Origin of the sequence: Pantoea sp. CTOTU46764 (genome assembly GCF_031974595.1) — a bacterium.
Lineage (GTDB): Bacteria > Pseudomonadota > Gammaproteobacteria > Enterobacterales > Enterobacteriaceae > Pantoea > Pantoea trifolii.
The window spans coordinates 1-41,176 of record NZ_DALYOQ010000038.1; the positions used below are offsets into that span (position 1 = coordinate 1).

39 protein-coding genes and 1 pseudogene are annotated in these 41,176 nt (G+C 55.3%); 30 read left to right on the forward strand and 10 right to left on the reverse strand.

Features of this window, described 5'->3' with window-relative positions:
• Positions 1-726: beta-ketoacyl synthase N-terminal-like domain-containing protein (locus RTM06_RS13655; protein WP_312182817.1), on the forward strand; the 726-nt coding region annotated here is incomplete at its 5' end.
• Positions 727-943: 217 nt separating this feature from the next.
• The gene (locus RTM06_RS13660; protein WP_312182819.1) at positions 944-2,125 is read left to right on the forward strand and encodes an MFS transporter; all 1,182 of its coding nucleotides are present in this window, start codon (positions 944-946) and stop codon (positions 2,123-2,125) included.
• Here RTM06_RS13660 and RTM06_RS13665 read toward each other — a convergent pair.
• Positions 2,088-3,524: a PLP-dependent aminotransferase family protein gene (locus tag RTM06_RS13665; protein ID WP_312182821.1), complete on the reverse strand. Its 1,437-nt coding sequence runs from the start codon at positions 3,522-3,524 to the stop codon at positions 2,088-2,090. The two genes, RTM06_RS13660 and RTM06_RS13665, sit on opposite strands and share 38 nt — an antisense overlap.
• A gap of 86 nt (positions 3,525-3,610) precedes the next feature.
• On the opposite strand from RTM06_RS13665, the gene RTM06_RS13670 reads away from it, so the two are divergent.
• Positions 3,611-4,054 carry a rhodanese-like domain-containing protein gene (locus tag RTM06_RS13670; protein WP_312182823.1) on the forward strand — a complete coding sequence of 148 codons (444 nt, stop codon included), beginning with the start codon at positions 3,611-3,613 and terminating at the stop codon, positions 4,052-4,054.
• On the opposite strand, the gene flk is transcribed toward RTM06_RS13670, so the two are convergent.
• Entirely contained in the window at positions 4,051-5,082 is a 1,032-nt protein-coding gene (gene flk, locus RTM06_RS13675; RefSeq protein ID WP_265300432.1) for a flagella biosynthesis regulator Flk, read from the reverse strand. The genes RTM06_RS13670 and flk overlap by 4 nt on opposite strands.
• A 112-nt stretch (positions 5,083-5,194) precedes the next feature.
• Positions 5,195-6,100 carry a DMT family transporter gene (locus tag RTM06_RS13680; protein ID WP_256696987.1) on the reverse strand — a complete coding sequence of 302 codons (906 nt, stop codon included), beginning with the start codon at positions 6,098-6,100 and terminating at the stop codon, positions 5,195-5,197.
• Between the two features lie 94 nt (positions 6,101-6,194).
• Between RTM06_RS13680 and RTM06_RS13685 the strand changes: the two genes are divergently transcribed.
• The 15 genes from RTM06_RS13685 to hisP all read left to right on the forward strand — a co-directional run bounded on the left by RTM06_RS13685 (position 6,195) and on the right by hisP (position 20,270).
• Positions 6,195-6,974 (forward strand): helix-turn-helix transcriptional regulator, encoded by a 780-nt coding sequence (locus RTM06_RS13685; RefSeq protein WP_312182826.1) that lies wholly within the window; start codon positions 6,195-6,197, stop codon positions 6,972-6,974.
• A 56-nt stretch (positions 6,975-7,030) separates the two neighbouring features.
• Positions 7,031-8,155 (forward strand): 4-phosphoerythronate dehydrogenase PdxB, encoded by a 1,125-nt coding sequence (gene pdxB / locus RTM06_RS13690; RefSeq protein ID WP_312182828.1) that lies wholly within the window; start codon positions 7,031-7,033, stop codon positions 8,153-8,155.
• Between the two features lie 101 nt (positions 8,156-8,256).
• The gene (locus tag RTM06_RS13695; RefSeq protein WP_256696984.1) at positions 8,257-9,267 is read left to right on the forward strand and encodes an aspartate-semialdehyde dehydrogenase; all 1,011 of its coding nucleotides are present in this window, start codon (positions 8,257-8,259) and stop codon (positions 9,265-9,267) included.
• Positions 9,267-10,073: a tRNA pseudouridine(38-40) synthase TruA gene (gene truA / locus RTM06_RS13700; RefSeq protein WP_091003723.1), complete on the forward strand. Its 807-nt coding sequence runs from the start codon at positions 9,267-9,269 to the stop codon at positions 10,071-10,073. Before RTM06_RS13695 ends, truA begins: the two co-directional genes overlap by 1 nt.
• Before the next feature lie 36 nt (positions 10,074-10,109).
• Positions 10,110-10,763, forward strand: coding sequence for a DedA family protein (locus RTM06_RS13705; protein ID WP_061717855.1), 654 nt, complete (start codon positions 10,110-10,112; stop codon positions 10,761-10,763).
• A gap of 132 nt (positions 10,764-10,895) precedes the next feature.
• Complete coding sequence (gene accD, locus RTM06_RS13710; protein WP_008105205.1) at positions 10,896-11,804, forward strand: acetyl-CoA carboxylase, carboxyltransferase subunit beta; 909 nt, start codon at positions 10,896-10,898, stop codon at positions 11,802-11,804.
• A gap of 66 nt (positions 11,805-11,870) precedes the next feature.
• The gene (gene folC, locus RTM06_RS13715; RefSeq protein ID WP_312182833.1) at positions 11,871-13,136 is read left to right on the forward strand and encodes a bifunctional tetrahydrofolate synthase/dihydrofolate synthase; all 1,266 of its coding nucleotides are present in this window, start codon (positions 11,871-11,873) and stop codon (positions 13,134-13,136) included.
• Complete coding sequence (gene dedD / locus RTM06_RS13720) at positions 13,126-13,857, forward strand: cell division protein DedD (RefSeq protein WP_312182835.1); 732 nt, start codon at positions 13,126-13,128, stop codon at positions 13,855-13,857. The genes folC and dedD overlap by 11 nt, the downstream gene beginning before the upstream one ends.
• Positions 13,858-14,107: 250 nt before the next feature.
• A complete protein-coding gene (gene cvpA / locus RTM06_RS13725) occupies positions 14,108-14,593 on the forward strand; it encodes a colicin V production protein (protein ID WP_008105200.1) in 486 nt (161 codons plus the stop codon).
• Between the two features lie 36 nt (positions 14,594-14,629).
• The gene (gene purF / locus RTM06_RS13730) at positions 14,630-16,147 is read left to right on the forward strand and encodes an amidophosphoribosyltransferase (protein ID WP_101763639.1); all 1,518 of its coding nucleotides are present in this window, start codon (positions 14,630-14,632) and stop codon (positions 16,145-16,147) included.
• 116 nt (positions 16,148-16,263) lie between these two features.
• Complete coding sequence (locus RTM06_RS13735; RefSeq protein WP_061717852.1) at positions 16,264-16,833, forward strand: UbiX family flavin prenyltransferase; 570 nt, start codon at positions 16,264-16,266, stop codon at positions 16,831-16,833.
• A 278-nt stretch (positions 16,834-17,111) separates the two neighbouring features.
• A complete protein-coding gene (gene argT / locus RTM06_RS13740) occupies positions 17,112-17,894 on the forward strand; it encodes a lysine/arginine/ornithine ABC transporter substrate-binding protein ArgT (protein ID WP_101763640.1) in 783 nt (260 codons plus the stop codon).
• Between the two features lie 194 nt (positions 17,895-18,088).
• Positions 18,089-18,775, forward strand: a complete 687-nt coding sequence (locus tag RTM06_RS13745; RefSeq protein ID WP_312182839.1) for a histidine ABC transporter permease HisQ — start codon at positions 18,089-18,091, stop codon at positions 18,773-18,775.
• Positions 18,772-19,488, forward strand: coding sequence for an ABC transporter permease (locus RTM06_RS13750; protein ID WP_008105190.1), 717 nt, complete (start codon positions 18,772-18,774; stop codon positions 19,486-19,488). The genes RTM06_RS13745 and RTM06_RS13750 overlap by 4 nt, the downstream gene beginning before the upstream one ends.
• 8 nt (positions 19,489-19,496) lie before the next feature.
• Positions 19,497-20,270 (forward strand): histidine ABC transporter ATP-binding protein HisP, encoded by a 774-nt coding sequence (gene hisP / locus RTM06_RS13755; RefSeq protein WP_008105186.1) that lies wholly within the window; start codon positions 19,497-19,499, stop codon positions 20,268-20,270.
• 171 nt (positions 20,271-20,441) lie between these two features.
• On the opposite strand, the gene RTM06_RS13760 is transcribed toward hisP, so the two are convergent.
• Entirely contained in the window at positions 20,442-21,389 is a 948-nt protein-coding gene (locus tag RTM06_RS13760; RefSeq protein ID WP_256696982.1) for a sugar-binding transcriptional regulator, read from the reverse strand.
• A 195-nt stretch (positions 21,390-21,584) separates the two neighbouring features.
• Here RTM06_RS13760 and dalD point away from each other — a divergent pair, with 195 nt between their 5' ends.
• From dalD to RTM06_RS13775, 3 genes are read left to right on the forward strand one after another with little or no spacing between them, the layout of a single operon-like run.
• Entirely contained in the window at positions 21,585-22,979 is a 1,395-nt protein-coding gene (dalD, locus tag RTM06_RS13765) for a D-arabinitol 4-dehydrogenase (RefSeq protein WP_312182842.1), read from the forward strand.
• 10 nt (positions 22,980-22,989) lie between these two features.
• Positions 22,990-24,459, forward strand: coding sequence for a xylulokinase (gene xylB, locus RTM06_RS13770; protein WP_312182844.1), 1,470 nt, complete (start codon positions 22,990-22,992; stop codon positions 24,457-24,459).
• A gap of 22 nt (positions 24,460-24,481) precedes the next feature.
• The gene (locus RTM06_RS13775) at positions 24,482-25,762 is read left to right on the forward strand and encodes an MFS transporter (RefSeq protein ID WP_312182846.1); all 1,281 of its coding nucleotides are present in this window, start codon (positions 24,482-24,484) and stop codon (positions 25,760-25,762) included.
• A 28-nt stretch (positions 25,763-25,790) separates the two neighbouring features.
• Here the strand turns inward: RTM06_RS13775 and RTM06_RS13780 are convergent, their stop codons facing one another.
• A complete protein-coding gene (locus RTM06_RS13780; RefSeq protein WP_312182848.1) occupies positions 25,791-26,684 on the reverse strand; it encodes a TIGR01777 family oxidoreductase in 894 nt (297 codons plus the stop codon).
• Positions 26,685-26,888: 204 nt separating this feature from the next.
• On the opposite strand from RTM06_RS13780, the gene yfcF reads away from it, so the two are divergent.
• Together yfcF and yfcD are read left to right on the forward strand one after the other, a co-directional pair.
• Entirely contained in the window at positions 26,889-27,530 is a 642-nt protein-coding gene (yfcF, locus tag RTM06_RS13785) for a glutathione transferase (protein ID WP_008105173.1), read from the forward strand.
• Positions 27,531-27,641: 111 nt separating this feature from the next.
• The gene (gene yfcD / locus RTM06_RS13790) at positions 27,642-28,187 is read left to right on the forward strand and encodes an NUDIX hydrolase YfcD (RefSeq protein ID WP_007889295.1); all 546 of its coding nucleotides are present in this window, start codon (positions 27,642-27,644) and stop codon (positions 28,185-28,187) included.
• Positions 28,188-28,234: 47 nt separating this feature from the next.
• Here the strand turns inward: yfcD and RTM06_RS13795 are convergent, their stop codons facing one another.
• The 3 genes from RTM06_RS13795 to ackA all read right to left on the reverse strand — a co-directional run bounded on the left by RTM06_RS13795 (position 28,235) and on the right by ackA (position 33,042).
• Entirely contained in the window at positions 28,235-29,494 is a 1,260-nt protein-coding gene (locus RTM06_RS13795; protein WP_312182851.1) for a 4-aminobutyrate--2-oxoglutarate transaminase, read from the reverse strand.
• 127 nt (positions 29,495-29,621) lie between these two features.
• Positions 29,622-31,766, reverse strand: coding sequence for a phosphate acetyltransferase (gene pta / locus RTM06_RS13800; RefSeq protein WP_008105167.1), 2,145 nt, complete (start codon positions 31,764-31,766; stop codon positions 29,622-29,624).
• A 73-nt stretch (positions 31,767-31,839) separates the two neighbouring features.
• On the reverse strand, positions 31,840-33,042 hold the full coding sequence (ackA, locus tag RTM06_RS13805) for an acetate kinase (protein ID WP_256696973.1): 1,203 nt from the start codon (positions 33,040-33,042) through the stop codon (positions 31,840-31,842).
• A 338-nt stretch (positions 33,043-33,380) separates the two neighbouring features.
• Between ackA and yfbV the strand changes: the two genes are divergently transcribed.
• The 3 genes from yfbV (at position 33,381) to RTM06_RS13820 (ending at position 35,152) form a co-directional block, all read left to right on the forward strand.
• Positions 33,381-33,833, forward strand: coding sequence for a terminus macrodomain insulation protein YfbV (yfbV, locus tag RTM06_RS13810; protein WP_256696972.1), 453 nt, complete (start codon positions 33,381-33,383; stop codon positions 33,831-33,833).
• A 150-nt stretch (positions 33,834-33,983) separates the two neighbouring features.
• Complete coding sequence (locus RTM06_RS13815) at positions 33,984-34,478, forward strand: YfbU family protein (protein WP_008105160.1); 495 nt, start codon at positions 33,984-33,986, stop codon at positions 34,476-34,478.
• Between the two features lie 14 nt (positions 34,479-34,492).
• Positions 34,493-35,152: a sugar phosphatase gene (locus RTM06_RS13820; protein ID WP_256696971.1), complete on the forward strand. Its 660-nt coding sequence runs from the start codon at positions 34,493-34,495 to the stop codon at positions 35,150-35,152.
• Between the two features lie 27 nt (positions 35,153-35,179).
• Here the strand turns inward: RTM06_RS13820 and yfbR are convergent, their stop codons facing one another.
• Together yfbR and RTM06_RS13830 are read right to left on the reverse strand one after the other, a co-directional pair.
• The gene (gene yfbR / locus RTM06_RS13825; RefSeq protein WP_008105157.1) at positions 35,180-35,779 is read right to left on the reverse strand and encodes a 5'-deoxynucleotidase; all 600 of its coding nucleotides are present in this window, start codon (positions 35,777-35,779) and stop codon (positions 35,180-35,182) included.
• A gap of 70 nt (positions 35,780-35,849) precedes the next feature.
• Complete coding sequence (locus tag RTM06_RS13830; protein ID WP_256696970.1) at positions 35,850-37,067, reverse strand: pyridoxal phosphate-dependent aminotransferase; 1,218 nt, start codon at positions 37,065-37,067, stop codon at positions 35,850-35,852.
• 968 nt (positions 37,068-38,035) lie between these two features.
• On the opposite strand from RTM06_RS13830, the gene lrhA reads away from it, so the two are divergent.
• The 4 genes and pseudogenes from lrhA to RTM06_RS13850 form a co-directional block, all read left to right on the forward strand.
• Positions 38,036-38,959, forward strand: coding sequence for a transcriptional regulator LrhA (lrhA, locus tag RTM06_RS13835; RefSeq protein ID WP_007889314.1), 924 nt, complete (start codon positions 38,036-38,038; stop codon positions 38,957-38,959).
• Positions 38,960-39,620: 661 nt separating this feature from the next.
• Positions 39,621-40,064 (forward strand): NADH-quinone oxidoreductase subunit A, encoded by a 444-nt coding sequence (locus RTM06_RS13840; RefSeq protein WP_007889316.1) that lies wholly within the window; start codon positions 39,621-39,623, stop codon positions 40,062-40,064.
• Positions 40,065-40,079: 15 nt separating this feature from the next.
• Positions 40,080-40,760 carry an NADH-quinone oxidoreductase subunit B gene (locus RTM06_RS13845; RefSeq protein ID WP_312182856.1) on the forward strand — a complete coding sequence of 227 codons (681 nt, stop codon included), beginning with the start codon at positions 40,080-40,082 and terminating at the stop codon, positions 40,758-40,760.
• Between the two features lie 116 nt (positions 40,761-40,876).
• Positions 40,877-41,176, forward strand: a pseudogene (locus tag RTM06_RS13850) (NADH-quinone oxidoreductase subunit C/D); the annotation flags it as partial.

A 41,176-nucleotide genomic window follows, 5' to 3' on the forward strand; every position in this document is an offset into this window, starting at 1 on the left:
TCTGCACACTGCATCGATAACGCGGTTGAGCAGATTCAGCTGGGCAAACAGGACATCGTGTTTGCTGGCGGCGGCGAAGAGCTGAGCTGGGAAATGGCCTGTGAGTTCGATGCGATGGGCGCACTGTCGACCAAATACAACGAAACCCCAGAAAAAGCTTCACGTACTTACGATGCCAACCGTGACGGTTTCGTCATTGCTGGCGGCGGCGGTATGGTGGTGGTTGAAGAGCTGGAACACGCTCTGGCACGTGGTGCACACATCTACGCTGAGATCGTTGGCTACGGCGCAACCTCAGATGGCGCAGATATGGTGGCTCCTTCAGGCGAAGGCGCAGTGCGCTGCATGAAGATGGCGATGCAAGGTCTCGATACCCCAATCGATTACCTCAACACCCACGGCACTTCTACGCCGGTTGGTGATGTAAAAGAGCTGGGTGCGATTCGTGAAGTGTTCGGCGATAACTGCCCATCACTGTCTGCTACTAAAGCCATGACCGGTCACTCACTGGGTGCGGCGGGCGTGCAGGAAGCGATCTACACCTTGCTGATGCTGGAGCACGGTTTCATCGCGCCAAGCATCAACGTGGAAGAGCTGGATGAAGCGGGTAAAGGTCTGAACATCGTGACCAAGCCAACTGAAAAAGCGCTGACCACCGTGATGTCGAACAGCTTCGGTTTCGGCGGCACCAACGCCACCTTAACAATGCGTAAGTTGCCAGCATAATCCCGTAGGGTCGCCATTTATGGCGACCAAATTATGCAAGCACTATCACAAGGGCCGATTATCCGGCCTTTGTTGTTTTGACAATCCACCTTCTGCTTACCTACACTCTCACTCCATCCGAAACAAAATTATCACTTCACACTAACGTGAACCAAATATGCCGTTTCTGTTTTGGCAGCAAGCGCGTGTCTGGTTAGTACAAGGAGTTCGACCCTTCATGACCACGACTGCTGACGCGCAGACGCAATCCGTTATGCCGCTGGCCTGCACCTCATTTGCGGTGTTCCTCACTTATCTGACCGCTGGCCTCGCGCTGCCGGTGATCCCGCTGTATGTCCATCATGAACTTGGCATGAGTAACCTGATGGTTGGCGTGGCAGTGGGGATTCAGTTCTTTGCCACGCTGTTAACGCGCAGCTTTGCCGGACGTCGTGCCGATCAGCACGGTGCAAAACTCACCACCCAGCACGGCATGCTGGCCATCGCGCTGGTGGGCGTGGCGTATCTGGCGGCGGCGTTGTTACCGGTTTCTCCATGGACGAAGTTTGGTTTGCTGGCGGTGGGGCGCTTGCTGTTAGGATTCGGCGAAAGCCTGCTGCTGACCGGCAATCTGACCTGGGGCATGGGATTGGTGGGCAGCAAACGTTCCGGATTAGTAATGTCGTGGAACGGCATGGCGATTTACGGATCGCTGGCGGCTGGTGCACCGCTCGGCTTGCTGATCAATCAGCACGGCGGTTTTGCTGCGTTAGGCGCTGTCGCGCTGGTTCTGCCGTTGTTGGCGCTGGGGATCAACAGTTGGATTGGTAAAGTGCCGGTCGCCGGTGGCGATCGGCCATCGCTGTTCAGCGTAGTGAAAATTATCTTTCAGCCGGGATTGGCGCTGGCGCTGCAGGGCACCGGCTTTGCGGTAATCGGTACCTTTACGTCACTCTATTTTGCTGCGGAAAATTGGGGCAATGCCGGTTTCGCGCTGACCGCTTTTGGCTGTGCGTTTGTGCTGGTGCGCGTGTTCTTTGGCGGCTTGCCGGATCGTCACGGTGGCGTAAAAGTGGCGATGGTCTCTTTGCTGGTGGAAACTGCCGGCTTGCTGCTGCTGGCGTTCGCCAGTTCCGGCTGGATGGCGCTGATTGGCGCGGCTCTGACCGGCTGTGGCTGCTCGCTGATCTTCCCGGCGCTGGGCGTTGAAGTGATTAAGCGCGTATCGCCACAGATTCGCGGCACCGCGCTTGGCGGTTTCTCGGCATTTCAGGATATCGCCTACGGTGCCAGCGGCCCGTTGACCGGCTTGCTGGCGACGGCGCTGGGTTACGGATCGGTCTATGTCGCGGGTGCCTGCTGTGCGGCGCTGGGTATTCTGGTCACCTGGACGTTTGCACGGAGTGCGACAACAGCGTAACCAGCTTATCGCAGGCGCTGACAATCTCACCGGGCGTCAGCGCGGCAAAGCCCAGCAGCCAGCCCGCTTGCTGCACTTCACCGGCATAAAGCGGCGACAGGCGCGGCAGCAGCAATCCGACTTCGCTGGCTTGTTGCGTGAGTCGCGCTTCATCTCCTTGCAACAGCTGTACCGTCAACTGTAAGCCGCCCGCCGCTGGCAGCGGTTTGAGCCACAGTTGCAGGCGCGTTTCAATTTGCGCCAGCAAGCAGTCACGTCGGCTGCGATAAAGCTGGCGCATCAGGCGCAAATGGCTGGCGAAATGGCCTTGCTGCAGAAACTCCGCGCATATCGCCTGCGGCAGCAACGCGCTGTGACCATCCATCACGCTGCGCGCGCGGCCCAACGGCTCCACCAGTTGTGGCGGCACCACTATCCACGCCAGCCGCAACGACGGGAACAGCGTTTTGGAAAAGGTACCCAGGCAAATCACCCGGCCATCTGCGGTTAATCCTTGCAGCGCCGGAGCGGGGCGATCCTCGTAGTGAAATTCGCTGTCGTAATCGTCCTCGATCAGCCAGCTATCCTGCTGTTGCGCCCACGCCAGCCACTGCAAGCGCCGCGCCAGGCTCATGGCTGTGCCGGTGGGATAATGATGCGCCGGTGTCAGATAGACCAGTTTCGCGCTGCCGCTCAGCGGCACTGCACCTTCAGCATCCAGCGGCATGGCGCGACAGCGCGCCCCGGCGGCAAGAAACGCATTGCGCGCGCCGGGATAACCTGGCTCTTCCAGCCACACTTCGTCACCCGCATCGAGGAACATCAGCGCCAGCAACTGCAGCGCCTGCTGAGAGCTGGTGAGGATCACCACTTGCTCCGCCGTGCAGCGCACGCCACGGGACAGCGCCAGATAATCTGCCACCGCTTGCCGCAGCGACGGCAATCCAAGCGGATCGCCGTAACCCATCACTTTGCTGCCCAGCGAGCGCTGAACCTGATTGCTGATACGACGCCACTGCGCGTGCGGGAAAGCGCGTAACTCGGGCGAACCGGCGGCAAAGGCGTGAGGAAAGGGCGGATCCTGACAGCCGCCGGTTGCCAAAACCTGCTGGCCGCGCCGGGAAAAGTGTGGCGAGCGCTCGATACCGGTTTTCTGCGTGGGCGACGCCATGCGAATCGACACAAATGTCCCGCGCCCAGCGTGACGCTGCAGATAACCTTCGCTCTCTAACTGTGCGTAAGCCGCCTCCACCGTGACGCGCGACAGCGATAAATCGCTGGCTAACTGGCGGCTGGACGGCAACTTCTGCTCATGGCGCAGATGCCCGTTGGCGATGGCCTGACGCAAGGTATTGCACAGTCGCTCACGTAAACCGCCTTGGGTTTGATGGCTAAACAGCGCGAGAAATGAAGTGGTCACAATGGTCTTATCACTATGCTGAAAGTGGTATCAATATGCAGACCACTTTGCCGTAAACTGGCTGGAAATCACAGCAGGAGAATGCGATGTCAGCCGTTTTGAAATTTTCCCCAGCCAGCGCCAGTGAGAGCGTGACGTATCTGCAACATAAACTGGCGTACTACACCGATGCGTGGGATTTAGCGGAGGATCTGGCGCAGGGCATCACGGCAATTGTGGTGATTGATGCGCGTTCTGACGAGGCGTATCAGGCCGGCCATATTTGCGGAGCTCTCTCTTTTCCGCATCGCACCATGAATGCGGAATCCACTGCGCATCTCGATCGCCGCAAAGTTTACATCACCTATTGCGACGGCATCGGTTGTAACGGTTCAACCAAAGCTGCGCTCAAGCTGGCGTCGTTGGGTTTTCAGGTCAAGGAGTTGATTGGCGGGCTGGATTTCTGGAAGCGCGATGGCCATCCAATGGCGTGGGGCGCGGCAGCGGGTGAATGGCCGCACGCCACGTCCGCTGCCAACTGCGGCTGCTAGATAAACAGCCACAGCAGGAAGATAAACAGGAGGATACCGGCAATCAGCGTGAGTGCCGGACGCTGGGCCAGCGGCTGCGGCAGCATCTGAATAAACGGCGACCAGATTGGCTGCGGACGAATTTGGCTATCGGCCAGCGGCTGCTCATGCAGTTTCTCGGCGCGGCGGCTAAACAGCAGATTCAGCAGATCCTGCGTTTGCGCTGGCGTCAGCACGGTGGTCGGCAGCGCCTGGAAACGTTGCTGGCTGTAATCTTCCAGCAGTCGCTGCTCATCGTGGGTTAACGGCTGGCGCAGCGAGGTTTCCAGCATCTGCAAAGTCGGCGCACTGTGCTGAGCCAGCGTCTGACGCACCTGCAAATATTGCGTCAGCAGTGGGAAGTGGCGTGATGGAATCGGATCGCCACTTTTCAGCTGCACCAGTTTCAGCGTATCGGCCAGCAGTTTCACCGGCGATTCACCGGTTTTTGCCGCAAGACGCGTAACCTGCTGATTCAGCGATTGCTGCTCTGCTGGCAGCAAGCTGCGATCGGACACGCGCGTTTGCTGCGGCTGCGGGATCGCCATCTGGCCGTTTTGCAACATGGTCAGCACCTGACGCAGCTGATCCTGCGACAACGCGCTCAACACCGTTTGATTAAACTGCTGACGAATAAATTCGCTCACCGCCTGGCGATTATTGCCCTGCGGCAATTTCTCCAGCAGCTGTTGCAGCAGCTGGCGCGTAGCGAGGCTGTTTTGCACCTGGGTTAAGCGCCCATTGAGATGCTGTTCCGCCGCCGGGAAGTGGCGCGATTGCAGCTCCGCTTCACTCTTCACCCCTACTTCGTGCCGCACGCCAGCCCAGAGTTCCGGCGCTTTCAGCGTACTCAAAGACATGATGCGCACAATCAGACGTTCCAGCGTGGTGCGCTGGGCAGGAGAAAGCGGCTGCTCACCGGCTGGACCGCCAGGACGCGTCGGGCCAGTGGCCTGAGATAAAGGGGAACGATCGCCCGCGGGCACACCGGGACCGCTGAGAGGTTGCATGGCGGAATCCTTGAAAACGGGTCAGATCCGGGTGCGCCGGAAAAAAGAGGCCACATGATAGCAAAAGCCCCCAGGAAATCCACGGGGGCTGCGGCCTTTCCGGATAATAAAATCAGGCGGCGGGATCGGCAAGGGTCGCGCTACGTGGCTTACGCAGCGGGGTTTTCAGACGTTGTGCCAGAATAACGCCGACTAACGTCATGCCACCGCCAATCCAGTGATAGGCGTGCAGCTGCTCATGCAGGAACATCACGGCAATAATGGCCGTAAACGCCGGGACGAAATTCATAAAAATGCTGGTGGTGCTGGCACCCAGACGTTGCACGCCAAGGATCCACAGGAACGGTGCGATGATCGACGCAAACAGTCCGGCATACAGCACCAACGGCAGATTGTGCATGTTGAGCGTGACATCCGGCGCGCGCAGGAAGCCAGGCAGCAACAGCAGCACGCCAAAGAAAATCTGCACATACAGGCTTTGCCAGGTCGGCAGCGGAATCGCCCAGCGCTTGGTCAGCACGCCGTACAAGGCGTACGAGGTCGATGCTGCCAGCATCATCAATTCACCATTGCCGAGCCGTTGATTCAGCAACTGCGCCGGATTGCCTTCGCTCACCAGCCACACCAAACCGGCGAAAGACAGCAAGCCGCCAATCAAAATGCCGCGCGTCGGCGCAAGGCGCAGCACCACCAGGCTGAGCAAAATGGTCAATAGCGGAATGGTCGCGCCGAGAATCCCCATCATCACCGCAGAAACGCTATGCGCTGCGTAATAGGCGAGGCTTTGATACAGCACCATGCCGAGCAGGCCGAGGATCAGCAATCGCCAGCCGTTGGCTTTAATGGTATGACGATGGCGCCACACGCCCGGCAGGCAAAACGGTGCTAACACCACCAACGCCAGTAGCCAGCGATAGAAGGAGATCGCCGCAGGATCGATACTTCCCGCCGAGAGTTTGCTGACGATAGTGTTGATCGACCAAATCAGCACCGCGATCAGCGGAAACAGTAAATTCATGATACAGCTCCTCAGATAATCGCGAATAGTTTACGTTTGACCGGTTTAAAGTAGATAGTTAAAATCGGACAATATTCGTTAGTGACCGGACAGAATGAATCTACAAGTCGAATACCAGCCGCCGATTGATGCGCCCTTGCTGCGCTTCTTTATGCGTTACGACGAGGTCAACGCCAAAACCGAGTACCTCACGCATGCGCATGATTGGGGTCAGGTGATTTTTGTCACCAGCCACGTACTGGAGATGGAAGTCGAGGGCGAACGTCTGCTGACGCCCGCCGATATTCCGATCTGGATCCCGGCCCGCCATCGTCACAGCAGCTACAACCACAACGAGGCGCGTTTTCGCACTTTTAATCTCGCCGCCGATCTCTGCGCGGGCCTGCCGGATAAAGCCTGCTTATTGCATGTCGATGCCATTGGGCACGCCATCATGAATGATTTTGCCCGCCGTGAACTGGAGCAGCCGCAAACGCAAGCCGACTGGCGCATGTGTGAAGTGTTGATTGATCGCCTGCGTCTGGCGCCGATGCACAACAGCTATTTGCCGATGTCGGATGACAAATTCCTCGCGCCGATTCTGCGCGCGCTCGAAGCGCATCCCGGCGATAACACCACGCTGGCACAATGGGCGAAGCGCGTGTTCACCACCGAGCGTACGCTAGCGCGACGCTGTCAGCAGCAGTTGAATATGTCGTTCAGCGAGTGGCGACAACGTTTACGCTTTCTGCGTGCTATCGCGCTGCTGGAGCAGGGCTGCAGCGTGCAGGGCATCGCGCATGAGTTGGGTTACAGCTCGGCCTCGGCGCTGATTGTGATGTTCCAGCAGCAGGCCGGTACCACGCCGGACCGCTATCGCAGCCGGTTAGGTTAATCCCCGGCTTTATGGCAAAATACGCGCCTTAAATTTTTGCAGACAGGACCGCCGCAGTGAAAATTCTCGTCGATGAAAATATGCCTTATGCCCGTGAACTGTTCAGCCGCACTGGCGATGTTGTGGCGGTACCGGGACGTCCGTTGCCGGAAGCCGAGTTGCAAGATGCCGATGGCCTGATGGTGCGTTCCGTCACCAAAGTGAATGCGGCGCTGCTGGCCGGTACGCCGGTGAAGTTTGTCGGCACCGCGACGGCGGGCACCGATCATATTGATGATGAATCGCTGGCGGCGGCCGGCATCAGCTTCTCTGCGGCGCCTGGCTGTAACGCCATTGCGGTGGTGGAGTATGTGTTCTCGTCGCTGCTGCTGCTGGCGGAGCGCGATGGTTTTGAATTGCGCGATCGTACGGTAGGCATAGTTGGCGTGGGTAATGTCGGCGGCCGCCTGCAGAAGCGTCTGCAAGCCTGGGGCGTGAAAACGCTGCTGTGCGATCCGCCGCGCGCCGATCGTGGCGATCGGGAAACCTTCCATTCGCTGGAAGATCTGGTGGCGCAGGCCGACATCCTAACCTTCCACACGCCGCTGTTTAAAGATGGCCCGTATAAAAGCTGGCATCTGGCCGATGCGGCGCTGCTGATGGCGCTTAAACCCAACACCATTCTGATCAACGCCTGCCGCGGTCCGGTGGTGGATAACGCAGCGCTGCTGGAAGTGCTGAAGATGCGCCACGATCTCAGCGTGGTGCTGGATGTGTGGGAGCCGGAGCCGGATCTGTCGCTCGATCTGCTGGATAAAGTCGATATCGCCACCGCGCATATCGCCGGCTACACGCTGGAAGGTAAAGCGCGCGGCACCACGCAAGTGTTTGAAGCCTGGTGCGACTTTATCGGCCAGCCGCAGCAGGTGGCGCTGGAAAGCCTGCTGCCCGCACCGGAATTTGGTTCTGTCACCCTGCGCGGCAAGCTCGATCAGCCAACGCTAAAACGCTTGGTGCATCTGGTGTATGATGTGCGCCGCGACGATGCGCCACTGCGTAAAGTGGCGGCAAAGCCAGGCGAGTTTGATCGCCTGCGCAAGCAATATGAAGAGCGTCGTGAATGGTCATCGCTGCAGGTGCATTGCGATGATGCGGAGACGGCGTTGATGCTCAATCAACTTGGCTTCCGCGCCAGTTTGTAAAGAAATTTCAATCACCTGCAATATTGCGGGGGATAATTCCTAAATCTCGGGCGGTGTTTTCACCGCCTTCTGTTTTTGTGTCAATCTCTGGAGTAACCAACATGTCTGACGGCTGGAATATCGCGCTTTTGGGCGCAACAGGCGCAGTAGGGAACGCTGTACTGGAACTGCTGGCTGAACGCCAGTTCCCGGTTGGTGAGTTGTATCTGCTGGCGAGTGAAAACGGTGCCGGTGAGAACAAACGTTTTGAGGGACGTACCGTGCTGGTTCAGGACGCGGCCGAATTTGACTGGACGCAGGTGCAGCTGGCGTTCTTCACTGCGGGTCGTGAAGCCTCGGCGCGCTATGCCGAAGAAGCCGCTAGCCAGGGGTGTCTGGTCATCGATAGCAGCGACTTGTTCGCGCTCGAACCGGACGTGCCGCTGGTGGTGCCAGATGTGAATCCACAAGTGCTGGCGGATTACCGCAATCGCAACATCATTACCGTTGCCGACAGCCTGGTGAGCCAGCTGCTGTGTGCAATCAAACCGCTGGTGGATCTCGCCGGTCTGAGCCGTTTGCAGGTCACCAACCTGATTGCGGCTTCCAGTCACGGTAAAGCGGCGGTTGATGGTTTGGCCGGTGAAAGTGCGCGTTTGCTGAACGGCGTACCTGCGGAGCAGCATTACTTTGGCCGCCAGCTGGCGTTCAACATTCTGCCGCTGCTGGCTGACAGCAATGGCAGCGTGGAGAGTGAGCGTCGCGTGGTTGAGCAGGTGCGTAAAGTGCTGCAGGACGAAGGTTTGCCAATTGCAGTAAGCAGTGTCCAGGCACCGGTGTTCTACGGCAATGCGCAGATCGTGCACGTGGAGAATCTGCGCCCGCTTTCCGCTGAAGAAGCGCGCGATGAACTGGGCCGCTCCGGAGATATCAACCTGAGCGAAGAGAGCGATTACCCAACGCAGGTGGGCGATGCATCTGGCAGCGACGTGCTAAGCATTGGCTGCGTACGCAATGATTACGGCATCCCAGAGCTGCTGCAGTTCTGGTCGGTGGCAGACAACATCCGTTTCGGCGGTGCACTGATGGCGGTGAAAACGGCTGAGAAACTGGTGCAGGAGTATTTCTATTAATGTTGCCTGAAGGTAAGACGCTTAAGCTGGCGTTGGGTATTGAATACGATGGCAGCCGTTATTACGGCTGGCAGCGGCAAAATGAAGTGCGCAGCGTGCAGGAAAAGCTGGAAAAGGCGCTGTCGAAAGTGGCCGATCATCCGGTAGTAGTGTTCTGCGCGGGCCGTACCGATGCTGGCGTGCACGGCACCGGACAAGTGGTGCATTTCGAAACCACTTCGCCGCGTGCTGACGCAGCCTGGACGTTAGGTGTTAACGCTAATCTGCCCGATGACATCGCGGTGCGCTGGGTGAAAGCGGTGCCTGAGGAGTTCCATGCGCGTTTTAGCGCGACGGCACGCCGCTATCGTTACGTGATTTACAACCATCGGCTGCGCCCGGCGATTCTGGGCAATGGTATTACCCATTATTACCATCCGCTGGATGCGGAGAAGATGCAGCGCGCCGGGCAGGCGCTGATTGGCGAGAATGACTTCACCTCGTTCCGCGCGGTGCAGTGTCAGTCACGCACGCCGTGGCGCAACGTGATGCATCTCAATGTCACGCGTCATGGACCGTATGTGGTGGTGGATATCAAAGCCAATGCTTTTGTGCATCACATGGTGCGTAACATTGTTGGCAGCCTGATGGAAATCGGCACCGGTAATCAGCCGGAAGAGTGGATGGCGACGCTGCTGGCGGCCAAAGATCGTAAGCTGGCGGCGGCGACCGCCAAAGCCGAGGGGCTTTATCTGGTGGCGGTGGATTATCCATCCCACTTTGCATTACCTCAGCCTGCGTTGGGACCGTTGTTCCTCGCGGATTAACCGTTAATTGTTGGATGTTAGGGGAGTTGTGGTTATATGGATTTCATCCACTTTTTAGTCGATTTTATTCTGCATATTGATGTGCATTTGGCCGAACTGGTGGCGCAGTACGGCATCTGGATTTACGCCATTCTGTTCCTGATTCTGTTCTGTGAAACCGGTTTGGTGGTCACGCCATTCCTGCCAGGCGATTCCCTGCTGTTTGTTGCCGGTGCGCTGGCGGCGCTGCCGGGTAACGATCTCAACGTGCATCTGATGGTGACGCTGTTGGTGATCGCCGCCATCCTCGGTGATGCGGTGAACTACACCATTGGTCGTCTGTTCGGTGAGAAGCTGTTCAGTAACCCGAATTCGAAAATTTTCCGGCGCAGTTACCTGGATAAAACCCACGCGTTCTACGATCGCCACGGTGGCAAAACCATTATACTTGCGCGCTTTGTACCAATCGTGCGAACCTTTGCCCCCTTTGTGGCAGGGATGGGACACATGTCTTATCGCCACTTCGCGCTCTACAATGTTACGGGCGCACTGCTGTGGGTGCTGCTGTTCTCTTACGCCGGTTACCTGTTTGGCGACCTGCCGATTGTGCAGGAGAACCTGAAGCTGCTGATCGTTGGCATCATCGTGGTTTCCATACTGCCAGGCGTAATTGAAGTGTGGCGTCATCGCCGCCAGCAGAAGTCGCAGTAAGCTCGTTACCAGATTTTTATCCACAGCGTGAACGGGTTGTGGTTTAATGAGCGACATTTACGGCCTGCTGAAGGTGATTTCAGCAGCAATGAGAAGACTGGACCAGGTCAGCATTAAATAGAAAGGTCATCAATGAGCTGGATTGAACGCATACTGAATAAAAGCACTGCCACGCCAACGCGCAAAGCCAGCATCCCGGAAGGGGTGTGGACCAAGTGCGATAGTTGTGGGCAGGTGCTGTACCGCGCCGAGCTGGAGCGTAACCTCGAGGTCTGCCCGAAGTGCGACCATCACATGCGCATGCACGCCCGTGAGCGTCTGCATAGCATGCTGGATGAAGGTTCGCTGGTTGAGCTGGGCAGCGAGCTGGAACCGAAGGATCTGCTGAAGTTCCGCGACTCGAAGAAGTATAAAGACCGTTTGGTCGCCGCACAGAAAGACACCGGTGAGAAAGATGCGCTGGTGGCGATGAAAGGCACGCTGCACGGCATGCCAATTGTTGCTGTGGCCTTTGAGTTCTCCTTTATGGGCGGCTCAATGGGTTCAGTGGTTGGCGCGCGCTTTGTGCGTGGCGTTGAGCAGGCGTTGGAAGACAACTGCCCACTGATCTGCTTCTCCGCGTCAGGCGGTGCACGTATGCAGGAAGCGCTGCAGTCGCTGATGCAGATGGCGAAAACCAGTGCGGCACTGGCGAAAATGCAGGAGCGCGGCTTGCCGTACATCTCCGTGCTGACTGACCCAACCATGGGCGGCGTTTCAGCCAGCTTCGCGATGCTGGGCGATCTCAACGTGGCGGAACCGAAAGCGCTGATCGGCTTTGCCGGTCCACGCGTTATCGAGCAGACCGTGCGTGAAAAACTGCCGCCGGGCTTCCAGCGCAGTGAATTCCTGATCGAGAAAGGAGCGATCGACATGATCATCCGTCGTCCGGAAATGCGCTTTAAGCTGGCAAGCCTGCTGGCGAAAATGATGAATCTGCCAGCGCCGCAGCTGGATGGTGATCAGCCAAATGTGGCTGAGCCGGAGAGCAACGAAGCCTGACAGGCAACGGAAAGGCGCAGCAATGCGCCTTTTTATCAATGCACCGTAAATCAGTAAACGGGACACATGGATAATTCTCTTCCTCAAGCCACGTCGCCTTTGGCCACGTGGCTTCATTATCTTGAGCATCTGCACTCGCAGGCCATTGAACTGGGTCTGGATCGTATTCAACGCGTCGCCGCACGCCTCGACCTGCTCAAACCCGCTCCTTTTGTCTTCACCGTCGCCGGTACTAACGGCAAAGGCACCACCTGTCGCACACTGGAAACGCTGTTGATGGCCGCGGGCTATCGCGTGGGCGTTTACAGCTCGCCCCATCTGGTGCGTTACACCGAACGTGTACGCGTGCAGGGCGTTGAACTGGATGAAGTGCAGCACAGCGCCAGTTTTGCCGCGATTGAAGCCGGGCGCGGTGACATTTCACTGACCTACTTTGAGTTCGGCACCTTGTCGGCCTTAAATCTGTTCCGCGCGGCGAATCTCGACGTCGTGATCCTTGAAGTCGGCCTGGGCGGACGTCTTGATGCCACCAATATTGTCGATGCCGATGTGGCAGTGATCACCAGCATCGCGCTGGATCACACCGATTGGCTCGGTCCGGACCGTGAAAGTATCGGCCGGGAAAAAGCCGGTGTGTTCCGTGCAGGTAAACCGGCCATCGTCGGTGAAGCCGATATGCCGGGCACCATCGCGGATGTTGCGGCGGAGAAGGGAGCAGTATTGTTGCAGCGCAATCGCGACTGGCAGTGGCTGCAAACCGGTGCCAGCTGGATGTTGCAGGATGCGCATGGCGAGCTGCGTGATTTACCGCTGCCGCAGGTGCCGTTAGCCAATGCCGCCACCGCGCTGACTGCGCTGCGTGCGTCGGGTTTAACGGTGAGCGAAGCGATTATTCGTCAGCATCTGCCGCTTGCGATTCTGCCGGGGCGTTTTCAGACCGTCAGCGAAGCGCCGCGCGTGATCCTCGATGTGGCGCACAATCCGCATGCCGCTTATTATCTGGCTTCACGCCTGGAAGAAGAGCCACATAGCGGTGAAGTGCATGCGGTGGTCGGGATGCTGCACGACAAAGATATCGCGGGAACGTTGGCGGCGCTGGCGCCTCAGGTTGACCGCTGGTACTGCGCGCCGCTCGACGGCCCGCGCGGTGCCTCCGCCGATGAGCTTCTCGCTCATCTGGATGGCGGCGTGGCTTACAGCAACGTTGATGCAGCCTGGCAAGCGGCGCGTCAGCAGGCGCGTCCCGAAGATGTGATTCTGGTGTGTGGCTCTTTCCACACCGTAGCGCAGGTTATGGAATCGATGGCAGCGGAGAACGGCAGTGGCAAGTAAGTTCCAAAATCGCTTAGTCGGTACGGTCATTCTGGTGGCGATTGGTGTCATCGTATTGCCCGGCCTGCTGGACGGTAAGAAGAAGCACTATAAAGAAGAGTTCGCCGCCATTCCGCTGGTGCCAAAACCGGACGATCAGCAGGATAGCGAAATGGTGCCGCCGGTGACGCAACCCTTACCGGCGCAGCCGCCGGAAGGGGCGGGCGCGGCACAAAATCAGAACGGCGGTAAGACCGCCACCAACGGCAGCGAGCAGCCCACGCAGAATAGCGAGCCAAGCGTAGTAACGCCGCCGCCGGTGCATCAGCAAGTGCAGCCGAAACTGGTTGAACAGCCGAAGCCAAAATCGGTCGAGCAGCCGAAACCGAAGCCGGTTGAACAGCCGAAGCCAAAACCGGTTGAGCAACCGAAGCCGAAGCCGGTTGAACAGCCAAAAACGGTGGAAACGCCGAAGCAGAGTGAACCTGCAGCGCCAGCTGGTCAGGCGTTTGTGGTGCAGCTCGGTGCGCTGAAGAATGCGGCGAAAGTAAGCGAGATTGTGGCGCAGCTGCGGCTTTCCGGTTATCGCGCCTTCACCGTGCCGTCGACGCCGGTGCAGGGACAAATCACCCGTATTTACGTCGGTCCGGACGCGAACAAAGCCAAGCTGCAAGGCTCGCTGAGTGAGCTGCAAAGCATCTCCGGCCTCGGTGGTGTGGTCAAACCCTATAGCGCCAGATAAAGTGCTGATAAGCCGCGCCGATAACAGTAAAAGGCGCGGCTTTACAAAATTTTCGTAGCGAAGCGCGGCGATAAAATCATTGAATATCAGGGGATTAAATCCCTGATAATACACAGGGCGAGGAAAGTTTTTTTCATCGCCCTTTTTGCGGAAACAGAACCGGAAAACCCTACGCAAACGTTTTCTTTTTCTGTTAGAATGCGCCCCGAACTGGATGCAGGGGTGCGATAGCACTGGGCTGGAAGAGTTCATGATCTGGATTGATTACGTCATTATTGCGGTAGTTGGTTTTTCGGCTCTGGTCAGCCTGATTCGTGGGTTTGTCCGGGAAGCCTTATCTCTCGTTACCTGGGGATGCGCGTTTTTTGTCGCCAGTCATTATTACGCCTACCTTGCAGTCTGGTTTACCGGTTTTAGCGACGAACTGGTACGCAACGGCATCGCCATCGCGGTGTTATTCGTTGCTACCCTGATTGTGGGTGCCATCGTCAACTATGTCATCGGCTCGCTGGTTGAAAAAACTGGCTTGTCGGGAACCGACAGGGTGTTGGGTGTCTGTTTCGGGGCGTTGCGTGGCGTGCTGATCGTGTCTGCTATGCTGTTCTTCCTCGATACATTCACCGGCTTTTCGAAAAGTCCGGACTGGCAACAGTCGCAACTTATCCCCGAATTCAGTTACATCATCAGGTGGTTTTTCGATTACCTGAAAAGTACGTCGAGTTTTTTACCCCGGTGACACCATCGGGCGTGCGGCTAATGAGGAAAAGACAATATGTGCGGTATTGTTGGTATCACCGGTTTTATGCCAGTAAACCAGTCAATCTATGACGCGTTAACGGTGCTTCAGCACCGCGGGCAGGATGCCGCCGGCATTTGTACCATCGATGCTATTAACTGCTTCCGTTTGCGTAAGGCTAACGGCCTGGTCAGCGATGTGTTCGAAGCACGCCACATGCAGCGTTTGCAGGGCAACATCGGCATTGGCCATGTGCGCTACCCAACCGCAGGCAGCTCCAGCGCCTCTGAAGCGCAGCCTTTCTACGTGAACTCCCCTTACGGCATCACGTTGGCGCATAACGGCAACCTGACCAATGCCCATGAACTGCGTAAACAGCTGTTCGAAACGGGTCGCCGTCACGTCAATACCACCTCAGATTCCGAAATCCTGCTGAATATCTTTGCGCAGGAGCTGGACCGTTTTCAGCACTATCCGCTGGAAGCTGACAACATTTTTGCTGCGGTGGCGGCGGTGCATCAGCAGGTGCGCGGCGCTTACGCAGTGGTTTCAATGATTATCGGACACGGCATGGTCGCCTTCCGCGATCCCAACGGTATTCGTCCGCTGGTGCTGGGCAAGCGCGTTATCGCCGACGGCCGCACCGAATACATGGTGGCGTCAGAAAGCGTGGCGCTGGATACGCTGGGCTTCGAGTTCATTCGTGACGTAGCACCAGGCGAAGCGGTGTACATCACCGAGCAGGGCCAGCTCTCGACGCGTCAGTGCGCCGAGAACCCGAAAACCAATCCATGCCTGTTCGAGTACGTCTATTTTGCCCGTCCGGACTCCTTCCTCGACAAAATCTCGGTGTACAGCGCGCGCGTGCGCATGGGCACCAAGCTGGGTAACAAAATTGCCCGCGAGTGGGAAGATCTGGATATTGATGTGGTGATTCCGATTCCGGAAACTTCGACCGATATCGCGCTGGAAATCGCGCGCATCCTTGACAAGCCGTATCGTCAGGGCTTCGTGAAAAACCGCTACGTTGGCCGTACCTTTATCATGCCGGGACAGCAGCAGCGTCGCAGCGCGGTTCGCCGTAAGCTGAACGCCAACCGCGCTGAGTTCCGTGATAAGAACGTGTTGCTGGTGGATGACTCCATCGTACGCGGCACCACGTCTGAGCAAATCATTGAGATGGCACGTGAAGCGGGCGCGAAAAAAGTGTATCTCGCCTCGGCGGCACCGGAAATTCGTTTCCCGAACGTCTACGGCATCGATATGCCTAGCGCGACCGAACTGATTGCGCACGGCCGTGAAGTTAATGAGATTTGCCAGCTGATCAAAGCCGATGCGCTGATTTTCCAGGATCTCAACGATCTGATTGAAGCGGTACGTGAAGAGAATCCGGATATCGCCAACTTCGAGTGCTCGGTATTTAACGGCATCTACGTCACCAAAGACGTCGATCAACAGTACCTTGAGTATCTGCAGTCGCTGCGTAATGACGATTCCAAAGCCATTGCGCGTCAGACTGAAGTGGAAGGGCTGGAGCTGCACAACGAAGGCTAAGCCGGAGGTTGTGGCAAAGTAAAAGCAGGGCGGGCGCAATCCCGCCCTGTTTGTTTTTGTATTTTTGTTCAGCGAGCCGCTATCATTGCCGCAATCTGAACCTGCAAGGCTGAATTATGAAACGACTGATCATTGGTATTTCCGGCGCCAGCGGCGCGATCTACGGCGTGCGCATGTTGCAAGTGCTGCAACCGCTGGCGGAGGTGGAAACCCATTTAGTGATCAGCCCCGCCGCGCGGCAAACGCTGGCGCTGGAGACCGATTTCAGCCTGCGTGAAGTGCAAGCGATGGCCGATGTGGTGCATGACGTACGCGATATCGCTGCCAGCATCTCATCCGGATCCTACAAAACCCTCGGCATGGCGATTGCGCCGTGCTCGATGAAAACGCTGTCGGGCATTGTGCACAGCTACAGCGACAGCCTGCTGACCCGCGCCGCTGACGTGGTGCTGAAAGAGCAGCGTAAACTGGTGCTGTGCGTGCGTGAAACGCCGCTGCATTTGGGACATCTGCGCATGATGACCACGGCGGCTGAATTGGGCGCGCTGATCATGCCGCCGGTGCCGGCGTTTTATCATCGTCCGCAATCGATCGGCGATTTAGTCGATCAAACGGTGAATCGCGTGCTCGATCAGTTCGATATTGAGCTACCGGAAGATCTTTTCACTCGCTGGAGTGGCGCATAATGGTGCATTAATGCACTGCTCGTGTGCAAATTCGCGTGTGCGATCACTCTTCGTGCATCTTGTGCACCAAAAGTTAACAATGTCGCTTTTTCTTCCTCACACCGCTGTTATATTTCCCTCACAAACTAAGTGCTTGCGCCGCTAACCGGCGCAGTATTTAGCGCGCTTGTGCAGCGTTTCGCCAATTCGCATAACTGGCATGAAACCTGCACAGCTTACAGCGCAAACCAACACATCACGCACCACATAACAATAAGCACTTCACTTGAGGGTTACCTATGAAAAAGCGAGTTCTGGCTCTTTCTCTGATGCTGACAATGGTAAGTAGCGCGAGCGTCTTCGCCGCTGTACCGCAGTCGCTGCGCATCGGAACTGACCCGACTTATCCGCCATTCGAATCCAAGAACGCGCAAGGTCAGCTGGTGGGCTTTGATATCGATCTGGCGAACGAAATTTGTAAACGTATCAAGACTAAATGTACTTATGTGGAAAGTGATTTCGATGCGCTGATCCCGTCGCTGAAAGCGAAGAAGATCGACGCCATCATCTCTTCTCTGTCAATTACCGAAAAGCGTCAGGAAGAGATCAACTTCTCTGAAAAACTGTATGCGGCGAACGCGCGCTTAGTGGCACCGAAAGGTTCTACGCTGCAACCGACCATTGAATCCCTGAAAGGGAAAAACATCGGTCTGCTGCAGGGCACCACCCAGGAAACCTATGCAAAAGAGTACTGGCAGCCAAAAGGTGTCACCGTTACGCCTTACGCTAACCAGGATCTGGTGTATCAGGATCTGAATGCCGGTCGTATTGATGCCGCGTTCCAGGACGAAGTGCAGGCGAGCGAAGGTTTCCTGAAGCAGCCTGTTGGCGCTAAATATGCGTTTGCCGGTCCGGCAGTGAAAGACGACAAGATCTTCGGCGTCGGTACCGGTATGGGCTTGCGTAAAGATGACGCCGATCTGAAGGCCGCGATCGATAAAGCTTTTGTTGAGATGCGTAAAGACGGCACTTACGACAAGATTGCTAAGAAGTACTTTGATTTCAACGTGTACGGCGATTAATTATCCTGTTTCCTAATCCTGGTCTGTGAAAGGCAGGAAGGTTGCACATAAGTATTCACTCCGGGCGCTTACCTATGTAAACTGCCCGGCTTCATACGCTTGCCGCCATCCATCCTGCGATTCAAATTCCCTGGTTAGGACTGTCCGTCAGTTGGGCAGCGTTTGTAACTTACCCTCACGACAGGATTGAACCCATGTTGTATGGCTATTCCGAAGTAATCCTCAAGGGCACCCTTGTGACGCTGGAGCTGGCGCTCAGTTCCGTGTTGCTGGCGGTGGTGCTCGGCTTGATTGGCGCTGGCGCCAAACTTTCCCGCAGTCGCCCGCTGGCGATGTTGTTTGAAGGCTACACCACCTTAATCCGCGGTGTGCCCGATTTGGTGTTGATGCTGCTGATCTTCTACGGTCTGCAGATCGCGCTGAATACCCTCACCGATGCGCTGGGACTGGCGCAGTTTGATATCGATCCGATGGTCGCCGGTATCATCACGCTCGGCTTTATCTACGGCGCTTACTTCACCGAAACCTTCCGTGGTGCGTTTCTGGCGGTGCCTAAAGGGCAGATCGAAGCGGCAACCGCGTTCGGATTCACCGGCTCGCAAACCTTCCGTCGCATTCTGTTCCCGGCCCTGATGCGCTTTGCGCTGCCGGGCATCGGTAACAACTGGCAGGTTATTCTCAAAGCCACGGCGCTGGTTTCGCTGCTGGGGCTGGAAGATGTGGTGAAAGCCACGCAGCTGGCGGGCAAAAGCACCTGGCAGCCGTTCTACTTCGCCATCGTGGCGGGTGTGATTTATCTGGTGTTTACCACGCTGTCGAACGGCGTGCTGTGGTGGCTTGAACGTCGCTACACGGTGGGTGTGAAAAGGGCAGAGCTATGATTGAGATTATTCAGGAGTATTGGAAACAGCTGCTCTGGACCGATGGTTACCGTTTTACCGGCATCGCGATTACGCTGTGGTTATTGATCATCTCGGTGGTGATTGGCGGTTCGCTCGCCGTGCTGCTGGCGATTGCGCGCGTCTCTTCTAACCGCTTTATCTCCACGCCAGTTTGGCTGTTCACCTATGTGTTTCGCGGCACGCCGCTGTATGTGCAGCTGCTGGTGTTCTACTCCGGCATGTACACGCTGGAAGTGGTGAAAGGCACTGAGCTGCTGAACGCTTTCTTCCGCAGTGGACTTAACTGTACGCTGCTGGCGTTCACGCTGAATACCTGCGCCTATACCACCGAAATCTTTGCCGGTGCGATTCGTTCGGTGCCGCACGGGGAAATCGAAGCGGCGCGCGCCTATGGCTTCTCGCCGTTTAAATTGTATCGCTGCATCATTCTGCCTTCGGCGCTGCGTACCGCGCTGCCGGCGTACAGCAACGAAGTGATCCTGATGCTGCACTCCACCGCGCTGGCGTTTACCGCGACGGTGCCGGATCTGTTAAAAATCGCGCGCGATATCAACTCGGCCACCTATCAGCCGTTTACCGCGTTTGGCATCGCTGCGGTGTTGTATCTGATTATCTCTTACGGGCTGATTAGCTTGTTCCGCAAAGCTGAACAACGCTTCCTGGCGCACGTAAAACCTTCTTCATCGCATTGAGTATCACTATGGCTGACAATAAATTAAGCGTTACCGAACTGCACAAACGTTACGGTGAACATGAAGTTCTGAAAGGCGTATCGCTGCAGGCGAATGCCGGCGATGTGATCAGCATTATTGGCTCGTCCGGTTCCGGGAAAAGTACCTTCTTACGCTGCATTAACTTCCTCGAGAAACCGAGCGAAGGCACCATTGTGGTCAACAACCAGCAGATCAATCTGGTGCGCGACACCGATGGCCAACTGAAAGTCGCGAATAAAGAGCAGCTGCGTATGCTGCGTACGCGTCTGACGATGGTGTTTCAGCACTTCAACCTGTGGAGCCACATGACGGTGCTGGATAACGTCACCGAAGCGCCGATTCAGGTGCTGGGGCTGAGCAAGGCGGAAGCGCGTGAGCGGGCGATTAAGTATCTGGATAAAGTCGGCATTGATGCGCGTGCGCGTGCCAAATATCCGGTGCATCTCTCTGGTGGTCAGCAGCAGCGCGTGTCGATTGCGCGTGCGTTGGCGATGGAGCCCGAAGTGTTGCTGTTTGACGAACCCACTTCGGCGCTGGATCCAGAGCTGGTCGGCGAAGTACTGCGCATCATGCAGAAGCTGGCGGAAGAGGGCAAAACCATGGTGGTGGTGACGCACGAGATGGAGTTTGCTCGTCACGTCTCTAATCATGTGATCTTCCTGCATCAGGGCAAGATTGAGGAACAAGGTTCGCCGGATGAGCTGTTCGGTAACCCGAAAAGCCCACGCTTGCAGCAGTTTTTAAAGGGATCGTTGAAGTAGATTGTGCCCGCTGTCCCCCATCCTGGTCCGTGCTGGCTGCCCCCCTCCTCGGTCCTCCCCCATAAATGGGGGAGGAAGATCCTGCAATATGTCAGTGTTGAAGTTGCATGTGGCAGCGTCTCCTTCCCCCGCGGGCGGGGGAATGCCGGGATGGGGGATAGCAAGCACCCTCTATCCCCGCAACAACTTCAGCGCCGTATCCTCATCGGTCACCAGACCTGACACCCAGCCGCCCTGCAACGCCGCGCGGATCGCCGGATATTTACGTTCGCTGCCGGCAAAGCCAATAATCTGGCGTTGCGTCTTACTCTCCAGCAACACGCTGGTGAGCAGTTCATCGGTTTCACCCAATACGCGTTCACCTTGCTGATTGAAAAAATGCCCCAGCATTTCGCCCACCACGCCGCGTGCGTTGAGCGCTGCTACTTGCGCATCGGTGATAAAGCCTTCGGCATGCAGCGGACAACCGGGTTGCACTTCACCAATGCCGACGAAGGCGACATCCGCCTGCAATGCGCGCTGTGTCACGCGTTGATAAACCTGATGCTGAATCCACATCGCTTTGTCTTCGGGCGTATCCGCATACAGCGGCGCAGGAATGAAAAAATATTTTCCCTGCATCTTCTCTGCCATCTTCAGCGGCACGTCGTAACGCGTACCCGAATCGTCCCGCGCAATCGCGCCAATCATCGACACGCATTGATGCTGTGGTCGCTCAACCCAGGGAAGCACATCGATCATCGAGCGCAGCGTCTTACCAGAACCAATGCCAAACACCTGCGGCTGCTCCTCGCTGATGTATTGCGCCATCACGGCCGCGCCTTCAACTGCCAGCATCTGCTGAATAGCGTCATCATCCAGATTGGCGGAAGGCACCACGCGACACAGTTGCAGGCCAAACTTCTCCTGAACCTCGCGCGCCAGATGCAAACAGTGGGTGACGGGATGATCGATCTTTACGCTGACCATGCCCATTTCACGCGCGCTGGAGACCAAACGCTGCGCCACCTGACGCGACAATCCTAATGCGCGCGCAATCTCCTGCTGCGTTACGCCCGCCACGTAATACATCCAAGCTGCACGTGCTGCCAGTTCTTGTTTTTTCTCTTCTCTGCTCATCGCGCTGTTCCGTCAAAATCGGTGCGCCATGTTAACGCGAGATGCCGGTTAAGTGTTAACTGAGCAAAAGCCCTAAAAAAGAGCAAAAGTATTAATTGTGATTTGGCTCGCAGAACATGGCTGCGGGCTCGCACTATGCTACGCGTCATCGGGCAAATGCCCTTAATCTTGGCAAATGTTTATTTTGAGGCAGCTATGACCAATCAATCAGTGTGGATGCATATCGGCGCAGGCTCTTTTCACCGTGCTCATCAGGCATGGTATCTGCATAAATTACGTGCAGAGGGCGATGACAGCTGGAGCATCGCCCTCGGCAATATCCGCGAGGATGCCGCGCCGTTGCTGCAGAAACTCGCTGCGCAAGATGGCGAGTACGTGCTGGAAACTGTGACGCCAGAGGGCGAACATACCTACGAAACCATCACTTCACTGCGTAAAATCCTGCCGTGGGATAGCAATATCAGCGCGCTGGTTGAGCAGGGTGCGAAAAGTGAAACCCGCGTGATTGGTTTTACCGTCACTGAAGCCGGTTACTATTTGACGCCAGAATTCGAACTGGACCTGACGCAACCGGATGTACAGGCCGATGTGAAAGGCGACATCCGCACGATTTATGGCGCGCTGGCGCGCATCCTCACGCAGCGCCTGGCGAACGGTGGCGCGCCGGTTACGCTGCTCAACTGCGATAACCTGCGCCACAACGGCGAACGTTTTCGTCACGGCTTCCTGGCATTTCTTGCGGCTAAAGGTGACAGCGCCTTAGCGAATTGGGTGCGCGAAAATACCACCTCGCCCAATACCATGGTGGATCGCATTACGCCGCGCCCGACGCCGGATGTGGCTGAGCGCGTCAAGGCCGCCACCGGTAAGGACGATGGCGCATCAGTGATGGCCGAATCCTTTATTCAATGGGTGATTGAAGATGACTTCATTGCCGGTCGCCCGGCGCTGGAGAAGGTTGGCGTTGAGCTGGTGGAATCGGTATTGCCGTGGGAAGAGGCGAAAATCCGTATCCTCAACGCCACGCATGCGGCGATTGCCTGGGCAGGCACGCTGATTGGCCTCAATTACATCGATGACAGCACGCGTCAGCCAACGATTTATCAGTTGGCGTATGACTACGTGACGCAGGATGTGATGCCATCGCTGTCGCCAAGCCCGCTGAATTTGGCTGAGTACCGCGATGTGGTTCTGGCGCGCTTCAGTAATCCCTATATCAAAGACACCAACCAGCGTGTAGGTGCGGATGGTTTGTCGAAAATCCCCGGCATGGTGACGCCAACACTGCGCGAATGCTATCAGCGCGGTGCAGAACCAGCGGCCACCGCCATGCTGCCTGCGCTGTTCTTCCTGTTCCTGCAGCGCTGGGCCAGTGATGATTTGCCTTACACCTATCAGGATGGCGTGCTGCAAGCCGATGCGCTGCGCCAGCAGTTTAGCCGCTCCGATGCTCTGAACGCTTTCCTCAGCGATAGCGCGCTGTTTGGCGAGCTGGCACAGGAGAAGGCATTTCATGCGCTGGTGACGCGCAGCGTGGCGGATCTGCAGCTGTGGCTGAAACAGCCAGAACGCGCGCTGGCCGCAGTGTAAGGAGCGCAGCATGTATCTGGGAATTGATATTGGTACTTCGGAGCTCAAAGCGCTGATCATCAATGCGCAGGGCGAGATCATCGCCTCGAATCACGTCACGCTCCACGTGCAGCGCCCGCATGCGCACTGGGCGGAGCAGGATCCGGAACGCTGGTGGCAAGCGTGTGGTGAAGTGCTTGCTGGATTACGCCAGCAGGCTGCACAGGCGTGGAGCGAGATTCGCGCCATTGGCTTGTCGGGACAAATGCACGGCGCGGTGCTGCTGGATGCGCAGGGCAAGGTGCTGCGCCCGTGCATTCTGTGGAATGACACGCGCAGCGCGCCGCAGTGTGAAGCGTTGAGCAGGCAACATCCAGAGATGATGCAAGTTAGCGGCAATATGATCATGCCTGGCTTCACCGCACCCAAACTGCGCTGGGTGGCAGAACATGAGCCAGAGATTTTTCGTCGCATCGACAAAGTGCTGCTGCCGAAAGATTATCTGCGCTGGCGTTTGACTGGACGCTTTGTCAGTGAACCTTCAGATGCGGCGGGCACGCTGTGGCTTGACGTAGCAAAGCGCGACTGGTCTGATGAATTGCTGGCTATCACTGGACTAACGCGCGCCAACATGCCGGAGCTTGTGGAAGGCAGCGTCGTCAGCGCCACATTAAAAGCCGATCTGGCAAGTGAATGGGGTTTATCGGCCGCAGTCTGCGTGGCGGGCGGCGCGGGCGACAATGCTGCTTCGGCAGTCGGCGTTGGCGCGGTCAATCCGGGCGATGCCTTTATCTCGCTGGGAACCTCCGGCGTGATCTTTGTGGTCAACGATCGCTTACTGGCCGATCCGCAATCGGGCGTGCACGCTTTCTGCCACGCCTTGCCCGAACGCTGGCACCAGATGAGCGTGATGCTCAGTGCCGCCAGCTGCCTGCGCTGGCTGTGTAATTTGCTCTCCGTTACCGAAAGCCAACTGATGGAAGAGATGGCACAGCTCAGCGAAGAGCAGCGGCGGCATGCGCCGGTTTTCCTGCCCTATCTTTCCGGTGAACGCACACCGCACAACGATCCTGACGCCTCCGGTTCCTTCTTCAATCTGCGCCATGAAACGCCACGCGCGCTGCTCGGCTACGCGGTGATTGAAGGCGTGGCTTTTGGTCTGGCCGACGGTTTCGCGGTGCTCGGCGATGCGCAGCGCCAGATTCAGCAGTGCAGCCTGACCGGCGGCGGGGCGCGAAGCACGCTGTGGGCGCAGTTGATCGCCGATGTGCTGCAACTACCGATCGTCACGCATCCCGCCAGCGCGTCCGGCGCTTTAGGGGCTGCGCGTCTGGCGTGGCTGGCGGATGGTGGTGTGGAGAGCGAAGTTTGCCTTAAACCGCCGGTGCAGGCGCGTTATCAGCCAGATGCTGCGCGCGGCAAGGTGCTGCAGCAGCGATTGCAGCTGTTCCGCACGCTCTATGCCCAACAACAGCAGGCGCGAGCATTGCTACCTGAATAATTCCAGACAGAGGATGAATGAGATGCAATCGAATGATTACTGGTTTGGCTTACCGAAAAAGATGTTCTGGGGCTTCCTCGCCATTGCTATTTTTATGGCGGGTGACGGCTTTGAAATGGCGTTTCTATCGCGCCATATCACCGATATGGGCTTCACGCCGGCGCAGTCAGCGGTGGTGTTTACCTTCTACGGACTGGCGGCGGCATTGGCAGCCTGGGCATCGGGCGTGGTGGCGGAACTGATTACGCCTCAGCGTGCCATGATGATTGGTTTCGTGCTGTGGATCGTGATGCACACGCTGTTTATGTCGTTGGGTCTTGGCATGCGCAACTATCCGCTGATGGTGCTGTTCTACGGCATTCGCGGTCTGGCGTATCCGCTATTCATTTACTCATTCATGATGATGCTGGTACAGGTGCTGCCGCGTGAAAAACTGGCGGCCGCCACCGGTTGGTTCTGGGCGATGTATTCCGTCGGCATCGGTGTGGTTGGCAGCTATTTGCCGAGTCTGACCATCCCGATGCTGGGCGAAACCGGTACGCTGTGGCTGGCGATCATTTGGGTTGCCTGCGGTGGCGTGCTGGCTTACTTCAGCTTGCGTCATGTGCCGGTTGACCGTTCACGCGTCAATTTGCCGATGCGCGACAAAATGACCGAAATGTCGCGCGCGGTAACCATTCTGTTTACCAACCAGCACGTGTTTTATGCTTGCCTGATTCGCATCATTAACACGCTGTCGTTGTTTGGTTTCGCCATTATCATGCCGCTGCTGTTCGTTGATCGCCTTGGTTTTACCATTTCCGAGTGGCTGCAAATCTGGGCGGTATTCTTCTTCGTCACCATTTTTACTAACATCTTCTGGGGCATTACCGGCGAGAAACTGGGTTGGATCCGTCAGGTGCGCTGGTTTGGCTGCCTTGGTATGGCCATCTCCAGTCTGGCGTTTTACTACCTGCCGCTGTATGCCGGGCATAACTTCTGGGTGGCGTTGATTCCGGCGGTGATGTTAGGGATTTTTGTTGCCGCCTTTGTACCGATGACCGCAGTGTTTCCAACGCTCGAGCCGCATCATAAAGGTGCTGCGGTATCCATTTACAATCTGTCGGCTGGACTGAGTAACTTTGTTGCGCCTGCGATCGCTTCGGTGATGTTGCCGTTTTTCGATATCGTTGGCGTGGTGTGGGCGTATACCGCGCTGTATGTATTTGCTGGTGTACTGACCTTTATTATTCGTGTGCCGCAGCCGGGACATACGCATGAACCGGCTGCGTTGAAATCACGTGTTGTGCAGCAGCGGAGTTAGTTTAACCAGGTCGCCATTAATGGCGACCCTACACGACATCCCGCAAGGCTTCCTCTAAGTCGTACCAGCGAAAACCAAAGCCTGACTCTTCTAAGCGCTTCGGCAGCACATGTTGTCCGCCGAGCACCAGCACCGCCGATTCGCCCATCATCAGCTTGATGGCGCTGGCTGGCGTGCGCATAAAGGCCGGACGATGCATTACATGGCCGAGCGTGGCGGCGAACTGCTCATTGCGCACCGCATAGGGCGCAACCATGTTGAAGGGGCCGCGCAGTTCAGCATGGTCGATCAACCACAGCATCGCGTTAACTAAATCGTCGATGTGAATCCACGGCAGATACTGTTTGCCGCTGCCAATTGGGCCGCCGACGCCAAGCTTAAACGGCAGTTTCATCTTCGATAACGCGCCACCTTCTTTCGCCAGCACCACGCCAGTTCGCATTAGGCAGACGCGGGTGCGATCGCTCTGTGCAGTCAGCGCCAGTTGCTCCCAACGGGCGCACAGCGCATGGGTAAACTCGTCGTGCCCCGGATCCTCTTCGGTCAGCACCAAATCGCCGGTATCGCCATAAAAGCCGGTAGCCGAGCCGGAAATCAAAAATTGTGGGGGATTGCTGCTGGCATGAATCAGCGACACCAGTTGCTCGGTAATCTGCCAGCGGCTTTCGCATAGCCGCTGCTTCTGCTGTTCGGTCCAGCGTTTATCGGCGATCGGTTCGCCCGCGAGATTGATAACACCATCAATGCCATTTAAATCAGTTTGCTGATGGATGCCGGACCACAGCGCGACGCTGGCGTCGAGTTTCTCGCGTGCGGCGGCGACATCGCGCGTCACAACGCTCACCTGATGGCCAAGCTGCAACAAACGCGGAATCAGGTTGCGGCCAATCAGGCCGGTGCCGCCGGTGATCAGTAAATGCATGTTGAGCCTCCTTGTCATTTTTTATCTGCTCAGATTGAGCATAGAAGAGAAGCGTGCGCGCGGCGTGACTCTGCTTACGCTTATGAAGAAAAAGGAAAAGTCAGCGCTGGTCTTAGCAGCTAAAGATCCGACCAGCGCACCATTGCCTTAACAAATAAAAATCGGTAAACATGATGCACACCTGACGCTTTTCTGAGGCAGCCAATGAATTATCCAACCATTACTTTGTGGTCAGATTCTTGCTTTTTCAGCCCTTACGCCATGTCGGTTTATGTTGCGCTCACCGAGAAGGGCATTCCCTTCACCCTTAAGCGCGTCGATTTATCGCAGAATGCGCAGTGGGATGAGGAATACCGCGCGCTGTCGCTGACCTGCCGTGTGCCGACGCTGCAAATCGATGATGTGCTGCTGACGGAATCTTCAGCGATTGCTGAGTACTTGGAAGAGCGTTTTCCGGCGCCAGAGTTCGAGCGGCTCTATCCGCGCGATCGTGAGAAACGGGCGCATGCGCGCGAAGTGCAGGCATGGCTGCGCAGCGACTTAATGGCGCTGCGCTCAGAGCGCCCCACCGAAGTGCTGTTCGCCGGCGAACGCTTTGCGCCGCTTACGCCGGCAGGTGAGCAAGCTGCCAACAAACTCATTGCTGCGGTGCAGCGCCTTTTGCCTGATGGACAGCAAAATCTGTTTGGCGAATGGTCGATTGCGGATACCGATTTAGCCGTGATGATTAATCGCCTGGCGCTGCACGGCGATGCGCTGCCGGTGAAGCTGCAACACTATGCGGAGTTCCAGTGGCAGCGTGCTTCGGTGCAACTCTGGTTAGCGGAATCGGGTAAAACACGCTGAGCACGATGCGCCTTGCGATGGCGAAAAGAACGCTTTACCTTACCGCTCATTCTAATAAAGCATGGCAAACAGGCGCGTGCTGGGCACGCCGAAAACAGAAAAGGGTTACGGATGGTGGATCAAACGGCAGGTGACGGTATCGAGTGGGTTGATATCGTTAACGAAGAGAACGAAGTCATTGCGCAGGCCAGCCGTGCGCAGATGCGTGCGCAGTGTCTGCGTCATCGCGCTACTTATATTGTGGTGCACGATGGTATGGGCAAAATTCTGGTGCAGCGTCGTACTGAAATCAAAGACTTCATGCCGGGTATGCTGGACGCCACTGCCGGTGGCGTGGTGCAGAGCGGAGAAGACCTGCTGGAATCGGCGCGTCGTGAAGCGGAAGAGGAATTGGGTATCGCGGCCGTTCCATTCGCCGAACACGGCCAGTTCTATTTTGAAGATCAGCATTGCCGCGTATGGGGCGGGCTGTTCAGCTGCGTTTCCCATGGCCCGTTTGCCATGCAGGAAGAGGAAGTGGATGAGATCTTCTGGATGACGCCGGAAGAGATCACCGCACGCTGTGATGAGTTCACCGATGATTCGCTTAAGGCGTTGTCACTGTGGCTGAGCCGTAACAGCGACGCTGCTCGTCGTAAGCAGAGCAGCGAAGCATAATCTTACCGTAGGGTCGTCATTTATGGCGACCTGATCACCTACGTTTCTTAATGTTCCCGCAGAATACCCGTCAACAGCGTCAAAGCATCCTCGAACTGCGCATCGGGAATAGTCAGCGGATAGAGGAAGCGGATCACGTTGCCGTACACGCCACAGGTTAGCAGAATCAAACCTTTTTCCAGCGCCTGCTGCTGAATAGCTTTGGCAATCTCCGCCGACGGCTTGCCCGCCGCATCATTGAATTCCGCCGCCATCATTGAGCCATAACCACGAATTTCCGCCAGCGCTTTACAATCTGCTCGCTGCAACGTCTGTTTTAATCGGCTGCCAAGCTGGTTGGCGCGGCTGCACAGCGCCTCTTCTTCGATAATGTCTAACACCGCCAGCGCCGCCGCAATCGCCGGTGGACTGCCAGCATAGGTTCCGCCCAGGCCGCCGGGTTCTGGCGCATCCATGACTTCTGCGCGTCCCGATACCGCCGAGAGCGGGAAACCGCCAGCCAGACTTTTCGCCATGGTGATGATATCAGGCTGCACGGCGTAATAGTCGCTGGCGAACAGCTTGCCAGTGCGCGCAAAACCGCTCTGGATCTCATCGGCGATCAGCAGTATGCCGTGGCGATCGCACAACTCCCGTAGCGCAACGACAAACTCTGGCGGCGCACTGTAGAAACCGCCTTCGCCCTGAACCGGTTCAAAGATAATGGCCGCCACCTGCTGCGGACTGATATCGCTGCGGAAAATCGCTCCCAGGCTGTCGAGCGCATCACTAACGGTGACGTTGTGCAGCGCGTTGGGATAGCGCGCGTGAAAGACCGGGCTGGCGAAGGGGCCGAAGCCGGTTTTATACGGCACCACTTTACCGGTTAGCGACATTGTCATATTGGTACGACCGTGAAACGCACCGGTGAAAGCGATGATGCCGGGACGACCGGTGGCCGCACGCGCAATTTTCACCGCGTTTTCGACCGCTTCTGCACCGGTCGAGAAAAAGGTGGTTTTCACCGCGCCGTTAATCGGTACTAACGCATTAAGCCGCTCAGCCAGGTGAATGTAGTTCTCATAAGGGATGATTTGAAATGCGGTGTGGGTAAAACATTCAAGCTGCTGCTGTACCGCCGCCATCACTTTCGGGTGACGATGTCCGGTGTTAAGCACCGCGATGCCTGCGGCAAAATCGGTGTATTCGCGGCCATGCTGATCCCACACCGTGGCGTTTTCGGCTTTCACCGCATAGAAATCACACATCACACCTACGCCACGCGGCGTGGCTTGTAAACGACGGCTGTGCACATCACTGTTGCTCATTATTCACCTCGCAATTAGCGGCAGACTTCAATCAGTGTTAGCGCAGCGCAGGGTTTATGCCAGTGAAGTGCGGGGCAAAAAAAAGCACGCACCGAAGTGCATGCTTTTTTGCCGGGCCGGGAAGGGACTAGCCTTCGGCCTGCTGGGACTGAATCGCCGTCAATGCGATGGTGTAGACGATGTCATCCACCAGGGCGCCGCGTGACAGGTCGTTCACCGGCTTACGCATGCCTTGCAGCATCGGCCCGATGGAGATCAGGTCAGCAGAACGCTGTACCGCTTTGTAAGTGGTGTTACCGGTGTTCAGATCCGGGAAGATGAACACGGTAGCGCGACCGGCAACCGCAGAGTTTGGCGCTTTGGATTTGGCGACGTCTTCCATAATCGCGGCGTCGTACTGCAGCGGACCATCGATAACCAGATCCGGGCGTTTTTCCTGCGCGATGCGCGTGGCTTCACGCACTTTCTCAACGTCGCTACCGGCACCGGAGTTACCGGTGGAGTAGGAGATCATTGCGACGCGTGGATCGATACCGAAGGCTTTGGCTGAATCGGCAGACTGAATCGCAATTTCTGCCAGCTGTTCTGGATTGGGATCCGGGTTGATGGCGCAGTCGCCATACACCAGAACCTGCTCCGGCAGCAGCATGAAGAACACCGACGACACCAGCGAGCTGTTTGGCGCGGTTTTGATCAGCTGCAGCGGTGGACGAATGGTGTTCGCCGTGGTGTGAACCGCGCCGGATACCAGACCGTCAACTTCGCCGCTCTCCAGCATCATGGTGCCGAGCACCACGTTGTCTTCCAGCTGCTCCTGCGCCACCACTTCGGTCATGCCTTTGCTCTTACGCAGCTCAACCAGACGCGGCACATAGTTTTCGCGCACCACTTCTGGATCGACAATCACGATGCCTTTGCCGAGTTCAACACCCTGCGCCGCCGCAACACGCTGAATCTCTTCCGGGTTGCCGAGCAGCACACAGGTGGCGATGCCGCGTTCGGCGCAAATCGCTGCGGCTTTGACGGTACGTGGCTCGTCGCCTTCTGGCAGCACGATGCGTTTGCCGGCTTTGCGCGCCAGCTCGGTGAGTTGGTAACGGAATGCCGGTGGAGACAGGCGACGGCTGCGTTCTGAGGTCGCGGTCAGTGATTCCACCCAATCCTCGTTGATGAAGCTGGCCACGTACTCCTGCACTTTTTCGATGCGCTGCGTATCGTCAGTCGGCACTTCCAGGTTGAAGCTCTGCAGGCTGAGCGACGTCTGCCAGGTGTTGGTTTTCACCATAAAGACCGGCAGGCCGGTCTGGAACGCACGTTCGCACAGGCGTGCGATTGGCGCTTCAATCTGATATCCACCGGTCAACAGCACTGCACCGATTTCAACGCCATTCATCGCGGCTAAACAGGCGGCAACCAGCACATCAGGACGATCGGCGGAAGTCACCAGCAGTGAACCCGGACGGAAGTGCTCCAGCATGTGCGGAATGCTACGCGCACAGAAGGTCACGGATTTCACACGGCGCGTCTGGATTTCACCTTCGTTGATGATATCGGCGTTCAGGTGACGGCACATATCGATGGCGCGGGTAGCAATCAGATCAAAGCTCCACGGCACACAACCCAATACCGGCAGCGGGCTGTTCGCAAACAGCTGCTTAGGATCGATGTTGGCGATGCTGGCTTTAGTGGAGTCATCGAAAATCTCTGACAGATCCGGGCGCGTACGGCCTTGCTCATCCACCGGCGCATTGAGTTTGTTGATGATCACGCCAGTGATGTTTTTGTTCTTGCTGCCGCCAAAGCTGCTTTGCGTCAGTTCGATACGCTCTTTCAGTTGCGCCGGAGAATCGTTGCCCAGCGACATCACGAAGACGATTTCTGCGTTCAGGGTTTTGGCGATCTCATAGTTCAGCGCAGAGGCGAACTGATGTTTACGCGTTGGTACCAGACCTTCAACCAGCACCACTTCCGCGTCTTTGGCGTTCGCGTGGTAGTTGGCAATGATCTCTTCCATCAGCACGTCTTGCTGGTTAGAACCGAGCAGCGACTCAACGCGTGACATCTGCAGCGGTTCAGCGGCAGGAATCGCGGAGCTTTTACGGATAATGCTGGTGGTTTGGTCTGGAGCATCGCCGCCCGCACGTGGCTGGGCAATCGGCTTGAATACGCTCAGGCGCACGCCTTTGCGCTCCATGGCACGGATCACGCCGAGGCTGACGCTGGTCAGACCGACGCTGGTGCCGGTAGGAATGAGCATAATTGTACGTGACACGATAGAAACCTCTCAGGTGTTGCAGACTGTCTAAAACAACTCCGTCAGCCTAAGCTGACGGAGAGAAGTGTGTTTAAGCGGTGAGACGTGCGGCGTCTTGAGCAATCACCAACTCTTCGTTGGTTGGGATCACCACGGCCGGACGCGTGCCTTCTTTGTTGATGAAGCCAGATTTCCCGAAGCGTGCCGCCAGATTGCGCTCGTGATCAACTTCGAAGCCGAGCAGACCCAGTTTTTGCAGCGCCAGCTCGCGCACCATCGCGGCGTTTTCACCGATACCGCCGGTGAAGACCACGGCGTCCAGACGGCCTTCCATCAGCGCGGTGTAGCTGCCGATGTACTTCGCCAGACGGTGGCAGAACACATCCATCGCACGCTTGGCATCTTCTTTGGTGGCGTAGTTGTCTTCCACATAGCGGCAGTCGCTGGTGACTTCGGTCAAACCTAACAGGCCAGACTCTTTGGTCAGCAGCTTGTTGATGGAATCAACGCTCATGCCCAGGGAATCATGCAGGAAGAAGATAATGGCCGGATCAATGTCACCGCTGCGGGTGCCCATCACCAAACCTTCCAGCGGCGTCAGGCCCATTGAGGTATCAACACACTGGCCGTTGCGAATAGCAGAAACAGAACCGCCATTGCCGAGGTGGCAAGTGATGATGTTCAGTTCGCTAACCGGTTTGTTCAGCATTTTCGCGGCTTCCTGCGTCACATAGTAGTGGCTGGTGCCGTGTGCGCCGTAGCGACGAACGCCGTGCTCTTTGTACAATTTGTACGGCAGAGCATAGAGATAGGACTCTTCCGGCATTGTCTGATGGAATGCGGTGTCAAAAACCGCCACATTTTTATCGGAAAGATGCGGGAAGTTTTTCAGTGCTTCATCTATACCGATCAGATGCGCAGGATTGTGCAGTGGCGCAAATGAAGAGGCGTCTTTAATGCCTTGAATAACGGATTCGTCGATGACTACCGATTTGGTCAGCTGCTCGCCGCCGTGAACAATACGATGGCCGATTGCAGCGATTTGTGCCGAAAGCTCTGGTTTTTGTGCCAGAATAGTTTTAACCATAAAGTTCAGTGCTTCGCTGTGTGCCGCACCCGCGCCAAGCTGAGCTTCTTGTTTGCTGCCGTCCAGTTTCCACTTAATGCGTGCTTCCGGTAAGTGGAAGCATTCAGCCAGACCGGACAAGTATTCGTCGCCGGTAACAGGGTTAAGGATGGCAAACTTAAGTGAAGAACTGCCGCAGTTCAGAACCAGAACTAACTTCGTCGACATGGAAGTACCTATTTTGTTAAATAGTGGCTAAAAAAAACGCAATCAGACTAACAGCGTAGCCCATGAAAGCTGGTAGGTTAATGATAAACATCATGTGCTAGTCAAAATTTCACTGACATGCAAAAAATTTTGGTGATTTTACGCTTATTTTTGATAAGCACTTAGCGAAACATGGCTCTGGCCGCTCTATTATTGAGCTAAAGCTTCCGGTAATGTTACTGAAACGGCGTCAGAATACTCACAGTCACCCGCAAAGACAAAAACTTTTGAAGGATGTCACGTAAAGTTGTGTAGTTATCGGTTTATTTTAAATATTGCAGATTTAGTTGAGGTCTATCATGGCGAATGAGACAGACAATCCCGGCTGGTTCGGCTTGTTCCAGCGCGGACAGCGATACATGAAGACCTGGCCTGCAGACAAGCGCCTGGCGCCGGTGTTTCCTGAAAATCGCGTGGTCAATGCAACCCGCTTTGCCATTCGTTTTATGCCGCCGCTGGCGATTTTCACGCTGACGTGGCAAATCGCGATGGGTGGACAACTCGGTCCAGCAATTGCCACCGCGCTGTTTGCCTGCAGCCTGCCGATGCAAGGATTATGGTGGTTGGGGAAACGTTCTGTGACGCCGTTGCCGCCGACGTTGCTGCAGTGGTTTCATGAAGTGCGCACCAAGCTGGAAGAAGCGGGGCAGGCAATTGCACCGGTTGATGGTAAGCCGACATATCAGTCGCTCGCCGATGTGTTGAAACGGGCCTTCAAACAGCTCGATCGCACTTTCCTCGACGATCTTTGATCTGCTGACGCCTTTATCTTTTAGAGAATTTGAGCCAAATCCCGGTTCAAATCAAAGAAAAGTGGTGCGGACATACACGCATCACTCTCCTTGTGTAATCATTTCTTCATTGTTTAAATCTTAAGCGGCCGTCTGGCCCGGGAGCAAACCATGGAAATGACCCACGCCCAACGATTGATCCTCTCCAATCAATACAAAATGATGGCCATGCTGGAGCCTGATAACGCTGAGCGTTATCGTCGTTATCAGACCATTATTGAACGCGGCTATGGCTTGCAGTTACGTGAACTCGATAAAGAGTTCGGCGAGCTAACTGAAGCGACCTGTCGCCTGCTGATCGATATTATGGAAATGCACCATGCGCTGCATGTTTCCTGGTCGAATCTCAAAGATGGCAGCGCGATTGACGAGCGCCGCCTGGCTTTTCTTGGTTTTGATGCGGCTACCGAAGCGCGCTATCTCGGCTACGTGCGCTTTATGGTGAATGTTGAAGGGCGCTATACCCACTTTGATTCCGGCACCCACGGCTTCAATGCTCAAACGCCGATGTGGGAAAAATACCAACGCATGCTAACGGTGTGGCACACTTGCCCGCGTCAATATCATCTCAGCGCGAATGAGATCGCGCAGATTATCAATGCCTGAATTAGGAGCGACGCGTGAAGTACAGGGGTTTTCTGTTTGATTTAGACGGTACGCTGGTGGATTCATTGCCTGCAGTGATTCGCGCATGGTCACTGTGGGGTGAGCGCCATGGTTTGTCGGCGGAAGAGGTCCTGAGCTATATACACGGGAAGCCCGCCATCAATTCGTTGCGCCATTTCATGGCAGGGCAATCTGAAGAGGCGATTCAGGCGGAATTTCTCTGGCTTGAACGTCTTGAAGCGGAAGACACGCAAGGCGTGCAGGCGATTCCGGGTGCATTAGCGTTACTGTCAACGTTGAACGAGTTGCAGATTCCGTGGGCGATTGTGACCTCGGGTTCGATTCCTGTCGCCCACGCGCGCCATAAAGCCGCAAATCTACCGATGCCAAAAGTGTTTATTACCGCTGAGAACATCAAGCACGGTAAGCCCAATCCCGAGCCTTATTTGCTGGGTGCTGAACGTTTGGGGCTTTCAGCGACGCAGTGTGTAGTGGTTGAGGATGCGCCGGCGGGCATTATTTCAGGTTTGGATGCGGGTAGTGCGGTGATCGCCATGAATGCACCAGCCGATGCACCGCGCCTCAATGAAGTAAGCTTCCGCGTCGCAACGCTTGAACCGGTTAATGTCATCAAAGAAGACAGCGGCGAGTTTACACTTTCAATCACCGCATAAAAAAACGGGCCGATGCGGCCCGTTTTTTTACAGCGGCGTATCTTGTGATATTTCATCCAGCGACAGGCTAAAGCTGGGAATAAAGACCTCAACAAAATAATCCATTTCCGGTGAACGCCGTTGGGTGAGGGTTTTTTCCAGGCGTGCTTTGGCCAGCAGAAACTCGTTATTACCTGCCGATAATTCTTCCAGACACTTCACGTAGGCGCAAAGTGCATCCGCCTGCTTCACCACGGATTGCTCACTTTCGGTATGCAAATGTTCATCAATCAGCGGGCGATAAGCGTCCTGCAGTTCAGGCGGCAGCATATCAATGAGCTTTTGCTGCGCTATCTTTTCGATCTTTTTGTATTCGTGGGCAATCTGCGCGTTGTAGTACTTCACCGGCGTCGGTAAATCCCCGGTCAGCACTTCGCTGGCATCGTGATAGAGCGCCAGCATGGCAATGCGCTCGGCATTGAGATTGCCGTTAAACTTTTTGTTTTTGATGATGGCGAGCGCATGAGCAACCATCGCCACCTGCAAGCTATGCTCGGAGACGTTTTCAGTGCGCACATTGCGCATCAATGGCCAGCGGTTGATTAGTTTGAGGCGGGAAAGGTGGGCGAAAAAATGGCTACGAGTCATGGACGGTTCCTGTGCGCACGGCGGGGAAGATATCTTTTCCCCGAAATGCGAACAGTATACGCGTCACAATTTACTGGCGATACCCTTGTAAGAAACGACCGAACTTGCTGACGGCCATTTCCAAATCGTCCACGCGCGGCAGCGTAACAATGCGCACGTGATCCGGCCACGGCCAGTTGAACGCGGTGCCCTGAACCAACAGCACTTTCTCTTGCAACAGGAAATCCAGCACCATCTTCTGATCATCAAAGATGTTGAATTTCCTGGCATCAATACGCGGGAACATGTACAGCGCACCTTGCGGCTTCACACAGCTGACGCCTGGAATATCATTAATTAATTCCCACGCACGCTGACGCTGTTCATACAAACGGCCGCCGGGCGCGATGAATTCACTAATACTTTGATAGCCACCCAGCGCGGTTTGAATCGCATGTTGTGCCGGAACGTTGGCACACAGGCGCATCGACGCCAGCATTTCCAGCCCTTCAATATAACCTTTTGCGTGTTTCTTCGGACCGTTCAAAACCATCCAGCCCTGACGGAAGCCCGCCACGCGATAGGTTTTCGATAAGCCGTTAAAGGTCACGGTCAGCAGATCAGGGGCCAGCGCAGCAATTGAATGATGTTGTGCTTCGTCGTAGAGAATCTTGTCGTAGATTTCATCGGCGAAAATAATCAGATTGTGCTGGCGCGCAATTTCAACAATCTCCAGCAACAACTCTTTGCTGTAAACCGCGCCGGTCGGGTTATTCGGATTAATGATGACAATGCCACGGGTGCGCGGGGTGATCTTGCTACGGATATCATCCAGATCAGGGAACCAACCTGCTGATTCATCACACAGATAATGCACCGCTTTGCCACTCGACAGCGAAACGGCGGCGGTCCACAGCGGATAATCCGGTGCAGGTACCAGCATTTCATCGCCGCTGTTGAGCAATGCCTGCATCGCTTGCACAATCAGTTCAGATACGCCGTTACCAATATAGATGTCTTCAACGGTGACATCGCGCATGTCACGCGCCTGGTAATGCTGCATGATCGCCTTACGCGCCGAATACAGCCCTTTAGAGTCGCAATAACCCTGCGAGCTCGGCAGATTGCGAATGACATCGACCAGGATTTCATCAGGTGCTTCAAAACCAAATGGGGCAGGGTTGCCGATATTCAGCTTGAGAACTTTGTTGCCTTCTTCTTCAAGACGTTTAGCTTCTTTCAGTACCGGACCACGGATGTCATAACAGACATTTTCCAGCTTGCCGGATTTATCAATTTGAAAATTCATCGTTACCGCCTTTATGGGCAGAGTCCTTTAACCTGCCACCAAAAATCAAACTCGCCCAATTTACTCTTCTCACCCCAACAAAAGAAGGGCACCGCTGGGTTTTGGCGCGTTTGCCATTCTTTCCCGCTTCGCATGGCGTAAAAGTCATTGAAAATCAATTAATCTGGTTTATTAGTCCACAAATGTGAAGAATGATAAGATTAAACACTGGTAAGCTGTGCCTGACGTGTAAATGCCTTCTTCCATTCGCATCCGGGACTATTCAGAAATTTTTCAGTCACAATTGGCTTAAAAAAATATTAGCGACCAGACGAAATAGTTAAAGGATTCTTGTTAGATGGCGAAAAAGTGTCTGGTAAGGATTAAGTTCTGGCTGGCGTCTTAAAATGAAGTGCATTCTTATTCACTTAACAAGGGCGAGATTAAGCGTCAGTAACGGACCTAATATCGTGTAAAACAGTCTTAAAATAGCATTTACACTGTCACTTTAACGCTGATGCTCAAGATTCAGAACCAGGAGGGCTTAAAAAAAGAGCAGCGTTATGGCAGGATCTGTGCGGAAAGGCTTTTGGTCAAAAATTGCGATGTTTTGAACAAAAACATTTCCATTTATAACGTAAAAATGATTAAGTATAATTTATTATTTGATGCACTTTATCGCTTCGCATCTACATAACATGATGTTATTTCTTTTTAGCCCGCAGGGACTTTACGCGGGATACATAGACAACTACGCAGCTTCCAGCACCTGTACGACATACGTTTTCGGCCCAGAAGTTCTGCTGTCTATAATGACGACGCTGCTCTGTTCTCAGAGTGGTGCGATCGTCGGCATCCGCCTGACAAAATTTTTTCATGGCAGCTCCACACAGGGCTGTCATTAAGCACCATTGCCTCTTATCTCTTTGATAAGTCGGGTAATACACCAGGGTAGTAGTTTTAAAAAATCTTATAAGTGAAGAAAAAACATGACTAATGCAAATCGTCCGATACTGAATCTCGACCTCGATCTGCTGCGTACATTTGTTGCCGTTGCCGATCTGAACACTTTTGCAGCAGCCGCTGCCGCCGTGTGCAGAACGCAGTCAGCAGTGAGTCAGCAGATGCAACGTCTGGAACAATTGGTAGGTAAAGAGCTGTTTGCCAGACATGGACGTAATAAATTGCTGACGGAGCATGGCATTCAACTGCTGGGTTACGCCAGGAAAATCCTTCGTTTTAATGACGAAGCTTGCACCTCTTTAATGTACAGCAACATCCAGGGCGTTCTGACCATTGGCGCTTCAGATGATACCTCAGATACCATTCTGCCGTTCCTGCTTAACCGCGTAACGTCGGTCTATCCGAAGCTGGCCATTGATGTGCGTGTTAAGCGCAACCCGTTCATGATGGAAATGCTTAACCAAGGTGAAGTCGATCTGGTTGTGACGACGTCCAGCCCAGGAAACTTTACTCATCAGGTACTGCGTACTTCGCCAACGTTGTGGTACTGCGCGGCAGATTATATCTTCCAGCGCGGGGAAGCCATTCCTTTGGTCCTGCTGGATGAGCCAAGCCCGTATCGCGATATGGCGATTGATCACCTCAACGAGGCTGGCATTCCGTGGCGCATCTCGTATGTTGCTTCTACGTTGGCTGCCGTTCGTGCGGCAGTTAAAGCTGGCTTGGGTGTAACAGCACGTCCAGTCGAGATGATGAGCCCAGAATTGCGAGTGATGGGCGCGGCAGAAGGTTTGCCAGTGCTACCGGATACTCAATATCTGCTGTGCCGCAATCCAGACAGCGATAACGAACTGGCGCTGGCCATCTTCAATGCCATGCAGTCTACCAATGATCCTTACAATCTGAGCGCTAATCCAGACGGTACTTTGCTGCTGGATGACGAAGAGTAAGGGCTACAGTTGCTGGTAATTCCTCGCATATGGAATACCGGTTAATTGTTAAAACGTATAAAAACGAGTCTTAGCGAGGTAATTACCCGCTAAGGCTTTTTTTTATGCCATTAAACTTGTCATTTTAGATGTAATTCCCTCGACTTTATTTCGATCTCATTCTTAAATATGAAACACGTTCCATTTTTATCCAACTTGGAATGGTTTTATCAATTCGTGCCAACTTTTCCGGAGCACTTGCCCGTCCTCTTCGCTGTTTTTTGCAGCATAAAACCCAGTTATGTGCTTTAGATCAAAAAAATACCCCTGATAAGGGGGGGGAATCTCGGGCGAGACCTGTCAAAATATGATTGTTAAATGCACGATCCACGCATGTGAATACCCGCTACACTAAAATTAACCTCACAAACTGAAGCGATTTAGCTGGCGCTTCGAAGGTTGAATGTTAATAATATGATGCAGCTGTAAAATAATGTTTGGATACTTTTGTCAAAGTTGACAAAAGGTTATAGAAAGGAGTAAAAACCCCTATAAAATTGCTGCTTTATTGCTAATGACAGCAAAATTTATAAGGTTTTTTATCCTTCCCTTGAATCGATGTGGTGTGTTTGCTGCAACAGAGCAGGATGCCATCACCACTTTTGATGAGTAAGCAAAGAGTATGTCGACAACTACAGAAGTGATCGCTCATCACTGGGCATTTATTGTTTTTATCGTTATCGCATTCGGCCTGTGTGCCTTTATGTTGACCGGTGGCTGGTTATTAGGCGGTCGTGCGCGTGCGCGACACAAGGACACTCCGTTCGAATCGGGTATTGAGTCGGTCGGTGACACTCATATTCGCCTCTCTGCAAAATTCTATCTGGTTGCGATGTTCTTCGTCATATTCGACGTCGAAGCCCTCTATTTATACGCATGGTCGACGTCCATTCGCGAAAGCGGTTGGGTCGGCTTTGTCGAAGCCGCAATTTTCATTTTGGTGCTCTTGGCAGGCCTGGTTTATCTGGTGCGCATCGGTGCGCTGGATTGGGCTCCTGCGCGTCGTCGCGTAGTGGTCAAATCTGTCCCGGTCAGTCACAGCCACACCAACCCTCATAAGCAGTAAAAGCGAGGCAATAAGATGGACTACACGCTGACACGCGTAGACCCGAACGGGGGTGGCGATAACGATCGTTATCCTCTGCAGAAACAGGAAACGGTTAACGATCCGCTGGAACAACACGTTCACCGCAGCGTCTACATGGGCAAGCTCGAGCATGCCCTGCATGACATGGTGAACTGGGGTCGTAAAAACTCTCTCTGGCCGTATAACTTCGGCCTTTCCTGTTGCTACGTGGAAATGACCACCTCCTTCACCGCGGTGCACGACGTGGCACGTTTTGGTGCCGAAGTAATGCGCGCCTCGCCACGTCAGGCTGACTTCATGGTGATCGCCGGTACGCCATTTACCAAAATGGCGCCGGTTATTCAGCGTTTATATGACCAAATGCTGGAGCCGAAATGGGTGATTTCCATGGGCGCTTGCGCTAACTCGGGTGGCATGTACGACATCTACTCAGTGGTGCAGGGCGTGGATAAATTCCTGCCGGTTGACGTGTACATTCCCGGCTGCCCGCCGCGTCCAGAAGCGTATATGCAGGCGTTGTTGCTGCTGCGCGAGTCGATTGGTAAAGAGCGTCGTCCACTGTCGTGGGTGGTCGGTGATCAGGGGGTTTATCGCGCCAATATGCAGCCAGAGCGTGAAAGAAAGCGTGGCGAGCGTATTGCCGTCACCAACCTGAGATCGCCAGACGAAGTTTAAGCTTCCCGTACACGGATGGAGCCACGGCCACAGCAGAACATCACAATTTAATGTGCGCCGCCATCCTGACGCCTTCTTTTGAGCGCCTGATTACAGGCCGGAATGGTGAGTAACGTATGACTGATTTAACCACGCAAGACCTCGCACAGCCTTCATGGCAAACCCGCGATCACCTGGATGACCCAGTGGTCGGCGAGCTGCGTAACCGTTTTGGGCCGGATGCCTTTACCGTTCAGGCTACCCGCACCGGGATTCCGGTTGTCTGGGTAAAGCGTGAACAGCTATTAGAAATTGTTGAATTCCTGCGCAAGCTGCCAAAGCCATATGTCATGTTGTATGACCTACACGGTTTTGATGAGCGCTTACGCACTAACCGCGCCGGTTTGCCCGCCGCGGATTTTTCCGTTTTCTATCAC

Coding starts and splice junctions, on each gene's coding strand:
- RTM06_RS13660 (WP_312182819.1), top strand. CDS start 944: ATGACCACGACTGCTGACGCGCAGACGCAATCCGTTATGCCGCTGGCC.
- RTM06_RS13670 (WP_312182823.1), top strand. CDS start 3,611: ATGTCAGCCGTTTTGAAATTTTCCCCAGCCAGCGCCAGTGAGAGCGTG.
- flk (WP_265300432.1), bottom strand. CDS start 5,082: ATGCAACCTCTCAGCGGTCCCGGTGTGCCCGCGGGCGATCGTTCCCCT.
- RTM06_RS13680 (WP_256696987.1), bottom strand. CDS start 6,100: ATGAATTTACTGTTTCCGCTGATCGCGGTGCTGATTTGGTCGATCAAC.
- RTM06_RS13685 (WP_312182826.1), top strand. CDS start 6,195: ATGAATCTACAAGTCGAATACCAGCCGCCGATTGATGCGCCCTTGCTG.
- RTM06_RS13695 (WP_256696984.1), top strand. CDS start 8,257: ATGTCTGACGGCTGGAATATCGCGCTTTTGGGCGCAACAGGCGCAGTA.
- truA (WP_091003723.1), top strand. CDS start 9,267: ATGTTGCCTGAAGGTAAGACGCTTAAGCTGGCGTTGGGTATTGAATAC.
- RTM06_RS13705 (WP_061717855.1), top strand. CDS start 10,110: ATGGATTTCATCCACTTTTTAGTCGATTTTATTCTGCATATTGATGTG.
- accD (WP_008105205.1), top strand. CDS start 10,896: ATGAGCTGGATTGAACGCATACTGAATAAAAGCACTGCCACGCCAACG.
- folC (WP_312182833.1), top strand. CDS start 11,871: ATGGATAATTCTCTTCCTCAAGCCACGTCGCCTTTGGCCACGTGGCTT.
- cvpA (WP_008105200.1), top strand. CDS start 14,108: ATGATCTGGATTGATTACGTCATTATTGCGGTAGTTGGTTTTTCGGCT.
- purF (WP_101763639.1), top strand. CDS start 14,630: ATGTGCGGTATTGTTGGTATCACCGGTTTTATGCCAGTAAACCAGTCA.
- RTM06_RS13735 (WP_061717852.1), top strand. CDS start 16,264: ATGAAACGACTGATCATTGGTATTTCCGGCGCCAGCGGCGCGATCTAC.
- argT (WP_101763640.1), top strand. CDS start 17,112: ATGAAAAAGCGAGTTCTGGCTCTTTCTCTGATGCTGACAATGGTAAGT.
- RTM06_RS13745 (WP_312182839.1), top strand. CDS start 18,089: ATGTTGTATGGCTATTCCGAAGTAATCCTCAAGGGCACCCTTGTGACG.
- RTM06_RS13750 (WP_008105190.1), top strand. CDS start 18,772: ATGATTGAGATTATTCAGGAGTATTGGAAACAGCTGCTCTGGACCGAT.
- hisP (WP_008105186.1), top strand. CDS start 19,497: ATGGCTGACAATAAATTAAGCGTTACCGAACTGCACAAACGTTACGGT.
- RTM06_RS13760 (WP_256696982.1), bottom strand. CDS start 21,389: ATGAGCAGAGAAGAGAAAAAACAAGAACTGGCAGCACGTGCAGCTTGG.
- dalD (WP_312182842.1), top strand. CDS start 21,585: ATGACCAATCAATCAGTGTGGATGCATATCGGCGCAGGCTCTTTTCAC.
- xylB (WP_312182844.1), top strand. CDS start 22,990: ATGTATCTGGGAATTGATATTGGTACTTCGGAGCTCAAAGCGCTGATC.
- RTM06_RS13775 (WP_312182846.1), top strand. CDS start 24,482: ATGCAATCGAATGATTACTGGTTTGGCTTACCGAAAAAGATGTTCTGG.
- RTM06_RS13780 (WP_312182848.1), bottom strand. CDS start 26,684: ATGCATTTACTGATCACCGGCGGCACCGGCCTGATTGGCCGCAACCTG.
- yfcF (WP_008105173.1), top strand. CDS start 26,889: ATGAATTATCCAACCATTACTTTGTGGTCAGATTCTTGCTTTTTCAGC.
- yfcD (WP_007889295.1), top strand. CDS start 27,642: ATGGTGGATCAAACGGCAGGTGACGGTATCGAGTGGGTTGATATCGTT.
- RTM06_RS13795 (WP_312182851.1), bottom strand. CDS start 29,494: ATGAGCAACAGTGATGTGCACAGCCGTCGTTTACAAGCCACGCCGCGT.
- ackA (WP_256696973.1), bottom strand. CDS start 33,042: ATGTCGACGAAGTTAGTTCTGGTTCTGAACTGCGGCAGTTCTTCACTT.
- yfbV (WP_256696972.1), top strand. CDS start 33,381: ATGGCGAATGAGACAGACAATCCCGGCTGGTTCGGCTTGTTCCAGCGC.
- RTM06_RS13815 (WP_008105160.1), top strand. CDS start 33,984: ATGGAAATGACCCACGCCCAACGATTGATCCTCTCCAATCAATACAAA.
- yfbR (WP_008105157.1), bottom strand. CDS start 35,779: ATGACTCGTAGCCATTTTTTCGCCCACCTTTCCCGCCTCAAACTAATC.
- RTM06_RS13830 (WP_256696970.1), bottom strand. CDS start 37,067: ATGAATTTTCAAATTGATAAATCCGGCAAGCTGGAAAATGTCTGTTAT.
- lrhA (WP_007889314.1), top strand. CDS start 38,036: ATGACTAATGCAAATCGTCCGATACTGAATCTCGACCTCGATCTGCTG.
- RTM06_RS13840 (WP_007889316.1), top strand. CDS start 39,621: ATGTCGACAACTACAGAAGTGATCGCTCATCACTGGGCATTTATTGTT.
- RTM06_RS13845 (WP_312182856.1), top strand. CDS start 40,080: ATGGACTACACGCTGACACGCGTAGACCCGAACGGGGGTGGCGATAAC.